This window comes from Bacillus sp. FSL K6-3458 (assembly GCF_038005045.1).
GTDB lineage: Bacteria > Bacillota > Bacilli > Bacillales > Bacillaceae > Bacillus > Bacillus altitudinis.
Map to the genome: position 1 here is coordinate 2,649,904 of NZ_JBBOSI010000001.1, position 56,846 is coordinate 2,706,749.

At 40.3% G+C, this 56,846-nt stretch carries 65 protein-coding genes (2 of these 65 only partly in view); 17 read left to right on the top strand and 48 right to left on the bottom strand.

Annotated features, from left to right (window positions below; all coding sequences use genetic code 11):
- Positions 1-194, top strand: partial view of a YlaI family protein gene (locus MHH23_RS13980; protein WP_008345063.1) — the 3' portion only. It extends 37 nt beyond the left edge of the window; only the last 194 of its 231 coding nucleotides appear in the window; its start codon lies beyond the left edge, outside the window; its stop codon occupies positions 192-194.
- Positions 195-223: 29 nt separating this feature from the next.
- Here the strand turns inward: MHH23_RS13980 and MHH23_RS13985 are convergent, their stop codons facing one another.
- Both MHH23_RS13985 and typA read right to left on the bottom strand, forming a co-directional pair.
- The gene (locus MHH23_RS13985; protein ID WP_045034298.1) at positions 224-505 is read right to left on the bottom strand and encodes a YlaH-like family protein; all 282 of its coding nucleotides are present in this window, start codon (positions 503-505) and stop codon (positions 224-226) included.
- A 96-nt stretch (positions 506-601) separates the two neighbouring features.
- The gene (gene typA, locus MHH23_RS13990) at positions 602-2,440 is read right to left on the bottom strand and encodes a translational GTPase TypA (protein ID WP_012009833.1); all 1,839 of its coding nucleotides are present in this window, start codon (positions 2,438-2,440) and stop codon (positions 602-604) included.
- A gap of 113 nt (positions 2,441-2,553) precedes the next feature.
- Between typA and MHH23_RS13995 the strand changes: the two genes are divergently transcribed.
- The gene (locus tag MHH23_RS13995) at positions 2,554-2,733 is read left to right on the top strand and encodes a DUF5325 family protein (protein WP_003211596.1); all 180 of its coding nucleotides are present in this window, start codon (positions 2,554-2,556) and stop codon (positions 2,731-2,733) included.
- Positions 2,734-3,006: 273 nt separating this feature from the next.
- Complete coding sequence (locus MHH23_RS14000) at positions 3,007-3,642, top strand: hypothetical protein (RefSeq protein ID WP_203144304.1); 636 nt, start codon at positions 3,007-3,009, stop codon at positions 3,640-3,642.
- A gap of 43 nt (positions 3,643-3,685) precedes the next feature.
- Here the strand turns inward: MHH23_RS14000 and MHH23_RS14005 are convergent, their stop codons facing one another.
- The 6 genes from MHH23_RS14005 to MHH23_RS14030 all read right to left on the bottom strand — a co-directional run bounded on the left by MHH23_RS14005 (position 3,686) and on the right by MHH23_RS14030 (position 7,912).
- Positions 3,686-3,979 (bottom strand): anti-sigma factor family protein, encoded by a 294-nt coding sequence (locus tag MHH23_RS14005; RefSeq protein WP_100324955.1) that lies wholly within the window; start codon positions 3,977-3,979, stop codon positions 3,686-3,688.
- A complete protein-coding gene (locus MHH23_RS14010) occupies positions 3,976-4,494 on the bottom strand; it encodes a sigma-70 family RNA polymerase sigma factor (protein WP_025207276.1) in 519 nt (172 codons plus the stop codon). The genes MHH23_RS14005 and MHH23_RS14010 overlap by 4 nt, the downstream gene beginning before the upstream one ends.
- Positions 4,494-4,757, bottom strand: a complete 264-nt coding sequence (locus tag MHH23_RS14015; RefSeq protein ID WP_268431970.1) for a hypothetical protein — start codon at positions 4,755-4,757, stop codon at positions 4,494-4,496. Before MHH23_RS14015 ends, MHH23_RS14010 begins: the two co-directional genes overlap by 1 nt.
- On the bottom strand, positions 4,747-6,600 hold the full coding sequence (locus tag MHH23_RS14020) for a hypothetical protein (RefSeq protein WP_268431971.1): 1,854 nt from the start codon (positions 6,598-6,600) through the stop codon (positions 4,747-4,749). Before MHH23_RS14020 ends, MHH23_RS14015 begins: the two co-directional genes overlap by 11 nt.
- A gap of 183 nt (positions 6,601-6,783) precedes the next feature.
- The gene (locus tag MHH23_RS14025; protein ID WP_039168628.1) at positions 6,784-7,590 is read right to left on the bottom strand and encodes an inositol monophosphatase family protein; all 807 of its coding nucleotides are present in this window, start codon (positions 7,588-7,590) and stop codon (positions 6,784-6,786) included.
- 133 nt (positions 7,591-7,723) lie between these two features.
- Entirely contained in the window at positions 7,724-7,912 is a 189-nt protein-coding gene (locus MHH23_RS14030; RefSeq protein WP_008345085.1) for a hypothetical protein, read from the bottom strand.
- Positions 7,913-8,199: 287 nt separating this feature from the next.
- Between MHH23_RS14030 and MHH23_RS14035 the strand changes: the two genes are divergently transcribed.
- Complete coding sequence (locus MHH23_RS14035) at positions 8,200-8,835, top strand: DUF1054 domain-containing protein (protein WP_008345087.1); 636 nt, start codon at positions 8,200-8,202, stop codon at positions 8,833-8,835.
- 225 nt (positions 8,836-9,060) lie between these two features.
- On the opposite strand, the gene MHH23_RS14040 is transcribed toward MHH23_RS14035, so the two are convergent.
- Positions 9,061-9,330, bottom strand: coding sequence for a UPF0223 family protein (locus tag MHH23_RS14040; protein WP_008345089.1), 270 nt, complete (start codon positions 9,328-9,330; stop codon positions 9,061-9,063).
- 190 nt (positions 9,331-9,520) lie between these two features.
- Here MHH23_RS14040 and MHH23_RS14045 point away from each other — a divergent pair, with 190 nt between their 5' ends.
- Positions 9,521-10,993 carry an aminotransferase class I/II-fold pyridoxal phosphate-dependent enzyme gene (locus MHH23_RS14045; protein WP_017359394.1) on the top strand — a complete coding sequence of 491 codons (1,473 nt, stop codon included), beginning with the start codon at positions 9,521-9,523 and terminating at the stop codon, positions 10,991-10,993.
- Positions 10,994-11,036: 43 nt separating this feature from the next.
- Here the strand turns inward: MHH23_RS14045 and MHH23_RS14050 are convergent, their stop codons facing one another.
- Positions 11,037-11,156, bottom strand: coding sequence for a GapA-binding peptide SR1P (locus MHH23_RS14050; protein ID WP_003212464.1), 120 nt, complete (start codon positions 11,154-11,156; stop codon positions 11,037-11,039).
- A gap of 316 nt (positions 11,157-11,472) precedes the next feature.
- Here MHH23_RS14050 and MHH23_RS14055 point away from each other — a divergent pair, with 316 nt between their 5' ends.
- Positions 11,473-11,853, top strand: coding sequence for a hypothetical protein (locus MHH23_RS14055; protein WP_223255627.1), 381 nt, complete (start codon positions 11,473-11,475; stop codon positions 11,851-11,853).
- Between the two features lie 326 nt (positions 11,854-12,179).
- Here MHH23_RS14055 and lpdA read toward each other — a convergent pair whose 3' ends face one another.
- The 5 genes from lpdA to MHH23_RS14080 all read right to left on the bottom strand — a co-directional run bounded on the left by lpdA (position 12,180) and on the right by MHH23_RS14080 (position 18,381).
- Positions 12,180-13,592 carry a dihydrolipoyl dehydrogenase gene (gene lpdA / locus MHH23_RS14060; RefSeq protein WP_003211097.1) on the bottom strand — a complete coding sequence of 471 codons (1,413 nt, stop codon included), beginning with the start codon at positions 13,590-13,592 and terminating at the stop codon, positions 12,180-12,182.
- A gap of 4 nt (positions 13,593-13,596) precedes the next feature.
- Positions 13,597-14,940 (bottom strand): dihydrolipoamide acetyltransferase family protein, encoded by a 1,344-nt coding sequence (locus tag MHH23_RS14065; RefSeq protein ID WP_008345100.1) that lies wholly within the window; start codon positions 14,938-14,940, stop codon positions 13,597-13,599.
- A 108-nt stretch (positions 14,941-15,048) separates the two neighbouring features.
- The gene (gene pdhB / locus MHH23_RS14070; RefSeq protein WP_007498597.1) at positions 15,049-16,026 is read right to left on the bottom strand and encodes a pyruvate dehydrogenase complex E1 component subunit beta; all 978 of its coding nucleotides are present in this window, start codon (positions 16,024-16,026) and stop codon (positions 15,049-15,051) included.
- A gap of 3 nt (positions 16,027-16,029) precedes the next feature.
- On the bottom strand, positions 16,030-17,145 hold the full coding sequence (gene pdhA, locus MHH23_RS14075) for a pyruvate dehydrogenase (acetyl-transferring) E1 component subunit alpha (protein ID WP_007498599.1): 1,116 nt from the start codon (positions 17,143-17,145) through the stop codon (positions 16,030-16,032).
- 567 nt (positions 17,146-17,712) lie between these two features.
- Positions 17,713-18,381 (bottom strand): YkyA family protein, encoded by a 669-nt coding sequence (locus MHH23_RS14080; protein WP_340959687.1) that lies wholly within the window; start codon positions 18,379-18,381, stop codon positions 17,713-17,715.
- A gap of 235 nt (positions 18,382-18,616) precedes the next feature.
- Here MHH23_RS14080 and MHH23_RS14085 point away from each other — a divergent pair, with 235 nt between their 5' ends.
- Together MHH23_RS14085 and def are read left to right on the top strand one after the other, a co-directional pair.
- Entirely contained in the window at positions 18,617-18,790 is a 174-nt protein-coding gene (locus MHH23_RS14085) for a YjcZ family sporulation protein (RefSeq protein ID WP_117590933.1), read from the top strand.
- A 112-nt stretch (positions 18,791-18,902) separates the two neighbouring features.
- Positions 18,903-19,460 carry a peptide deformylase gene (gene def, locus MHH23_RS14090; protein WP_008345111.1) on the top strand — a complete coding sequence of 186 codons (558 nt, stop codon included), beginning with the start codon at positions 18,903-18,905 and terminating at the stop codon, positions 19,458-19,460.
- Between the two features lie 38 nt (positions 19,461-19,498).
- Here def and MHH23_RS14095 read toward each other — a convergent pair whose 3' ends face one another.
- Positions 19,499-20,278, bottom strand: coding sequence for a Cof-type HAD-IIB family hydrolase (locus MHH23_RS14095; protein ID WP_327855278.1), 780 nt, complete (start codon positions 20,276-20,278; stop codon positions 19,499-19,501).
- Between the two features lie 394 nt (positions 20,279-20,672).
- On the opposite strand from MHH23_RS14095, the gene MHH23_RS14100 reads away from it, so the two are divergent.
- Together MHH23_RS14100 and rnjA are read left to right on the top strand one after the other, a co-directional pair.
- The gene (locus MHH23_RS14100) at positions 20,673-20,882 is read left to right on the top strand and encodes a DNA-dependent RNA polymerase subunit epsilon (protein WP_008345114.1); all 210 of its coding nucleotides are present in this window, start codon (positions 20,673-20,675) and stop codon (positions 20,880-20,882) included.
- A 5-nt stretch (positions 20,883-20,887) separates the two neighbouring features.
- Entirely contained in the window at positions 20,888-22,555 is a 1,668-nt protein-coding gene (rnjA, locus tag MHH23_RS14105) for a ribonuclease J1 (RefSeq protein ID WP_012009818.1), read from the top strand.
- Between the two features lie 99 nt (positions 22,556-22,654).
- On the opposite strand, the gene ade is transcribed toward rnjA, so the two are convergent.
- From ade to MHH23_RS14130, 5 genes are all read right to left on the bottom strand, one after another.
- Entirely contained in the window at positions 22,655-24,385 is a 1,731-nt protein-coding gene (ade, locus tag MHH23_RS14110) for an adenine deaminase (RefSeq protein ID WP_340959688.1), read from the bottom strand.
- A 263-nt stretch (positions 24,386-24,648) separates the two neighbouring features.
- The gene (locus MHH23_RS14115; protein ID WP_008345123.1) at positions 24,649-25,317 is read right to left on the bottom strand and encodes a potassium channel family protein; all 669 of its coding nucleotides are present in this window, start codon (positions 25,315-25,317) and stop codon (positions 24,649-24,651) included.
- 37 nt (positions 25,318-25,354) lie between these two features.
- Positions 25,355-26,197, bottom strand: a complete 843-nt coding sequence (locus MHH23_RS14120) for a gamma-glutamylcyclotransferase (RefSeq protein WP_340959689.1) — start codon at positions 26,195-26,197, stop codon at positions 25,355-25,357.
- A gap of 27 nt (positions 26,198-26,224) precedes the next feature.
- On the bottom strand, positions 26,225-27,514 hold the full coding sequence (locus tag MHH23_RS14125; RefSeq protein WP_007498613.1) for an ATP-binding protein: 1,290 nt from the start codon (positions 27,512-27,514) through the stop codon (positions 26,225-26,227).
- A gap of 144 nt (positions 27,515-27,658) precedes the next feature.
- Complete coding sequence (locus MHH23_RS14130; RefSeq protein WP_017359400.1) at positions 27,659-27,937, bottom strand: AbrB/MazE/SpoVT family DNA-binding domain-containing protein; 279 nt, start codon at positions 27,935-27,937, stop codon at positions 27,659-27,661.
- Between the two features lie 276 nt (positions 27,938-28,213).
- On the opposite strand from MHH23_RS14130, the gene mreBH reads away from it, so the two are divergent.
- The 3 genes from mreBH to MHH23_RS14145 all read left to right on the top strand — a co-directional run bounded on the left by mreBH (position 28,214) and on the right by MHH23_RS14145 (position 30,766).
- The gene (gene mreBH / locus MHH23_RS14135) at positions 28,214-29,221 is read left to right on the top strand and encodes a rod-share determining protein MreBH (RefSeq protein ID WP_017359401.1); all 1,008 of its coding nucleotides are present in this window, start codon (positions 28,214-28,216) and stop codon (positions 29,219-29,221) included.
- Positions 29,222-29,295: 74 nt separating this feature from the next.
- Entirely contained in the window at positions 29,296-29,427 is a 132-nt protein-coding gene (locus MHH23_RS14140; protein WP_003210922.1) for a protein YkpC, read from the top strand.
- A gap of 106 nt (positions 29,428-29,533) precedes the next feature.
- The gene (locus MHH23_RS14145; protein WP_008345134.1) at positions 29,534-30,766 is read left to right on the top strand and encodes an aminopeptidase; all 1,233 of its coding nucleotides are present in this window, start codon (positions 29,534-29,536) and stop codon (positions 30,764-30,766) included.
- Between the two features lie 40 nt (positions 30,767-30,806).
- On the opposite strand, the gene MHH23_RS14150 is transcribed toward MHH23_RS14145, so the two are convergent.
- Positions 30,807-32,426: an ABC-F family ATP-binding cassette domain-containing protein gene (locus MHH23_RS14150; RefSeq protein ID WP_340959690.1), complete on the bottom strand. Its 1,620-nt coding sequence runs from the start codon at positions 32,424-32,426 to the stop codon at positions 30,807-30,809.
- A 144-nt stretch (positions 32,427-32,570) separates the two neighbouring features.
- Between MHH23_RS14150 and MHH23_RS14155 the strand changes: the two genes are divergently transcribed.
- The gene (locus tag MHH23_RS14155) at positions 32,571-32,846 is read left to right on the top strand and encodes a hypothetical protein (RefSeq protein ID WP_008345136.1); all 276 of its coding nucleotides are present in this window, start codon (positions 32,571-32,573) and stop codon (positions 32,844-32,846) included.
- A gap of 63 nt (positions 32,847-32,909) precedes the next feature.
- Here the strand turns inward: MHH23_RS14155 and lepB are convergent, their stop codons facing one another.
- From lepB to MHH23_RS14195, 8 genes are all read right to left on the bottom strand, one after another.
- Positions 32,910-33,482 carry a signal peptidase I gene (lepB, locus tag MHH23_RS14160; RefSeq protein ID WP_034647709.1) on the bottom strand — a complete coding sequence of 191 codons (573 nt, stop codon included), beginning with the start codon at positions 33,480-33,482 and terminating at the stop codon, positions 32,910-32,912.
- 210 nt (positions 33,483-33,692) lie between these two features.
- Positions 33,693-35,585 (bottom strand): PTS fructose transporter subunit IIABC, encoded by a 1,893-nt coding sequence (locus tag MHH23_RS14165; protein ID WP_008345139.1) that lies wholly within the window; start codon positions 35,583-35,585, stop codon positions 33,693-33,695.
- A gap of 13 nt (positions 35,586-35,598) precedes the next feature.
- Positions 35,599-36,510: a 1-phosphofructokinase gene (gene pfkB / locus MHH23_RS14170; protein WP_340959691.1), complete on the bottom strand. Its 912-nt coding sequence runs from the start codon at positions 36,508-36,510 to the stop codon at positions 35,599-35,601.
- Positions 36,507-37,262, bottom strand: coding sequence for a DeoR/GlpR family DNA-binding transcription regulator (locus MHH23_RS14175; RefSeq protein WP_008345143.1), 756 nt, complete (start codon positions 37,260-37,262; stop codon positions 36,507-36,509). Before MHH23_RS14175 ends, pfkB begins: the two co-directional genes overlap by 4 nt.
- Before the next feature lie 335 nt (positions 37,263-37,597).
- The gene (locus tag MHH23_RS14180) at positions 37,598-38,791 is read right to left on the bottom strand and encodes an ABC transporter permease (RefSeq protein ID WP_019743799.1); all 1,194 of its coding nucleotides are present in this window, start codon (positions 38,789-38,791) and stop codon (positions 37,598-37,600) included.
- A complete protein-coding gene (locus MHH23_RS14185) occupies positions 38,792-39,478 on the bottom strand; it encodes an ABC transporter ATP-binding protein (protein ID WP_039168660.1) in 687 nt (228 codons plus the stop codon).
- Positions 39,475-40,581: an efflux RND transporter periplasmic adaptor subunit gene (locus MHH23_RS14190; RefSeq protein WP_268431826.1), complete on the bottom strand. Its 1,107-nt coding sequence runs from the start codon at positions 40,579-40,581 to the stop codon at positions 39,475-39,477. Before MHH23_RS14190 ends, MHH23_RS14185 begins: the two co-directional genes overlap by 4 nt.
- 20 nt (positions 40,582-40,601) lie before the next feature.
- Positions 40,602-41,222 (bottom strand): YIP1 family protein, encoded by a 621-nt coding sequence (locus MHH23_RS14195; RefSeq protein WP_039168665.1) that lies wholly within the window; start codon positions 41,220-41,222, stop codon positions 40,602-40,604.
- Positions 41,223-41,740: 518 nt separating this feature from the next.
- On the opposite strand from MHH23_RS14195, the gene MHH23_RS14200 reads away from it, so the two are divergent.
- A complete protein-coding gene (locus MHH23_RS14200) occupies positions 41,741-42,118 on the top strand; it encodes a Rok-like winged helix domain-containing protein (protein ID WP_039168668.1) in 378 nt (125 codons plus the stop codon).
- Between the two features lie 47 nt (positions 42,119-42,165).
- On the opposite strand, the gene moaD is transcribed toward MHH23_RS14200, so the two are convergent.
- Genes moaD through MHH23_RS14230 form a run of 6 tightly spaced genes read right to left on the bottom strand, consistent with a single transcriptional unit; the run spans position 42,166 to position 46,296 of the window.
- A complete protein-coding gene (gene moaD, locus MHH23_RS14205; RefSeq protein WP_008345159.1) occupies positions 42,166-42,399 on the bottom strand; it encodes a molybdopterin converting factor subunit 1 in 234 nt (77 codons plus the stop codon).
- Positions 42,392-42,883, bottom strand: a complete 492-nt coding sequence (locus MHH23_RS14210; protein ID WP_041092418.1) for a molybdenum cofactor biosynthesis protein MoaE — start codon at positions 42,881-42,883, stop codon at positions 42,392-42,394. Before MHH23_RS14210 ends, moaD begins: the two co-directional genes overlap by 8 nt.
- Positions 42,876-43,403: a molybdopterin-guanine dinucleotide biosynthesis protein B gene (gene mobB / locus MHH23_RS14215; protein ID WP_039168672.1), complete on the bottom strand. Its 528-nt coding sequence runs from the start codon at positions 43,401-43,403 to the stop codon at positions 42,876-42,878. The genes MHH23_RS14210 and mobB overlap by 8 nt, the downstream gene beginning before the upstream one ends.
- Positions 43,385-44,659: a molybdopterin molybdotransferase MoeA gene (locus MHH23_RS14220; RefSeq protein WP_039168674.1), complete on the bottom strand. Its 1,275-nt coding sequence runs from the start codon at positions 44,657-44,659 to the stop codon at positions 43,385-43,387. The genes mobB and MHH23_RS14220 overlap by 19 nt, the downstream gene beginning before the upstream one ends.
- A 9-nt stretch (positions 44,660-44,668) precedes the next feature.
- The gene (locus tag MHH23_RS14225) at positions 44,669-45,685 is read right to left on the bottom strand and encodes a thiazole biosynthesis adenylyltransferase ThiF (protein WP_039168677.1); all 1,017 of its coding nucleotides are present in this window, start codon (positions 45,683-45,685) and stop codon (positions 44,669-44,671) included.
- Between the two features lie 29 nt (positions 45,686-45,714).
- A complete protein-coding gene (locus MHH23_RS14230) occupies positions 45,715-46,296 on the bottom strand; it encodes a molybdenum cofactor guanylyltransferase (protein WP_268431827.1) in 582 nt (193 codons plus the stop codon).
- A gap of 83 nt (positions 46,297-46,379) precedes the next feature.
- Here MHH23_RS14230 and MHH23_RS14235 point away from each other — a divergent pair, with 83 nt between their 5' ends.
- Positions 46,380-47,297: a hypothetical protein gene (locus MHH23_RS14235; RefSeq protein ID WP_008345172.1), complete on the top strand. Its 918-nt coding sequence runs from the start codon at positions 46,380-46,382 to the stop codon at positions 47,295-47,297.
- Positions 47,298-47,359: 62 nt separating this feature from the next.
- On the opposite strand, the gene MHH23_RS14240 is transcribed toward MHH23_RS14235, so the two are convergent.
- The 3 genes from MHH23_RS14240 to ahpA form a co-directional block, all read right to left on the bottom strand.
- The gene (locus tag MHH23_RS14240) at positions 47,360-47,941 is read right to left on the bottom strand and encodes a Rok-like winged helix domain-containing protein (RefSeq protein ID WP_007498648.1); all 582 of its coding nucleotides are present in this window, start codon (positions 47,939-47,941) and stop codon (positions 47,360-47,362) included.
- A gap of 481 nt (positions 47,942-48,422) precedes the next feature.
- Positions 48,423-48,881: a TlpA disulfide reductase family protein gene (locus MHH23_RS14245; protein ID WP_008345174.1), complete on the bottom strand. Its 459-nt coding sequence runs from the start codon at positions 48,879-48,881 to the stop codon at positions 48,423-48,425.
- Positions 48,882-49,157: 276 nt separating this feature from the next.
- Positions 49,158-49,700, bottom strand: coding sequence for a biofilm-specific peroxidase AhpA (gene ahpA, locus MHH23_RS14250; RefSeq protein WP_007498654.1), 543 nt, complete (start codon positions 49,698-49,700; stop codon positions 49,158-49,160).
- 271 nt (positions 49,701-49,971) lie between these two features.
- Between ahpA and MHH23_RS14255 the strand changes: the two genes are divergently transcribed.
- The gene (locus MHH23_RS14255) at positions 49,972-50,781 is read left to right on the top strand and encodes a mechanosensitive ion channel family protein (RefSeq protein ID WP_340960146.1); all 810 of its coding nucleotides are present in this window, start codon (positions 49,972-49,974) and stop codon (positions 50,779-50,781) included.
- Positions 50,782-50,803: 22 nt separating this feature from the next.
- Here MHH23_RS14255 and MHH23_RS14260 read toward each other — a convergent pair whose 3' ends face one another.
- The 9 genes from MHH23_RS14260 to cbpB form a co-directional block, all read right to left on the bottom strand.
- Positions 50,804-51,046 carry a YkuS family protein gene (locus tag MHH23_RS14260; RefSeq protein WP_003211408.1) on the bottom strand — a complete coding sequence of 81 codons (243 nt, stop codon included), beginning with the start codon at positions 51,044-51,046 and terminating at the stop codon, positions 50,804-50,806.
- 50 nt (positions 51,047-51,096) lie between these two features.
- Positions 51,097-52,275, bottom strand: a complete 1,179-nt coding sequence (locus MHH23_RS14265; RefSeq protein WP_178897116.1) for an N-acetyldiaminopimelate deacetylase — start codon at positions 52,273-52,275, stop codon at positions 51,097-51,099.
- A 34-nt stretch (positions 52,276-52,309) separates the two neighbouring features.
- Positions 52,310-53,020, bottom strand: a complete 711-nt coding sequence (dapD, locus tag MHH23_RS14270) for a 2,3,4,5-tetrahydropyridine-2,6-dicarboxylate N-acetyltransferase (protein ID WP_008347987.1) — start codon at positions 53,018-53,020, stop codon at positions 52,310-52,312.
- Positions 53,021-53,129: 109 nt separating this feature from the next.
- On the bottom strand, positions 53,130-53,588 hold the full coding sequence (locus tag MHH23_RS14275) for a flavodoxin (protein WP_008347989.1): 459 nt from the start codon (positions 53,586-53,588) through the stop codon (positions 53,130-53,132).
- A gap of 16 nt (positions 53,589-53,604) precedes the next feature.
- Positions 53,605-54,498: a WD40/YVTN/BNR-like repeat-containing protein gene (locus MHH23_RS14280; RefSeq protein WP_045034210.1), complete on the bottom strand. Its 894-nt coding sequence runs from the start codon at positions 54,496-54,498 to the stop codon at positions 53,605-53,607.
- Positions 54,488-54,964 (bottom strand): flavodoxin, encoded by a 477-nt coding sequence (locus MHH23_RS14285; protein ID WP_008347992.1) that lies wholly within the window; start codon positions 54,962-54,964, stop codon positions 54,488-54,490. The genes MHH23_RS14280 and MHH23_RS14285 overlap by 11 nt, the downstream gene beginning before the upstream one ends.
- A gap of 190 nt (positions 54,965-55,154) precedes the next feature.
- Positions 55,155-55,562, bottom strand: coding sequence for a DUF4275 family protein (locus tag MHH23_RS14290; protein WP_178897118.1), 408 nt, complete (start codon positions 55,560-55,562; stop codon positions 55,155-55,157).
- Between the two features lie 96 nt (positions 55,563-55,658).
- Positions 55,659-56,540, bottom strand: coding sequence for a LysR family transcriptional regulator (locus MHH23_RS14295; protein WP_039168691.1), 882 nt, complete (start codon positions 56,538-56,540; stop codon positions 55,659-55,661).
- A 96-nt stretch (positions 56,541-56,636) separates the two neighbouring features.
- Positions 56,637-56,846, bottom strand: the final stretch of a protein-coding gene (gene cbpB / locus MHH23_RS14300; protein WP_007498671.1) for a cyclic-di-AMP-binding protein CbpB. 234 nt of this gene lie beyond the right edge of the window; the window shows 210 of its 444 coding nt (coding positions 235-444); its start codon lies beyond the right edge, outside the window; its stop codon occupies positions 56,637-56,639.

A 56,846-nucleotide genomic window follows, 5' to 3' on the forward strand; every position in this document is an offset into this window, starting at 1 on the left:
CCATTAATGATGATACACTTGTTGCTAAACGGTTAAGAAATCGACCGATTCATACATATATGTGCGATGACTGCCAAGAAAGAATTAAAGTAAAGACAGAGGCACGCATCAAAACTGGCAGATTCTCTCTTTATCAAGATCCTGCGACGAAAGAGAAAAAGAAGAAAAAAGGAAAAAAAGAACAGAAGACATAAAAAAGACCTGACACAAGTTCAGGTCTTTTTTACGTACTTACTGTTCCTTCTTTTTTCGCACGATGCAGCCGTATTTTATAAATAATCAAAATGACAGCTGCCACAACCAGGCCTTCTGCGACTGGCAAGAAGATACCTAGAAATGTGAGAAACGTGCAGCCAAAAATCAAAAACAAATAAATGACAAGTGCTTTTAAAATCGGTAAACGTCTAGCAAAGCCGAGTTTAAAAACAATAATCGCTAAAACAAGGATGGTGCCATATAAGAGCCACATCCCTGTTTGCGGATTTTCATCGACACGAAACAGCATCGCGAAAAAGGATAGATTCTCACTTACTTCCTGATCATTCAAAAAGATTCCCTCCCCTTATCTTTCAGGGTTCTATCTTTTTAATTCTTCATGGAATTAAGATAATCCTGCTAGCTTTTTCTTCTTCGCTGCTTTCTCACGTTCGTTTTTATCTAAAATTTTCTTTCTTAAACGGATCGATTCCGGTGTAACCTCACAGTATTCGTCTTCATTTAAGTACTCAAGAGATTCCTCAAGTGACATAATACGTGGTTTTTTCATACTAACTGTTTGATCTTTCGTCGCTGAACGCACGTTTGTTTGTTGTTTCATACGACTTACGTTGACAACAAGATCGTTTTCACGGTTATGCTCACCAACAATCATTCCTTGGTATACTTCAACACCCGGCTCAACGAAAATCACACCGCGCTCTTCAACGCCTTGGATTCCGTAAGCAGTTGCTTTACCTGTTTCCATTGAAACAAGTACACCTTGACGGCGTCCGCCAACTTGACCAGACTGCATCGGCTGGTAGCTGTCAAACGTATGGTTTAAAATACCAAAACCACGAGTTAATGAAAGAAATTCAGTTGTATATCCGATTAAACCACGTGATGGCACTGTAAAGATCAGGCGAACTTGACCGTTACCATTATTGATCATGTCAATCATTTCACCTTTTCTTGCGCCCATTGATTCCATGATAGAGCCAGTGTGCTCTTCAGGTACATCAATTTGAACGCGCTCAACAGGCTCACATCGAACACCGTCAACTTCTTTTACAATAACTTCTGGCTTCGATACTTGCAGTTCAAATCCTTCACGTCTCATATTCTCAATCAGAATGGATAAGTGAAGCTCACCGCGTCCTGATACGACCCAAGCATCAGGTGAATCCGTTGGATCTACACGAAGACTTACGTCTGTTTGAAGCTGCTGTTCTAAACGCTCTTCAATTTTACGTGATGTCACGTACTTTCCTTCACGTCCTGCAAATGGGCTGTTATTCACAACAAATGTCATTTGAAGTGTCGGCTCATCGATACGAAGGATCGGCAATGCCTCTTGGTGTTCTACCGGGCAGACTGTTTCACCTACGTTGATGTCTTCCATACCAGATACTGCGACAAGATCTCCAGCTTTCGCTTCATTGATTTCCACTCGTTTTAACCCTTGGAAACCAAAAATCTTCGTCACGCGGAATTGTTTTACACTGCCATCCACTTTCATTAGAGCAACTTGCTGTCCTACTTGCATCGTTCCTCTAAATACACGGCCAATTCCAATTCTTCCAACATAATCATTGTAATCAAGTAGTGCCACTTGGAATTGAAGCGGCTCTTCATGGTTGTCGACTGGGCATGGGATATGGTTGACAATCGCTTCAAACAACGATTCCATGTTTTCATCTTGCTTACTAGCATCGTTACTTGCTGTACCATTGATTGCTGATGCATACACAACTGGGAATTCAAGCTGTTCTTCTGTTGCATCCAATTCAATGAACAAGTCAATGACTTCATCGACTACTTCAGCTGGACGAGCAAAGTCACGGTCAATTTTATTGACAACAACAATTGGTGTTAAGTTTTGCTCAAGTGCTTTTTTTAGCACGAATCGTGTTTGAGGCATACAACCTTCATATGCATCCACAACGAGAAGTACACCATCTACCATTTTCATGATACGCTCAACTTCACCACCGAAATCGGCGTGTCCTGGTGTATCTAAAATATTAATGCGTGTATCTTTATAATGGATCGCAGTATTTTTAGCTAAGATCGTAATACCGCGCTCTCGCTCTAAATCATTTGAATCCATGGCTCTCTCAGCGATATTTTCATTCGCACGGAAAGTACCAGCTTGATGGAGCAATTGGTCAACAAGCGTCGTTTTACCATGGTCAACGTGGGCAATAATTGCGATGTTGCGAAGGTCTTTTCGAAGTTTCACATTTTCATCTCCTAAAATAATTAGATAACTTTCATATTATATCACAATCCCCTTTAAATGCCGATCGTTTTTCTGTAAACTTATATTAACTCTAAAAAAAGGGATGGAGACAAATGAAACAAATCAAATGGCTTCTATTATTATGTGCATTACTTGCGGTTGTCAGTATGGCGTTTATTGGGGTAACTCTTGCAGAAAAAAACGTGCTGGGTATTTGTCTAAGTATTGTGTTCGCCATGATTTTCATGGGTACAGGATTTACATTAAAACGAAAATTAAACGTACAATCATAAAATTTATGAAAAGCCTTTTACATTTTACATGTAGAAGGCTTTTATTTTGGGTAAAAACAAGACCAACCACCTATGTAACACTAATGATTCAACTAAAAATTTCATATAGTGTTGGCAAATCTAAGCAATCTGAACTCTTCCATTTTTCGACAAGAACTTTTATAGTTCTCCAAAATCAAACACAAAGTTACATTTTTCCTATTCTTCCACAAAGTTTCTCATGGTATGCTGTTCTTGCAACAAAATTTAACAGAAAAGGGAGAGAAAAGAAGCATGAAGAAGTTTTTGAGCAAATCGCTCAGCTCTGTTGTATTTTTCGCTTTAGCTATCATTTTTACTTTCACAACAGTAGCTCCTGGGCAAGCAAGTGCTGCAACTTTCAAAGGGATTCCTTTTGAGCAGCAACAAATTATTAAAGAATTATTGGAGAAAAACGAGCGTGTCATCAACATTCTCATCAATTCATTTGTTGAGGAAGACAACAACTACACATTTGATGTGAAAAAAGCTGTTGAGCTCGGTTTGACTGAAGAAGAAGCGGCGACTGCTGAGAAATTCTTAGATCGCGCAGCTGTTCTTACAATCGTTTTCAGTGAAAGCATCACTAAAAACGAAAAAGGAAAATTAGTTTTTGATGCAGAAAAAGCTGTTGAACTTGGTCTTACTAAAGAAGAAGCAACTAAATTCGAAAAGCTTTTCAAATCAGTGATCAGAATTGCTGATCTTGCTGGTGATGCACTTGTTCTAGACAAAAAAGGAAACGTTGTAATTGATTCTAAGATCGCTAAAGGTCTTGGATTCAGCTCTACTGAATTACTTGTTTTCAACCAATTGCTTAAGAAAATTCCTCAAGAGCAATTAAAAACATTCTATGATGCAGTTCAAATTGCTAAAGAAAAATTGAACTAAGCTCAAAAACCCCCATCCGGTTCATCCAGATGGGGGTTCTTTCTTATATCCAATAGATCAAGAGCATGATGAGATAGACGATACTAAAAACGATACTTGCCCGTAATAACAGTTTTCCATAGTAGCGCTTTTCAAGCTTTCTTTTTTCTTCTTTTTCATCTATGAACGGTATGAAATCAGTTGACTTTGCAATAGAGACTGGTTCTTTCATTTCTTCATATAGATGAAGGCATTTTTTGCATGAACGTAAGTGCTCATTCACTAATTGATTTGTTTCTTCACTCGTGTCCCCTTCTATATAAAGTGGTAATAGTTCTTCAATCAAATAACAGTTCATTTGTTGAACTCCTCACAATGTAGCTTTCGTTTCAGCTCTAATCTTGCTCGATGAAGGGTTGTCTTTACTTTAGATAAAGTCCAATTCAAAATTTCCGCTACTTCTTCATACGATAATTCCTGAATATCTCTTAAAATGAGGACTTCCCGGTAAGAATCCTTCAATTGATTGATATGGCTCCACAGTCTTTGAATATCCGCTTGAGTTTCTAAATGCTCTTCAGGTGTCATGAATATCTGCTGCTCTAAAAAGTCAGCTTTTTCTACATCCGTAAAAGTTCGTTTTACTTTTCGGCGATAGTCGTTGACAAATGTATGATAAGCAATGGTGTAAAGCCATGTTTTAATGCTTGAATGTCCTTTAAAAGAGGATAATCCATGCAGTGCCTTGATAAATACATCCTGCGCAAGATCCTTGGCTGTTTCGACATTTCCCGTTCTGCGATATAAATATTTGGTGATTTCCTGAAAATATTCTTCATATATTTTTTCAATTTGATTGGTCGGTCTAGACATCAAAAATAAAACCACACAGTCATCCAAATTGATAAAACGATAAAAAAGAAGTATAACGAAGAAATAAACCACTTCATGCGTTTTAATTCGTGATAATCGCTCTGATCCTCAGTGTGGACAGGAGCAAACTCGTTTTCCTTAACGGAATGCTGAAACTGCTTCTCATGCATCTTCATCCAGTTAGAAGCCTCTTCTCCAAGCTCCCCTTCCTGATACAATTCATATAAGTCTTGAAAGATGGCTTGTTTTTCTTTATCTGTCAAAACGTTGCACCTCTTTTGTTCGTCCATTTACTTCATATATTTTCCGCTCATTCGATCCGAAGGTTTGAATGATCACAAACCACGAAATGCTCATTTTCCCCTCTTTGTCGATCATTCTCACTGGCTTGATTTGTTTTTTATAGATGGCATAAGGTTCATACTTTTTGAGAACTTGCTGATAGACTTCATCACGTTCTTGATTCGATACCGTATGCGGTAAAGAAGAGTCTGATTGCCAATTCAACTCAATTCCATCGGCATCTCTCGTCACATGAAGTAAATTTGATGACCCGTGAAAAGTATATTGTTTGTGTTCACGAGTTCCTGTTTCTGTCTTCACGTCTTTTGACTGTTCCCCTATCAATTCCAACAAATCTTCGTCACTGATATTTCCTTTTTTCTGTTGAAGAATCGATTTTGATAGCTGTATTTTGAGCAATTCTTTCGTTGAACCATTAAACAGAAATTCAGATTGATCGGCTGTCTTTACCGCCACTTCATGCTGCCATTCAAAATAAAAAGCATCAACGTCTGTGATCTGGTAAGCTGGTGGCTGTAAATTTAACTTTTTATAAATACGATTAATTTTCGTTTTCATTTCTTTGTTTGTTAAATTGATCCCGTCTACATCCTTCAATTGAAAGATGGCGTTCCCATATTGCGCTTGTCGAAGCGTCTCTTTTTTCCAGGTGGCAAACGCTAAGCTCTCATCTTTATTCTGAGACATTTTTGGCAAAAGAAGAACGCTTGTCTCCCCGTCTTCTTTTTCAACCACTACATGAATGCGGTCTAGATCAACGGATCGGCCGCTTCTTTCAAAAAATTCAATGGTTTTTCCCCTATATTCTTTATCGGTCAAATGCTGTCCCTTTGCGCGACCATGATAAAAATAGCTGTTTAATTCACCTGTAAACGCAGAAACATTCACTTCATACTGATCGGCTGCAAACACGTAGTTATCAGAGATCGGCTGCTTAATAGTCGTTGAATATAATGAAATGTCCGCTGGTACAAACTTTGAAGCGAATGCTTTTGCACTTGCTTCAGATAAAGGGCGATATTCTTCTGAGAAAGTATCTGTCAGTTCCGTTTTAGTAAATTGAAACATGATATGTGGGAGATTTAGGATCGGGTTTAGCATCAGCATAAAAAAGACGACAATTCCCCAAGCACCCCACTGTCTCAACTTCACCTTGTTTTGTAGTAACGCACATAACAAATGTAAGGTCATAAAGCTTCCTGCGGCCGCTACTAAAATTACAATGGATTTAAACGAAGATTGCAGCTCATGCTTCGAGATAGAAGGATAAAAAATATACAGCAGCGCAGCGAAAATCAGGCCATAGAAAAACAGCAATTCTTTCCACTTCTGATGCCAAAACAAACGAAAGAATAGGTGAAGTACCAAAGCGGCAAAGCCAATCATAAGCAAAATGATGATTAAATCTCTCCATACCAGCTCCGTATCACCGCTGAGAAAGAACTTTTTGCTTTCAACTAACACAATAAATACCGTTTGACATAAAGGCAGAAGTAACACAGATAAATCAAATGCAAAAAACATGCCCCTATTTTTTAAATAAGGAAGAGAAATCACATAGAAAAGTGATGCAAGCAAGACATATCCATAGATGAGAAATTGCATGAAATCTGTCAGTACTTCAAATGTTTCGATCGTATACTGTCTAGCTAGCACTTGGTGGATCATCTCAAGTGTCATACTCCCTAGCAGAACTACTCTTAATACGATTCCAGCATAAAATACATAACTACTCTTCTTTTCTTTCCATATGGGAAGTGTAATGAAAAGGACAAATAGTCCAAGCACACACCATTGAATCATGTGGATACTGTACTCATTTAAAATAAAAAACCTTTCAAAATGGAGGGATAAATCACTAAACAAATCAAACATCGCTACACAATCCTTTACTTCAAATTAAGGCCTCGTTCGTATAGACATTTGACTTGTCAAAAAGTTTCATCAAATACAAAAAATCACTTCATTCTCATGAAGTGATGTTGTTTATTTTTTATTTCCGCTTCCCTTTATGTAATCATGCAAGATTTTTTCACAGACGGATCGATTTCCAGCAACAATGCTATTTTTCTCTAGAAACGTCAAGCGTTCTCCGTGAATATTCGAGTAAACAGCGCCTACCTCATCAAGTAACACACATCCAGCCGCATAATCCCAAGGCGCTAACCTTAACGTAACATATGCGTCGCTTCTTCCGCTTGCAATATAAGCTAGTTCAAGTGCAGCTGACCCAATCGTTCGTGTTCCTCTCACATCGCGTACGAGACGGGCAAACGGCTTAGCGTCAAAATGAGGGCTTTCAATCGCCCATGTTGGGTTAATGCCGACAATGGCTTTTTCAATGGCGACATCTTTTAAAGGCGGGAGTAATGTATCGTTCATATACGCCCCTTCTCCTTTGACTGCATGATAGAGCTCGTCATGGATGACGTCATAAATAAGGCCGATTTTCCCCACACCATGTTCAAATATCCCAATTGAAATGGCAAAATTTCGTTTTTGATGGATAAAGTTCATGGTGCCATCAATTGGATCAATGATCCATACTATCCCGTCTAGAGAGGTCACTTCTTCCCCTTGGCCCTCTTCTCCTAAAATATGATGATCTGAAAATGTCGACTGTATCTTTTCAATGAAGAAACGTTCTGTTTCTTTATCGATGTTTGTGACAAGATCATTTGGATTTGATTTTGTTTCAATTGATAGACCTTCCTGCATGGATGCTTTAATGCGGCTACCCGCTTCTTTTACCCAAAGCTTTGCAAGTCGGTCAATTTCCACCCAGTTTGTCATCGGACTGTAAACCTCTTTTCTATGTAGTACCTATTTGTATTAGCATACTGATATTATGTACGTAAAAGCAAGAAAAAAGCAGCTTCATACAAAAACGAACCGATGAATTGGTTCGTTTTTACCTCACCTTGTTTTACCCTTGAAGCTGCTCCCATTCTTTTCTTAGGCGCTCAAGCTTTCGTTTGCTGCGTTCTACCTGGATATCATCTTTTTGCTCGATGGCTTCATGAAGCGTAGAAAGCTCATAATCAACCTCTAATCTCCACACAGCGATGCGATTCTTCTTCTCTTGTCTATACCCATGCTTCACGATTTGCTTCATTGGTCAACGCCCCTTCCAGAGAATGATTCATTCCTTGTCAGTTTTCATTGATAAAAAATACAATCGATAAGAGAAATGGTTCTTGCTTATATCGTATGAAGCGATCGCATAACCGCAACGACATTCTGAAAATTGTGTTTTTACCTATTTGTTATGTACCACAAAATCGATGTTTTTAAACGCCGAACCAAGATCCCTGCTATCTTTCTCTTTAAAGTGCATCTTTTTTTGAGCTTGACCCAAGCTATGATAAAATATGATCAGCGAAAAGATACAGGAGGCATAACATGAGTGAAATGCGTTTTAGAGATGAAGATTTTGAAACATTCACAGTAGACGGTTTAGATGAACGTATGACCGTATTAAAAGAGAGAGTCCGTCCAAAGCTTGAAGCACTTGGTGAACATTTTGCACCGCTTCTTTCTTCTATTACAGGTGACGAAATGTTTGTCCACGTGGCAAAACATGCAAGAAGATCAGTCAACCCGCCAAATGACACTTGGGTGGCTTTCGCTAACAGTAAGCGTGGGTATAAAAAGCTCCCTCATTTTCAAATTGGGCTTTGGAAAACTCATGTATTTGTATGGTTTGCGCTCATTTATGAATCTCCAGTGAAAGGTGAATATGGGCAACTATTCGAAAAAGAGCTGGACACGATCCAAAAGAAAATACCGCAAGACTTTGTTTGGTCTAAGGATCATATGAAACCGGACGTCCTCCGCCACAGCGAACTTGATGCTGAACAGCTGAGAACACTATTTGAACGTGTTCAAACAGTCAAAAAGGCCGAACTCCTTTGCGGCATCCAGCTTCCTAGAGAAGAAGTTGTTCAAATGAATAATGAAGAATTCTTATCAAAAATTGAAGATGCCTTCCGCACAGTAACTTATCTATACCGCTTTACACAAAAAGAATCTGTATAAAAAAACGAGCCTTATTGGCTCGTTTCAGATTGTTGACAAAGGGCTAAAATGAACTTTATTTTAGCCCTTTGTCTTCTTTTCAGCGTGATAGAAAACCTTTGCAGTCTAGGAAGGATGAGCACTGGAGCGGAGCGAATTTGTCATTCGTGAGCACCAGCGCGCAGGACTGACAACGAATGCGAGGGTTTGTCTACACGCTGAAACGAGCCTATATTGGCTCGTTTTTCACATCCGTATCATAGCTGTTTCTTCAGCCTCTCTTGCACTTTTTACTGTGCGATAAGGGGAATACCCACTTCCCTTTTCAAACGCCGCACAATGCGTCTTTTCTTCTGCTTTTGATGGTACAACTTCTTTAAATCGTTTATAAGCCTCTAGTAACGCTTGTTTCGCAATTCCTGTTTCATAGGCTTTTTCAACGGCTTGAAAAAATGAAATGACCGCCATCTTTTCTTCAGTTGTCCAGTCGACGTCCATTGGATATTGATATTCCATTTACTTGTCCCTCACTTTAATCCACATTTCTTATTTGAACTTTTATTATAGCATCTGTTTGATCAGAATCCGATTGATTTTATGCTTTACATTCCGATCAGTTCATAATATAATTCTTTTGTTTTATGCAATGAAATCTGCTGTTATTGGGATAATAATAGCAGGTATTTCGATGAAGGTGGGAAAGCAATTGTCACAACATGATACACCCTTATACACTGGACTAAAAAAACACGCTTCAACCAATCCAGTCCAATTTCACATTCCAGGCCATAAAAAAGGAGCCGGAATGGATCCTGAATTTAGAGCATTCATTGGAGACAATGCATTAAGCATTGACCTTATTAATATAGAACCTCTTGATGATTTACATTCGCCTCGAGGAATGATCAAAGAAGCACAGGAGCTTGCAGCAGAAGCATTTGGTGCCGACCATACGTTTTTTTCTATACAAGGAACAAGCGGCGCGATCATGACAATGGTGATGACCGTCTGTGGCCCTGGAGACAAAATTATTGTTCCACGTAATGTCCATAAGTCGATTATGTCTGCTATTGTATTTTCTGGTGCAGTACCTGTTTTTATTCACCCGGAAATTGACAAAGAGCTTGGCATCTCTCATGGCATCACGCCAGAGTCAGCTAAAAGAGCGCTGACTAAACATCCAGATGCGAAAGGGCTGCTTGTGATTAACCCAACGTATTTTGGCATTTCAGCTGATTTAAAAACCATTGTAGAGATTGCTCATTCATATGACGTACCTGTTCTTGTAGATGAGGCACATGGTGTGCATATTCATTTTCACGATGAGCTTCCATTGTCTGCGATGCAGGCGGGAGCTGATATGGCAGCAACAAGTGTGCATAAACTTGGTGGCTCTCTCACCCAAAGCTCGATTTTAAATATAAAAGAAGGACTTGTTTCAAAGGATCGAGTACAATCTATTTTAAGCATGCTGACAACTACGTCTACTTCTTATTTGCTTTTAGCCTCCCTGGATGTCGCTAGAAAGCGATTAGCGACTGAAGGAAAGGCACTTGCAGATGAAGCCATTCGATTAGCTGAATCAGCAAGAACTCGTTTAAACGAAATTGAAGGTATTACTTGTATTGGTCAAGAAATTCTCGGTTCACCTTCTACTTACGATTATGACCCAACAAAATTAATCATCTCCATTAAAGACCTTGGACTGAATGGCCATGATGTGGAGAAATGGCTAAGAGAAAGCTACCGAATTGAAGTAGAGCTCTCTGACCTATACAACATTTTATGTATCGTGACGCCTGGCGATTGTGATGAGACGATTGATACGCTTGTAACGGCTATGAAGGAAATTGCAGCCACCTCTGCACGTCAAGGCGGCAAACAAGCCGTGACAGAAGTGCTACTGCCTGAGATCCCTTCGCTTGCGATGACCCCGCGTGACGCCTTTTACGCAACAACGGAAGTCATTCCATTTAAAGAAGCGGCTGGCCGGATCATTGCAGAATTTGTCATGGTTTATCCGCCTGGTATTCCTATTTTTATACCAGGAGAAATCATCACAGAAGAAAATATCTCCTATATCTTTAAAAATATCGAAATCGGTCTTCCTGTTCAAGGACCTGAAGATTCCACACTAGATATGATTCGTGTCATTAAAGAACAAAAAGCCATTTTATAAAAAAGAAACATGCAGCCCCAATTGGGGCTGCATGCTTTTTTATTTATTCAGAGGCTTCATCACAGCAATGACAGTGACCACATGTTCCATAAAGTGTTGTCACTTTTTCATTTTCAAATTGATCAATGGTTTCATTGCAATCTTGACAAATAATTGTACCCACGTACATTCCCCTTTTCTTTACTCAAAGTTTGAAAGCGTTTAATCTATTTCATATCTCTATAATATGATGTCACATTTAAGTTGTCAACGGTTAATTGTATGACACATTTAATCATTTTTTATAAAAATATGCTTTTTTCTCATCATATTGAGGAAACGTTTCAAATGTATTTTGCTTCATATCAATTCTGTAACAATTGAGTAACAATCGAAAATTGTCAAAAAGGACGTGATACACTAGAGTGACTAACAGGGAACTGGCTCCTAAAAATGTTGGTACAACCCCAAAGGATTTTGAGGTGAATAGATTGAATTTTATGAGGACCCTTCTCATTATATTCCCTATGCTCTTTGTACTTAGTTCATGCTCATTTGCGTATATCATACCGAATCAGACAGACCAGGTCAGTCATATTCAAAAGCCGAGAATTCTCTTTTTTACTGATGCAGAAAATCTTGATAAAGAAAGTCCTTATTATGACGCAGTGCTCGATTTAAAAAATGAATATCCGAAGGAAATGTCCAAGATGATTGTCAAAGAAGATCGTAAAGGCTGGAAAAATGAAGTAGACGAACTGCCGGCTATTTTACTTGTCAATAATGAAAAGGTCATTGTGAAGGTGGAAGGTAATGTCCGAAGTAAAGAGGATATCTTATCACCTATATGCCAAGCATTAGATCGAGTGAATACAAATTAACGATTCGACTTTGCACTTATATATCCATATGAAAAAAACCCTCAGCTCATGAGGGTTTTTCATTTTCAGTGAGGTTTCACATACATAAAAATACCCTCTCCGTGTGGAGAGGGCTTCAGCGTGTAGAAAAACCCTCGCATTCTTTGTCAGTCCTGCGTGCTGGTGCTCACGAATGTCAAATTCGCTCCGCGCCAGTACTCGACCTTCCTAGACTTCAAAGGTTTTCTATCATGCTGAAAAGAAGACAAAGGGCTAAAATCAAGTTCATTTTAGCCCTTTGTCAACAATCTGAAACCCTCTCCGTGTGGAGAGGGTTTCAACGTTCATTATTTTACGATATGGATTGGGCTTCCGATTGCTACTTCAGCCGTTTCCATTGTGATTTCACCTAAAGTTGGGTGAGCGTGAATTGTCATAGCGATATCTTCAGCTGTCACACCAGCTTCAATTGCAAGGCTAAGCTCTGAAATCATATCAGAAGCACCAACACCTGCGATTTGTGCACCGATAACTAGACCATCCTCTTTACGAGTGATCATCTTCATGAAGCCATCAGTTGCATCAAGAGAAAGTGCACGTCCGTTAGCTGCGAATGGGAATTTCGCTGCAACGATGTCGATTCCTTCTTCTTTTGCTTCTGCTTCAGTATATCCAACAGTTGCAAGTTCTGGCTCAGAGAATACAACAGCAGGAATACCAAGGTAATCAATTTCAGCTGGCTCTCCAGCGATTGCTTCAGCAGCAATTTTACCTTCGTAAGAAGCTTTGTGTGCAAGTGGTGGTCCATCAACGATGTCACCAATTGCATAAATGTTTGAAACGCTTGTACGGCATTGTTTGTCAGTTTTGACAACTCCGCGGTCTGTCAATTCAACACCAACTTGCTCAAGACCAAGCTCATCTGTGTTTGGACGACGACCAACAGTCACAAGTACATAGTCAGCATCGACAGTTTTTTCTTCACCTTTTACTTCGAAAGTAACAGTGACACCGTCAGATTTTTCTTCAACGCCTTTTGCAAGAGCGTTTGTGTGAATTTCAACGTTTCCTTTTTTCTTCAGGTTACGTTTCACTAATGAGCTCATTTGCTTTTCAAAACCTGGAAGGATTTCGTCTCCACCTTCAAGGATGACAACTTCTGTTCCAAAGTTCGCATAAGCAGTACCAAGCTCAGTACCGATGTATCCACCACCGATGACAACTAACTTTTTAGGAACTTCTTTAAGCGCTAAAGCACCAGTTGAGTTAATCACGCGGTCTGTGTATTTAAATGTAGGCAATTCGATTGGACGAGATCCAGTTGCAAGAATTGCATTTTTAAATGTATAAGTCTGCGCTGAATTTTCATCCATGACACGTACAGAGTTGCTGTCTACGAAATAAGCTTCACCTTTGACGATGTCTACTTTATTTCCTTTTAGAAGACCTTGAACTCCACCTGTTAATTTGTTTACAACAGAAGCTTTCCACTCTTGAACTTTTGTGAAATCAACTGTTACGTTTTCAGCTTTGATACCCATGTCTTCAGAATGCTTTGCATTCTCGAAACGATGTCCAGCATTGATCAATGCTTTTGAAGGGATACAGCCGACGTTTAAACATACGCCGCCAAGTGTTCCTTTTTCAACGATTGTTACTTTTTGTCCTAGCTGTGCAGCACGAATAGCAGCTACATATCCACCAGGACCTGCACCGATGACAAGAGTATCTGTTTCGATTGGGAAATCTCCTACTACCATGAATTTACGCCTCCATTAAAATTAATTGTGGATCATTCAATAAACGCTTGATGTGGTTAAGGGCATTTTGCGCAGTAGCTCCATCAATCATACGGTGGTCAAAGCTTAGGGAAAGAGCTAAGACTGGAGCTGCAACGATTTCGCCATCACGAACAACCGCTTTTTCAGCGATACGGCCAATACCAAGGATCGCTACTTCTGGGTGGTTGATGACTGGAGTAAACCATTGTCCACCAGCAGAACCGATGTTTGTGATTGTGCAAGATGCACCCTTCATTTCAGCTGGAGCCAATTTACCATCACGTGCTTTTGTTGCAAGCTCGTTGATTTCGTTAGATACTTCGAAAATCGCTTTGCGATCTGCATTTTTCACAACTGGAACGAGCAAGCCTTTTTCAGTATCAGCTGCAATTCCGATGTTGTAGTAATGCTTTTGAACAACTTCATCTGTTTTATCATCGATAGAAGTGTTAAGTACTGGGTACTTTTTCAAAGCAGAAGTTAGAGCTTTTACAACGTAAGGCAAGTAAGTTAACTTGATTCCTTGATCAGCTGCAACTTGTTTGAATTGTTTACGATGTGCAACAAGGTTTGTTACATCAACTTCATCCATTAATGTTACGTGAGGAGCTGTGTGCTTAGAGTTCACCATTGCTTTCGCGATCGCTTTGCGGATTCCGCTCATTTTCTCGCGAGTTTCTGGGAATTCTCCTTCTAGAACTGGAGCTGCTGCCGCTTTTGGAGCCGCTTCTTCTTTCGCACTTTCAGCTGCTTGAGGTGCTGCTTCTTGAGTTGCTGCAGAACCGCCATTAAGGAAGCTGTCGATATCTTCTTTTAGCACGCGGCCATTTTTACCAGTACCTGCAACTTTGTAAATTTCAACGCCTTTTTCACGCGCATATTTACGTACAGATGGCATAGCAATAACGCGTTTGTTAGGATCAGCATCTACTTGCTCTTGTGCGCCAGCACCAGTTGCTGCTGCCGCTTCTTCTTGAGCAACTTCTTTCTTTTCAGGCTCGTTACCAGCTTCAGCAGTACCTTGTACTTGAGCTTCAGTTTTTGCTTCGCCTTCTTCTTCGCTGCCTTTAAATTGAAGATTTTCGTAACCAGGTGCATCAAACGTAATGATTGTTTGTCCTACAGTTGCAACTGTTCCCTCTTCAACTTTTAATTCTAATACTTTTCCTTTAACAGGTGAAGGAATTTCTACAACTGCTTTATCATTTTGTACCTCTGCTAAAACGTCATCTTCATTGATTTCGTCGTTTGGTTTTACAAACCACTTAACGATCTCACCTTCGTGGATACCTTCTCCGATGTCCGGAAGTTTAAATTCAAATGCCACTGTTTTTCGCCTCCTAGATTATGTTAAACCCTTGTTCTGTCAACATTACACGGTCATGTAATTGATAAAGGGGAAGAGAAATAAATTCTTTTCCCCTCTGTCATTTAATTAAAATTCAAGAACTTTCTTAGCTGTTTCAAGCACGTCTTTATGGTTTGGAAGCCATACGCTCTCAGCTTGAGAGAAAGCAAATACAGTATCAGGTGCAGCTACACGAAGTACTGGTGCTTCTAGGCTAAGAATTGCTCTATCATTGATTTCAGCTACTACGTTTGCTGCAATACCAGCTTGTTTTTGTGCTTCTTGAACAACGATCGCACGGCCTGTTTTTTCAACAGAAGCGATGATTGTTTCAATATCAAGCGGGCTCACTGTACGAAGGTCAACGACCTCAGCAGAAACGCCTTCTTTTTCAAGTTCTTCAGCAGCTTTAAGTGATTCGTGAACCATTGCACCGTAAGTGATGATTGAAAGGTCAGAACCTTCACGTTTCACGTCAGCTTTACCGATTTCAATTGTGTACTCTTCTTCAGGAACTTCCTGACGGAAAGAACGATAAAGTTTCATATGCTCAAGGAATACAACCGGATCGTTGTCACGGATTGCAGAAATTAATAGTCCTTTTGCATCGTAAGGTGTTGAAGGAATAACAACCTTGATACCAGGCTGTTGTGCAATAAGACCTTCTAAGCTGTCAGCGTGAAGCTCAGGTGTGTGAACTCCTCCGCCAAATGGAGAACGGATTGTCACTGGAGAATGCCAGCGTCCTCCAGAACGGTAACGCATACGAGCCATTTGTCCAGAAACAGAATCTAATACTTCGTAAACGAATCCGAAGAATTGAATTTCCATTACTGGGCGGAATTCTTGTAGTCCAAGGCCAATTGCAAGACCGCCAATACCAGATTCAGCAAGTGGAGTATCGAATACACGATCCTCACCAAACTCTTTTTGCAATCCTTCAGTCGCACGGAATACGCCGCCGTTTTTACCAACGTCTTCTCCGAAAACGAGAACGTTTTCGTCATTTTTCAGTTCTGTGCGTAACGCATCAGTGATCGCTTGAATCAATGTCATTTGCGCCATGGCTTACTTCGACTCCTTCTGTTTGTAGATTTCAAGCTGTTCAACCAAGTTAAATGGTTTCACATCGTACATGTTTTCAATCAAATCAGTGACTTTCTGCTTAGGCTGTTCGTCAGCTTCTTTGATTGCTTGTTTGATTTGTTCTTTTGCATCTTCGATGACTTTATTCTCTTCTTCTTCAGACCAAAGGCCTTTGTTTTCCAAGAATTTGCGGTAGCGTACCAATGGATCTTTTTGCTCCCACTCATTTTCATCTTCTTTTGTACGATATCTTGTTGGATCGTCACCAGCCATTGTATGTGGGCCGTAACGGAATGTAAGAGTTTCAATTAATGTTGGACCTTCACCATTTACAGCACGCTCACGAGCTTCAGCAGTCGCTGCGTATACAGCTAATGCATCCATACCGTCAACTTGTACGCCTACGATACCAGCTGCAGCTGCTTTTTGTGCAATCGTTTGTGCAGCAGATTGCTTTTCAACAGGTGTAGAGATCGCATATCTGTTGTTTTGGACAACAAAAATCGCTGGCGCTTTGTAAGCCCCTGCAAAGTTAATACCTTCGTAGAAATCACCTTGTGAAGCTCCACCATCACCAGTGTAAGTGATTGCAACAGCATTTTTACCGCGCTTTTTCAAACCAAGAGCTACACCAGCAGCTTGAATGATTTGTGCACCAATAATGATTTGCGGAGAAAGTGCATTCACATCTTCAGGCATTTGGTTTCCAACAAAGTGTCCACGAGAGAACAAGAATGCTTTTGTTAGTGGAAGACCATGCCAGATTAATTGTGGTACATCACGATATCCCGGAAGAATGAAATCTTCTTTCTCAAGTGCAAAGTGAGTTGCAAGCTGAGAAGCTTCTTGTCCAGCTGTTGGCGCATAGAAGCCAAGACGTCCTTGACGGTTCAATGAAATTGAACGTTGATCTAATACACGTGTAAACACCATACGGCGCATTAATTCTTTTAATTGGTCATCTGAAAGATCTGGCATTGCCGCTTCGTTTACGACTTCGCCTTTTTCGTTTAAAATTTGGAACGTTTCAAACTGCTTTTTGATGGCATCGAATTGCTTTTTGCTATCAACAATTGCTTTTTTTGTTTTTGCAGCCATTCTAAAGTCACCTCTTCCTTTCTTTTAACAGTCAATTTGTCGTGAATCCATTTATACATACAGATATAGGATAACCCAAAATGCTCATATGACTCCTGTATATAATAGCCACAAAGATCATTGTCGAAACATTGGATGATCGCTTGCTTTTGAGTTTTTCTAACTGTATTAACGATAGTTCACAAAAAACTAATACAACTTCTGTTAACAAGGAATAGTTTACAACAAGAAAAATAGTCCGTCAATTGATTTAACGGCTTTATTTAAATAAATGTATTCGCTTTACTTTTTATGGTGACCTGTATCAATCTGTTTAATCAACACCACAAACTGTACTAGTATAGAGTGGATCACTGTACTACAATAGCTCATGTTTGTTTTTGTCGAAAAATAAAAAAAGAGCTATTTTCAGCTCTTTTGATCGTGATGGACAAAGGGCCAAAATGAACTTCATTTTAACCCCTTCTCTTCTTTTCAGTTTGACATCTTGGAAAAACGAGTAACGACATGCAGGCACTTTGTGAGTAGCAGCGATAAACAGAACTAGCAAATATGCAAGTACTGTTTTTAGCTATTTTGTGATTCTTTCTGAGCTGTTTTGTATAAAGCTTGTTTATATTCGTTCAATTGATCTGTATATTGATTGAACTTCTTGCTTTCTTTTCTAACTTTACTATAGGAACGATTGACTGTTTTCAGTTTGGATTTCAGTTCGGCGTATCCTAAGTCTTTTCTTTTTAAGGATTCATACAAGTGCTTGTCTTGTTTCAGCGCCTTTTGATACTCACGGTAAAGCTGATCATACGATGCATATCTTTTTTCAATTGATTTGACTGTTTGTTCTGCTTTGTCTTTTACTTCCGCCTCTTTTATCTGTTCAGCGAATTCCTTTACAGATTGAAATTCTTTTTTCGATTGATCCATGCTGTCTTTTTCTGTTTTTAAATGTTCTTCACGCTTTTCTGCCAATGCTAATGCTTGATCAGACAAGTTTGAGACTGTTTTTGTGTGGTCTTTTGTTGTTTGAATCATTTTTTTATACAACTGCTGCTCTTTTTTTTCATAGCTTTGCAGTGCGCCTTGTTCTTTTTCAAAGGATGCTTCTTTTTCGCTCATTTTTGTCATGGCATCTTGCATCTCATAAAGCGGATTTTGACCTCCGCAGCCCGCAAGCAAGATGGTGCATATCCCCGCTAAAGTTGCACCTGCTTTTATTCTTCTTTTCATCTGTTTCAATTACAAGGTCCCCCTTTACATCTCCACATACCACTATAATTTTTCAGGGCGGTTGTGACAAGGAAAGAGGATGGTTTTTAGAGGGGAAAGAAGATTTTTTTCATGCTCTAGGCTCATGACTATACAAATAGTGCATTCATACATAGTTTATATTACACGCTTCGCCTTCACTTATGAGAGGCCGAGTGTATTTCCAAAGGAGGTCAAAAGTATGTCTAATTATAGTCATGGAAGTATGTATGGTGGATACGGCGGTTACGGTTATGGATACGGCGGCGGTTGTTGCTATCCAAGTTATGGTGGTGGATACGGTTACGGTGGTGGACGTACATTCGCTTTAATCGTCGTCCTATTCATTCTATTGATCATTGTTGGCGCAGCATTCTTAGGCGGCGGTGGCTGCTGCTAATGGCTGAATAAGCCTCTGACCGGTCTCATACGACCGGTCTTCTTTATTTCATTGCATATGTTGTGTATCATTTTATATACTTTACATACAAAGGAAATAGGAGTGAAGTTTTGTGATTACCATGGATGATATCGTACGAGACGGGCATCCCGTCTTAAGACAAACAGCTGAAGCGGTCGAACTCCCGCCAACAGAAGAAGAAAAACAGCAATTAGCTGACATGATTGAATTTGTCAAAAACAGTCAGGATGCAGACATTGCTGAAAAATATGAACTTAGACCCGGTGTTGGCCTAGCAGCTCCGCAAATCAATATCAGTAAACGAATGATCGCTGTTCACTGTGAAGACGAGGGCGGAGAACTTTACAGCTATGCATTATTCAATCCTCGCATTGTTAGCCATTCAGTCAAAAGAGCTTATTTAGCTACTGGAGAAGGCTGTTTATCTGTTGATGAAGCCATCCCCGGATTCGTCCCGCGCTATGAAAAAATCAGGGTGAAAGGTACAACGCTTGAAGGTGAAGACATTGATATTCGCCTCAAAGGGTTTCCAGCCATCGTTTTTCAGCATGAAATTGACCACTTAAATGGCATTATGTTTTATGATCATATTCAAAAAGATCATCCATTCGCCGAGCCAGACAACGCGGTTGCGATCGGCAGATCATAATATAAAAACAAGACCCGTCCATCAGCGGGTCTTGTTTTTTATTCATCAATAAGGCCTAATTCATTCACAGCGTGGAATATGCCATCCTCATCTACAGGTTTGGTGACAAAGTCAGCTAATGTTTTTAATTCATTGACTGCATTCCCCATTGCAACACCTGTTCCAACAAACGAAATCATTTCTCGATCGTTCAGCCCGTCACCGAAGGCAATTGTGTCCTTTTGATCGTACGGAAGTCTTTCAATGACTCGTTTAATTCCTTCAGCCTTTGATCCACCTTTTGGCAGGACATCCGTAGACAGCTCATGCCACCTGACGAGATCAATTTCTTCACGGAACGCTTCATATAGATGTTCCTCTTCTGCTTTACAAAATAACAGCATTTGATAAATGACGTTTTCTTTAAAGAATGACAAATCGTGCTCGGGATGCTCTGTTTTTAAAGTGCCAATCCCTTCATGGATAAATGGATGGTTCGGCACAGACGCCTTCATCGTCTTCTCTCCCATGAAAACAAGCGGATGATCATGTTGATCCGCTGTTTCATAAATTTTATCCATCAGCTCTTGCTTAAGTGGATTGCCGTAAATGACTTCTCCTTCGTACATGACATACTGACCGTTATAAGCAATAAATGAGTCAAGCCCTATTTCTTCTAAAATAGGCTGGATGAGAAAAGGCGATCGGCCAGATGCAATGAAGAGATGATGCCCTTTTTCTTTTAATAAACGAACAGCTCGCTTCGTTGATTCAGGTATTTTTTTATCATGGTCATATAAAGTACCGTCGATATCAAAGAAGATGACTTTTTTATTCATATCTCGTCTCCTGTCTCTTGTTATGTATACCCTCTCCCCTTCATCATACAGAAAGATCTTCACTGACGAAACCACTTCCTCTTAAAACGCCCATTTCCCACATATAACCATGTAACATTAAGTGGAAACATCATATAATACAAGTATATAGAGAGAACGGAACAAATGGCTGAATGAGACTCATACCGAAAGGAGGCGATCCGCGATGCTTCGTCGTCTGCGCAAGAAAATTCGAAGACAATGGAAGGACATGCTTCGTAAAAAATCGATTGCTTAAAAGGATCTTCCGCACATTTGCTGAAGGTCCTTTTTTCTCTGAGACTTTTCTTATGCGCGTTTTTTTAATATAATAGAATAAGCGAGTGTAACATACGGTATTTAAGGAGAGATTTGGATGATATATAAGGTATTTTTTCAGGCAAGTACGACTGAGGTACCTGTGAGAGAACACACAGATTCACTATACGTTGAAGCGGTTTCTGAAAGAGACGTACGCGATAAGTTGAAAAAACATAACTACAATATTGAATTCATTCAGCCTGTAGACGGTGCTTTTTTAGACTATGAACGAGAAAGTGAAAATTTTAAAGTATTGGAGCTATGAGAGGAATGAAATTTGTAAAAAACGATCAGGCGGCAGTTTTTGCCCTCGGCGGATTAGGCGAGATCGGTAAAAACACGTATGGCGTTCAATTTCAAGATGAAATCATTTTGATTGATGCTGGTATTAAGTTCCCTGAAGATGAACTTCTTGGAATTGATTACGTCATCCCTGACTATACGTATTTAGTTAAAAACGAAGATAAAATCAAAGGTCTTTTTATTACTCACGGACATGAAGACCACATCGGCGGTATCCCTTATCTTCTCAAGCAAGTGAATATTCCAGTTTACGGAGGCAAACTCGCAATCGGCCTACTTCGTAACAAATTGGAAGAGCATGGTCTATTAAGACAGACCAAACTTCACATCTTTGAAGAAGAAGATACGATCAAATTTAGAAAAACAGCTGTGTCTTTCTTTAGAACGACGCACAGTATCCCAGATTCTTATGGAATTGTCGTGAAGACACCTCCTGGTAACATCGTACATACAGGCGATTTCAAGTTTGACTTTACTCCTGTTGGCGAGCCTGCCAATTTAACGAAAATGGCTGAGATCGGGAAAGAAGGCGTTCTTTGTCTTCTATCTGACAGTACAAATAGTGAAATTCCAGAATTTACGATGTCCGAAAGACGTGTAGGTGAAAGCATTGATGACATCTTTAGAAAAGTAGATGGACGTATTATCTTTGCTACATTTGCATCTAACATTCACAGACTTCAGCAAGTCATCGAGTCAGCTGTTGCCAACGGCCGAAAAGTCGCTGTGTTTGGACGAAGTATGGAGTCTGCTATTGATATTGGACAAGATCTTGGCTACATTAAATGTCCAAAAAACACGTTCATTGAACACAATGAAATTAACCGCCTTCCAGCAAACAAAGTAACCATTCTTTGTACTGGTAGTCAGGGCGAACCGATGGCCGCTCTTTCTCGTATTGCCAACGGTACGCACCGCCAGATTTCAATTAACCCTGGAGACACTGTTGTCTTCTCGTCTTCACCGATCCCAGGTAACAATATTAGCGTAAGCCGTACCATTAACCAGCTTTATCGTGCTGGTGCTGAAGTCATTCATGGCTCACTCAATAATATTCATACCTCTGGACACGGCGGGCAGGAAGAACAAAAGCTGATGCTCCGTTTAATTAAACCAAAATTCTTCATGCCGATTCACGGTGAGTACCGCATGCAAAAAACGCATATTAAACTTGCGAATGATTGCGGAATCCCTGAGGAAAACTGCTTTATCATGGATAACGGTGAAGTTCTTGCACTGAAAGGTGACGAAGCAAGTGTCGCTGGCAAAATTCCATCAGGCAACGTGTATATCGACGGTAGCGGTATTGGTGATATCGGCAACATCGTGTTAAGAGACCGCCGCATTCTTTCAGAAGAAGGTCTTGTCATTGTTGTTGTCAGCATGGATATGAAAGAATTCAAAATTTCTGCAGGTCCTGATTTAATCTCAAGAGGTTTTGTCTACATGAGAGAATCTGGAGACCTCATTAATGACGCGCAAGATCTCATTTCAAAGCATCTTGAAAAAGTAATGGAACGTAAGACGACTCAATGGTCAGAAATTAAGAACGAGATTACTGACACTCTTGCTCCTTTCCTTTATGAAAAAACAAGACGCCGCCCAATGATCTTACCGATTATTATGGAAGTGTAATGACGTACAAGGAGACACAGCCAATTGGCTGTGTCTCTTTTTTATGCGCAATAAAAAAACCCGCATACCTGTACGATACGTGCGGGTTCAGTCATTGTTTTACGATTGAATCGGGAGATGCTGAAAACTTCTCACATCAAACAATCCTTGTGTTGTCATTTTCACATCAGGAATGACTGGCAGTGCCAAGAAGGATAATGTCAAAAATGGATTAAAGTCTAAGGCAAAGCCTGTTTCGTTTAACGCTTCATGAAGTGCATGAAGGCTTTCATTGACCGTATGTGCAGGTTGATCTGATAATAAACCGGAAATCGGTAATGGAAGCGTATGAAGAACTTCTCCGTCTTTTACAACGGTCAAACCGCCCCCTGCTTCTTTTAACGTCTCAATGGCTTTGATCATATCAGCATCATTTGTTCCAACGGCAATTAAGTTATGCGAGTCATGGGCAACTGTTGTTGCAATCGCCCCCTCTTTTAAACCGAAACCGCTGACAACCCCTATCCCAATTTCAGATAGACCTTTGTGGCGTTCGACAAGTACTATTTTTAATACATCTCGATCAATATCACTCGTAAATTGTCCATCGCTTCCAGAAGGAGATATTTGTTCTAATTGCGTTTCAAGCTGATTCGGTATAATGCGAATGACATTCATCTTTTGATGATCTGTTATAGGCAGCGTTAGATCTTTCTCTTGGACGTCCACTGTATGTACCGATTGCATGAGCGAAGAATTTGGCGTGATCTTGTCGACACTTGGCAAATATTCTCCATGTTCAGAGACCAATTCTCCTGCGATAAAGACGCTTGTAATTCCTACCTCATGTAAGTCAGAAATGAGCATAAAGTCCGCGTCAAAGCCTGGTGCAATCGCTCCCTTTGTTTTGAGACCGAAGCACTCCGCTGCGTTTAAACTTCCCATTTGATATGCTATAAAGGGGTCCAATCCTTCTTGTATCGACATCCGTACTTGTTCATCAATACTTCCTTGAGCCATTAAATCATCTAAATGTTTATCATCCGTACAAAAGAAAAAGCGTCTTGCATTCTTCTCATTGACAGCAGGCAATACGTTTTTCACGTTTTTAGCAACAGAGCCTTCTCTCAGCATGACATACATGCCTCTTTTGACACGTTCAAGGGCCTCTTGAGCTGTTGTCACCTCATGATCCGTTTGGACATTAGCTGTTCGGTACACATTAATTAATCGGTCCGTTAATCCTGCTAGATGGCCATCAATGAGTTTATGTTCATGTTGAGCATCAAGCAGTTTTTGAAGCATATCTTCTTCCGCTTGTTCCACCGCGACATAATCCATCACTTCGGCAAGACCAAGCACTTCTTTCTCCTGATAAAGAGGCTTTAAATCTTTTGCTTTTAGTGTAGCACCTGATCGTTCAAAGCTGACTGCCGGTACACAGGATGGCAGCATGAAATATATATTTAGAGCAGCTTTTCTCGCTTCTTCGAGCATAAAACGGATACCTGCAACACCGGATACATTGGCAATTTCATGCGGGTCTGTTACAACAGTTGTCACACCGTGAGGAACGACAGCTTTGGAAAATTCAGCAGGAGTCACCATCGAGGATTCGATATGAACGTGGCCGTCAATGAAACCAGGAACAAGCATTTGACCTGTTGCATCCAGCTCCTGTTCTCCTTCATACTCCCCAATTCCTACTATTTTTCCATTTTCAACAGCGACATCAGCGTCTATCCATTCCTGGTTAAACACGTCCATAACCTTCGCATGTTTAATCACTAGGGCTGCTTTTTTTCTCTTTGCAGCTACCTCAATTTGATGTCTGAAAAGCTCCTTATCCAACGACACTGCCTCCTCCGAGTAAACAATATAATGTTTCTTATCGTAAACGAATCTGTTTGTCCAGTCAATGACATTTAGAGAAAATCAACCATATCAAAAGATTGATTTTTATTTCTGAATAGTGATAATTGGCTGAAAAATAATCATGTTCTATTTTGCTGTTCTTTTAGAAAGCAAACGGCTCTTTCCCACTTTGTTCTCTCCCACAATGTCCGCCCCATATGTACAGTTCTAAAACAAAAAAACACCCCTTCTCGGAGTGTTTAATAGTCGTTCTGCATTTCCCGTTTTTCAAAGCGCCCGATATCTGCCACTGCCCCAATGACAATGAGGATATCTTCTTTTTGAATCATTTCATCTGCGAGCGGTGAAACGATCACTTCTTTCCCGCGTTTAATTGCCACGATATTGATCCCGTACCTTGCACGAATGTCGAGATCTAACAAAGAGTGCCCAGCGAGTCTGCTGTTGGCGACGATTTCAATGAGGCTGTACTCATCTGACAGCTCTAAGTAATCAAGCACGTTGTTAGAAATAATTTTATGTGCAATCCGTCTGCCCATGTCTCGTTCAGGATGAACAATACGGTCCGCACCAATTTTATTCAAAACCTTTTCATGGTAGTCATTTTGAGCTTTCACTGTGACCATTTTGACACCAAGTTCTTTCAGCATAATCGTTGTTAAAATACTCGCCTGAATGTTTTCACCTATCGCCACGATCACATGATCAAAATTGCGGATGCCTAGGTTTTTTAGGACAGATTCGTCCGTCGAATCACCAATCACGGCATGTGATGCAATTTTAGCATATTCGTTCACACGATCTTCATTCATATCCATGGCCATGACTTCAAGTCCTTCTTCGCTTAGCGCCTTGCAGATACTTCCGCCGAAGCGTCCAAGACCAATGACTGCATATTCCTTTTTCATGTTCAGACTCCTTTTATATCACTTACCATGCATTTTACTACGGTTTCATTAATGAATCCATATGCGACCGTATTTTTTTACGGAACGCTTCACTTAAGTAAAGGTCTGCTCCTTTTTCGATTTCACTGCGATAATGACCAGGAGGCGCAATTTCTTCGCTCTTTTTTAAAACGAGAAACGTTAAGCAGTCCTCATACACTTGATCACCTACTGTGACATCGACAAATGCTGGGCGATAAGTTCCTTCATTTACACCTTCTCGTTTGTACAAATAACGAATGGCATCAAAAGGCACTTCATATAGAACACCCTCTGTTTCTCCGCCGTCTTCTACCATATCTGCTCTTGATCCATCAGGGCGCACCAATGTAAACCTTGTGGTAAAACGATCAAGTGTGCCGCCGCCGATGATTTGTTTGAAATAATGTTCCACTTTCGCAAGCTTAAACCTTGCATCATCCATACAGGACCCATAGGCAAAATAATAGAAGGAAGACGGTTTGCGCTCCCATAGTTGATATGACTTCCAGCAGCCGCTTTCAATCTCCTTCAGGCTCGATGCCTTCTGCTTACATATTGTATAAGCAACGGCTGACCTTGGCCCCTGGTCTGTCATAACCTCTATCTCCTGCTGGTCATACCCTTCCTCTAGCTCATCTATCTTATGCAGCGTTTCACCACTGACCTCATACAATTCTCCATATACTGTATTTTGTTCCGAGACAACACACACAGGGTAACCCTCACCTGTATCGTACAGTCTCCCTTTTATCCAAGCAGATGCTGCTAATGGACTGCTTTCTTTCATCAATGTCTCGTGATACTTTTCGTGCTTTAAAAGTGGCCCATACACAAATAACGTCTTTGTCTCTTTCGTCATCACACATCACATCCTCTCACCTTGCTACTATCTACTTTTTTGATACACAGGTAAGTAAATATCAAAAGCCGTCCCTTTGCTGAGCTCGCTCTTTACATCCATTCTTCCATGGTGATCTTTTAAGATCGTCGCACAGATCGTTAAACCAAGTCCTGTACCTTCTTTTTTAGTCGAAAAGAAAGGATCATATATTTTCAGAATGTCCTCTTCGGACATTCCTTTTCCTTCATCTTGAATCGTGATTTTCCATTCATTCATCACTTTTTCTGTTGATATGTATATATTGCCGCCTTCAGGCATCGCCTCGATCGCATTTTTGATTAAGTTAATGAACAGCTGCTTCATTTGATTGGCGTCTGCTAATATCGTGCCAGCATCCTGCTTCTTAAACGGCTGTTTGAGATCAATATTTGAAAGAACGGCATTTGTCTTTAATAAGGTAATCACCTGCTCTAGCAAATCATGGAGCTGTACTTCTTGAAATTGAACCGATTGAGGTTTTGCTAAGACAAGCAGCTCACTTAAAACAAAATCAATGCGTTTAATTTCAGAAAAGATGATATCAAAATAATCGGTTCTTTCAGGATATTGCGTTTTCATCAGCTGCAAAAATCCATTGACTGAGGTGAGCGGATTTCTGACTTCATGGGCAATGCCAGCGGCTATTTGTCCTGCAACAGCCAGCTTTTGTGCCTGCATTTGCAATTGCTGATTTGATCTTTCAAGTTCAAGCTTTGCCTGCTTTTGTTTCGTGATATCTGCAACCGTTCCAATACCTCCAGTAAACTGGTGCTGTTCATCGAAATAAAGCTTATAATGCACATCTCCCCATACCTTTTTTCCTTCTTTATGGAGAAGCTGCAGCTCCACCCGCCCCTCATCCTTATGCTCTTTGATCACAGACAACAAATGCTGAACGACATGCTCTTCTTGATCAAAGTACTGATTGTACATCGTACCTAGACACTCCTCTATGTCGTAACCCGTCATTTGTTTCCATGCTTGATTTAAAAAAATGATTTCACCTTTTTCATTGGTTTCAAAAACGATTTCTTGCAAGTTATCTGTTATTCGATTCAGCCGCTCTGTCAGTTCGTGTGCTTCTTTTTCTCGTTTATTTAAATCTGATACAAGCAAATTCAACCGGTCCACATAGCCTGAGATGGTCCAAATACCGGCCAAAACAACGACTGTAAAGGCTAGATCGAGCGGCCAATTAATGTGATAGCCGCTAAGATAATAAAAGAAATCCCAGCTCAAAATTAATATAAATGCAAGAACGGATAACAGGATCCGTACTTGATATGTTTTGTTCAAATAATTCCACCTGCCGCCCTGAGATTCTTTGTCAATTGTACCATTTTCCACTTATTTTTTGAGGGAGATGCGGCATTTTTAAGGAACTTTTTTAGAAAAAATAGCCTGCTCTCAGCACAATGGGAGAGAACAGGCTATTTTTATTTACTGCTGAAGGGCTTCTTGAAGCTCTTTTAGCAGTAGTTCTGCGCCTTCAGCGCTTAATGTAATTTGACCATTTCCATACTCGTGGTTCTCAGAAGTAATCTCACCAGTCATCAGGCAGACGCCCTCTGGCTGATATTTTTTCAAGACGATTTTATCTCCATCTATAAAAAATTCCATACTGTCTTTAATAGCGATATCAAGTGCTCTTCTCAATTCGATTGGCATCACAATACGCCCTAGTTCATCTACTTTTCTTACAACTCCGATAGATTTCAATTTCGTTCCCTCTTTCTTTCATTAGCTCAAGATCAATCTGTTTTTCACCAATTGATATATCGTAGACGTAAGAGATTCTTAAAAGGTTTCTCCTGCATAAAAATTTTTTTCAAAATCGAAAAACCAAAGGGAAAATTTATTGTGATTGTCAAAATGAGACTTGAATTTTACAGATTCATTTCAAGGTGATCACAAACCCCCACAAATGACCTCAACCCTCTGAACTTTTAAATGTAAAATTGTTTAAAACAGCAAAAATAGAGATTGGGTGAAAACATGTTTCAAAATGCCGAAATTGGAATTGATTTAGGAACAGCTAACATATTGGTTTACAGTAAAAATAAAGGAATTATTCTCAATGAACCATCCGTTGTGGCAGTAGATACGGAAACAAAAACTGTCCTTGCAGTGGGGTCAGAAGCAAAAGAGATGATTGGGAAAACACCTGGAAAAATTGTAGCGATCCGTCCGATGAAAGATGGTGTCATCGCTGATTATGATATGACAACCGATTTACTTAAACAAATTATGAAAAAAGCAGGAAAAAATATTGGGTTTACCTTTAGAAAGCCGACCGTGGTTGTTTGTACACCATCAGGTTCAACAGCTGTCGAACGCCGCGCGATCAGCGATGCTGTCAAAAATTGCGGGGCAAAGCATGTGCATTTAATTGAAGAACCCGTCGCAGCTGCAATCGGTGCTGATCTCCCGGTGGACGAGCCTGTTGCCAACGTCGTTGTAGATATTGGCGGAGGAACAACAGAGGTAGCGATCATTTCATTTGGCGGAGTTGTCTCTTGCCACTCGATCCGAATTGGCGGAGATCAACTGGATGAAGATATCATTACTTTTGTGAGAAAGAAATACAATTTACTGATCGGTGAACGGACAGCTGAGCAGGTAAAAATGGAAATTGGTTATGGACTCATTGAACACGAACCTGAGTCATTAGAAGTTCGTGGACGCGACCTTGTCACAGGTCTTCCAAAAACAATTACACTTGAATCAACAGAAATTCAAGGTGCTATGCGAGAATCACTTCTTCATATTTTAGAGGCGATTCGGGCTACATTAGAAGACAGCCCTCCAGAACTGAGTGGTGATATCGTAGATCGCGGCGTCATTCTAACTGGCGGTGGTGCACTATTAAACGGCATTCAAGAATGGCTCTCTCAAGAAATTGTCGTCCCAGTTCATATCGCAGCAAATCCTCTTGAATCTGTCGCAATTGGAACGGGTCGTTCATTAGAAGTAATCGACAAATTGCAAAAAACATTAAAATAATCTTCATGTTCTACTTCTTTTTTCATCATTTCGATCATATCGTGATGAATGGATAAACGTGAAGGAGGAAGAACATGTTGCTTGATTTAGGTAAACGGGTCGTTGTCACAGTCATTTTAACCGGTATTATTTTAGGAGGAATGAGCCTGTCGTTTTCACATATGCCCCCTTCTAATGCACAGCCTGTGAAACAACTGAACCGCTAAAAAAGCCGCACGAAAGCGGCTTTTTTATTTTGCTTCGGGACGGCTCCCCATTTTCCTTTTCGGTCTTAAATCTGATATGATGAACATGACTAAAGGAGGGTTTTTTATGAGTTCATTTGAAAAACAACTAGATCAATATGCAAAAACCATCGTTGAAGTAGGTGTAAATGTTCAAAGTGGTCAAGAAGTGGTCGTATCTGCGTTCACTGAATCTGTAGATCTTGTCCGCCTTGTGGCAAAACACGCATATGAGCGCGGAGCGAAAAACGTACATATCCGCTGGAGTGATGGTGTCCTGACCCGTTTAAAATATGAACATGCCCCACAAGATGTGTTTGAGCAATTTCCAGAATGGGAAGCACAGATGATGGAAACCATCGCAAAACGTGGCGGTGCTTTTATTACGATCTTGTCAGAAAGCCCTGATCTTCTAAGTGGCATTGACTCGAAAAAAATTGCTTCACAGCAAAAAGCTGCAGGTTCAGCACTTCATACATATCGTCAATACGTTCAATCTGACAAAGTTGCATGGACAGTCGTCGGGGCTGCATCAAAAGATTGGGCGAAAAAGATTTTCCCTGAGCATGCAGATGAAGAAGCTGTTGCATTATTATGGGATCAAATCTTTAAAGTCGCCCGCGCTGATCAGCCAGATCCTGTTGAAGCGTGGAAAAAGCATGATGAATCACTAAATGAAAAAGTAAAAGTATTAAATGAACGTCACTACCACAAGCTGCACTATGAAGCACCAGGTACAGATTTAACGATTGAACTTCCAGAGCAGCATATTTGGGTAGGTGCTGGCAGCGTAAGTGAACGCGGCGTATCATTCATGGCCAATATGCCAACAGAAGAGGTCTTTACCGTACCTAAAAAAGATGGTGTAAACGGGACTGTTTCTAGCACTAAGCCACTTAGTTATGCAGGAAACATTATCGATGAATTTACGTTAACCTTTGAAAATGGGCGTATTGTAGATGTGAAAGCAAAAGAGGGCGAAGACATTTTAACCTCTCTCGTTGAAACAGATGAAGGCTCACATTATCTAGGTGAGGTTGCCCTTGTACCAGATGATTCACCAATTTCTAACTCAAATATCCTCTATTACAATACACTTTACGATGAAAATGCATCCAATCACCTTGCCATCGGCAGCGGTTATGCATTTAATATCGAAGGCGGTAAAGAGATGAAACGTGAGGAACTAGACGCAGCTGGTGTGAACAGCAGTATTACACACGTCGATTTCATGATTGGTTCAAAGGAAATGAATATTGATGGAATCACAAAAGATGGTAAACGCGAACCGATTTTCCGAAATGGAAATTGGGCTTTTTAAAGAAAAAAGACATCCTCATGTGGATGTCTTTTCTTTATGTTTATGCATACAGTTCTTGTAGTCTTTTTTGAATTTCTTGATCTGATAAGAACTCATCATAAGTTGTTTGTTTATCAACGATGCCATTTGGCGTCACTTCGATAATCCGGTTTGCAACTGTTTCAACAAACTGATGGTCATGAGATGAGAAGAGCATAGCCCCTTTAAAGCTCATTAGACCGTTATTCAGCGCTGTGATGGACTCTAGGTCTAAATGGTTCGTCGGCTCGTCTAACAGCAAAATATTCGCTCCAGACAGCATCATTTTTGATAACATACAACGAACCTTTTCTCCACCTGATAAGACGCTAGCTTTTTTCTTCACTTCTTCCCCAGAGAAAAGCATACGGCCTAAGAAACCACGCAGGAAGCTTTCACTTTGATCATTAGGAGAATATTGACGAAGCCAATCAACAAGATCTAAATCGCTTCCTTCAAAATATTCACTGTTGTCTTTAGGGAAAAAGGCTTGAGATGTTGTCACGCCCCATTTAAACGTCCCGCTGTCTGGCTCCATTTCACCAGCAAGGATTTTAAATAAAGTAGAGACAGCAAGTTCATTACGGCTTAAGAACGCAATTTTATCCTCACGATTCATAATAAAGCTGACGTTATCCAGTACTTTTACACCGTCAATCGTTTTTGATAGACCTTCTACTTGAAGGACATCATTTCCGATTTCACGCTCTGGCGCAAAATGAACATAAGGATATTTACGAGAAGATGGTTTAATGTCATCTAGCGAAATCTTATCAAGCAATTTCTTTCTTGATGTCGCTTGCTTCGATTTAGATGCGTTCGCACTGAACCGAGCAACGAATTCTTGAAGCTGCTTAATTTGTTCTTCTTTTTTCTTGTTGGCATCCTGGCTGAGTTTTAATGCCAGCTGGCTTGATTCATACCAGAAATCATAGTTTCCGACATACACTTGAATTTTTCCAAAGTCAAGGTCTGCAATATGCGTACATACTTTGTTTAAGAAATGACGGTCATGCGATACGACGATGACGGTATTCTCAAAGTTAATGAGGAACTCTTCTAGCCACTGGATCGCTTGTAAGTCCAAGTGGTTCGTTGGCTCATCGAGAAGGAGAACGTCAGGTTTACCGAATAAAGCTTGTGCTAACAATACTTTTACCTTTTCAGATCCGCCAAGCTCAGACATTTTCTTCGATTGCAAGCCCTCTGGAATGCCAAGACCTTTTAATAGGATCGCAGCTTCACTTTCCGCTTCCCATCCGTTTAACTCAGCAAACTCACCTTCAAGCTCTGCTGCACGAATTCCGTCTTCATCTGAGAAATCAGGTTTCATATAAATCGCATCTTTTTCCTGCATCACATCATATAGACGTTTGTGACCCATGATGACGACTTTTAACACTTCAAACTCTTCGTATTCAAAGTGGTTCTGTTTTAAAATCGCTAAACGTTCACCAGGACTCATATGAACATCGCCCGTTTGAGCTTCAATTTCTCCAGAAAGAATCTTTAAGAACGTTGATTTACCAGCTCCATTGGCACCAATTAGTCCGTAGCAGTTGCCAGGAGTGAACTTAATATTTACTTCTTCAAATAATTTACGATCAGCAAATCGCAAACTAACATTATTCACTGCAATCATTTATTAATCCTCCATCACTCATTCATCAATATGAAGTATAACATGAATAACGATTGATAGAAACGTCTCTCGCTAAGAACAAAGGCTTTTTGTCCAATATGGTATAATAAGTGGGAATGTTTTTGTTGAAGGAGTTCGGGCGATTTGAGATTACTCACACTCATGGAATACTGTTTATTGATTTTCTTTATGGGCATTTATTTATCAGCGACAGGCTTTAATGCAAGAGACTTTGGCCTTTATATTGGGCTTGTCCTCATTTACACACTGGTCCACATCTTTTCAAAACGCTTTTTACAAAAGCGCGGAAAAGACAATGTGAAAATTGGATTATTCCGTTCTGTTTTGGCGATTACCGGGTCCGTTTTCGCTTCTGTTTTGGCCATTGTCATCATTGTCACGATGCTCACACCAAATTAAAAACGACCCTACATGAAGGGTCGTCCATTCAAGCACCTTTCTTACGCATTGAGAAAGGTGTATTTATTGTGTTTGTCGAATATCGCCAAATGGGAAGAAAACAAATTCTGATGTGCCGACAATCCGATCCTTTTCAATGAGTCCGAGTCCATTTCGACTGTCCATAGAATTCAGTCTGTTGTCACCCATAACAAAGTAATCGTTTTTCGGTACTTTCACTGGACCAAAATCTCCTGTTAAATGTACCTCATACTCTTTGGCATGCGCCTTGTTCTCTTTTAAATAAGGCTCATCTACTTTTTTACCATTAATGTAAAGCGTATCATCCTTCATTTCAATCGTGTCGCCTGGAAGGCCGATCAATCGTTTGACATAATGAATTTTCTGACCGTCTTTTCCATTAATAATCACGATGTCACCACGTTTGACTCCACCGAGATAGTTGATGGTTTTGTTAACAAACAGCTTTTCTCCATCATGAAGGGTTGGTTCCATTGACTCTCCTTCCACCACATACGGCTCAAAAATAAACGTACGGATGATGAGGACGAGGGCAAGTGCAATTAAAATGGCTTTGATCCATTCAAACAGAGAACTTTTCTTCTCTTTTTTGGCTTGTTTCCCATCAGATTGAATGTCATTTTCGTTTTGTTTGTTTTCTTCGTTCAAAATACTGCTTCCTCCTAAGACTTTCTGCTAAAAGACTTGAAACGCGAATTGAATAACTTTACTTTATCACATGTCATTTAAAAATTCACAAGACAACCATTCAATTAGATATTTTTTCCTAATTTGCTGATAATTAAACAAAAAGAAGCACCGCTCTTCACGATGCTTCTTTTCAAATTAAGCTTCTTGTCGGACTGGTTTTTTTAGAATTCCGAGAAGTAGCGCTGTAACAATGGCACCGATTAAGATGCTGATGATGTAAAGAACTGGATGGTTTGTTACCCAGAAAACGAATAGTCCGCCGTGCGGTGCAGGAAGCGTCACTCTAAAGAATTCTGTTAATCCACCTGCAACTGCTGCACCAATCACAGCTGAAGGAATGACGCGCAGAGGATCTGCCGCTGCAAACGGGATCGCCCCTTCCGTAATGAACGCAGCTCCCATGAAGTAACATGTAATACCTGCTTCACGGTCACGTTTAGAGAATTTGTTTCTAAAGATCGTTGTCGCTAGGGCAATTCCTAGAGGCGGCACCATTCCACCTGCCATAATCGCAGCATGCGGTGCATAGTTGCCAGCAGCAATCATCGCAAGACCAAATGTGTAGGCCGCTTTGTTAATCGGACCACCCATATCAATGGCCATCATACCAGCTAAAATAATCCCCATTAATACAAGGTTTCCAGTACCAAGTGATTCAAGCCAGTGTGTTAATCCGTCCATGACCATTTTAACAGGTGTGTTGACGATGTAATGCATGATAATCCCTGTAAAGAAAATACCGAACAATGGATAGAGCAGAACTGGTTTAATTCCATCGAGCGACTGTGGTACAAAAGTGAATACTTTTTTGAGTAGCACCACGATGTAACCAGCAAGGAAACCCGCAATCAATCCGCCTAAGAATCCAGCTCCTGCTGCAGAGGCCATGAATCCGCCAACCATACCTGGTGCGAAACCTGGACGGTCTGCAATACTCATTGCGATAAATCCAGCTAATACAGCAACGATTAAGGCAAGCGCATTATCTCCGCCAATTCCTTTTAATACAGCTGCAAATGAATTGAAAGAAGGGTCTTTAGGGTCAGCTGAGTTAATTCCCCAGAAGAATGAAATCGCAACGAGGATACCGCCCCCAACAACAAACGGAAGCATGTTGCTTACACCGCTCATTAAGTGCTTATAGAATCCACTTCTTCCCTTGCCTGATGATTCATTTTCATCTTTTGAAGAACTGCCGCCTGAACCTTTATAAATCGGCGCATCTTGATTGATGGCTTTTTCGATCAATTCTTGCGGACGGCGAATTCCAGCTGTCACAGGTACTTCAATGACATGTTTGCCTTTAAAGCGTTCCATTTCAACTTGTTTATCAGCTGCCACAATAATAGCTGGCGCTTCTTCAATTTCTTTTGCTGTCAGGGCATGTTTAATTCCACTAGAGCCGTTTGTCTCAACTTTAATGTCAACGCCCATTTCTTTTGCCTTTTCTTTCAAAGCATCTGCGGCCATAAATGTATGTGCGATGCCTGTTGGACAAGCTGTCACCGCTAAAATTTTAGCAGGTTTTCCCGGTGCAGCCGGTTCCTCTTTGACTTCCTCTTCTTCTTCATCGTCTTTATCATGTGTATTGATAATTTCAATGATTTCATCTTCAGTAGCCGCTTCAAGAAGCTGCTTTCGGATCTCTTCACGCATGAGAAGTGTGGATAAACGAGAAAGTGCTTCTAAATGCGTGTTGTTTGCGCCTTCAGTTGCTGCAATCATAAAGACAAGATGACTTGGCTGTCCGTCTAATGATTCATAATCTACACCAGCTGTTGAACGGCCAAATGCAATGGCAGGTTCTTTCACACTTGCTGTTTTCGCATGAGGAATCGCAATTCCTTCTCCGATTCCCGTAGAGCTTTGTTTTTCACGATTAACAACAGCTGCTTTGTAGCCTTCTTTATCATTTAATTTACCAGCTGTATCTAATACAGTGACCAGTTCTTCAATAACGGCTTCTTTTTGCTGGCTGTCTAATTGAAGCTTAATCGTATGCTTCGTGAGTAGTTCTGTAATTTTCATGATGACTCCTCCTTTAAATGCGTGTGACTTTTACTTGTGGCAATAATGTATCGACAAGCTCTTTTGTTCCAAGTTCCTCAGAAAATGCTGTAGCACTTCCTGATGTGACGCCAAGCTTAAATGATTCTTCTATGGAAAGGCCTTTAAAAACGCCAGCTAAGAATCCTGCAACCACTGAATCCCCTGCACCAACTGAGTTGATCAACTTGCCTTTTGGAACATTAGATTGAAAGACCCCTTCCTTACTGAATAAGAGAGCGCCGTCTCCAGCCATAGATACAATGACATGTTCAGCACCTTGTTCCAACAGCTTTTTCCCATAAGGAATGGCTTCTTCTGCAGATGAAATACTGGTTTCAAACATTTCACCTAACTCATGATGGTTTGGTTTCATTAAGAATGGTTTCAGATCTGCTGCTTTTTTTAAGGCTTCTCCAGAAATATCAAGTACTACTCTTACCCCTTGCTTCGCACATACTTCAGCAATGCGCTCATATGTGTTATGAGGCAGTGAAGAAGGAATGCTTCCTGCTAATACAACGACATCGCCTTCTGTTAATGACGTGAATTGGGATAAAAACGAATCGAACTGTGCTTCAGTAATACTTGGACCGAGCCCGTTGATTTCTGTTTCTTCGCCTGTTTTTAGTTTCACATTGATACGTGTATCTTCTGACACCTCATGAAAGGCTGTTTGTAATTGTTCATTTTGTAAAAAGTCTTGAATATATTTGCCTGTAAAACCGCCAATGAATCCAAGTGCTTTTGATTCAACACCGTGCCGTTTTAAAAGCCTTGAGACATTGATTCCTTTACCACCTGGATATTTTTTGTCATAGGTTGAACGATTTAAACCGCCGACCGCAAAATCCTCCACGTGTACGATGTAATCAACTGATGGGTTTAAAGTAACTGTATAAATCATGTTTTCACTACCTTTATAACCGTTTTTTCATGGTAATTATCGAATGAATCCTCTTTTGCGTCGTTTGTGATAATGGTGGCTTCCTGTAAACTAGCAAAGGTTGAAAACGATATTTCGCCAAACTTTGAGGCATCTGTTAAGATGTAGGTTTTTTTCGCCTGCTTCATGGCTCTTTTTTTAATGAGCGCTTCTTCTGGATCAGGTGTTGTAAACCCTGCCTCGGGATGAATGCCGTTCGTCCCAACAAAGCTTTTGTCAAAACGGTAATTTTCCATAGCTGTCAAAGCTGCGGCTCCCACCATGGCTCCTGTTCGATGTTTCACTGATCCGCCTATCAGGTAAAAAGAAATGCCTTTTCTCATGAGTGCTTCAATGTGCATGACACCATTTGTCACCACCACGATATCTTGATCTGGATCGATAAAGTCAATCATTTGCTGTGTTGTCGTACCAGCATCTAAGTAAATACAATCGCCTTGTTTTAAAAGTGATGCAGCTGCCTCTGCAATCAATGACTTTTCATGAAGGTTTTTGGCAGATTTCTCAAACACATCTGGTTCAAGACGAATACTAGATATTTTAGCAGCTCCTCCGTGAACTCTTTTAAGAAAGCCTTTTTCTTCGAGGGCTGATAAATCTCTTCTAATTGTAGATTCAGACGCATCCGTCATAATCGTTAAGTCCTGTATTTTGATGACATCGTTTTCTTCTAAATAGTCGATAATGAGTTGATGTCTTTCTGGTGTTAGCATTGAAAACACCCCCTTTTGAAAACGTATTCATTTTGCGCGCACCTTTATTGTAATCGCTTTTTTCAACATTATCAATACAAAACAATCAAATACATTCAATAACTATCAAAATCTTTCACAATGGTCATCTTACCTTTATATGTACCATTTGTAAACTGAAAAATATGTGACATTGAGAAGAAAGTCATGATATTAGCATTTCTATCATTTTTCATTTCATTCAATTGAACGAAAAAAAGCCTTTATGCGTTTTGCATAAAGGCTTCAGGTGCGGAACAGCAGGCAACATATCTCGTTCTACCTTCTTGTCAGCACCTTGAACGTTAACTTTAGGATTATTCATATCTAAGTGATTCAATAGGATCGAGCCTCGCTGCTTTATTGGCAGGAATCAGTCCAAAAATAATACCAATGAGCATACTAAATAGGACGCCTCCACATACGATCTGCCACGATACAAGAGAAGGCCACCCTGCAAACAGTGACACAAGTGAAGCACCTCCTAAGCCAAGCGCGATTCCAAGTAACCCACCGATCAGTGTAAGGACGACAGACTCAATTAAAAACTGAACGAGTATTTGAGCCCTAGTTGCCCCAAGTGCCTTTCGAATTCCGATTTCTCTTGTTCTTTCTGTGACTGATACGAGCATAATATTCATGACACCAATGCCGCCGACAAGTAATGAGATACCAGCAATTGAGCCAATGATTGTTGTCATGACAGACGTAATCTGACCAATGCCTGCTGCAATCTCTTCCAGATTGATCATTTCGTAAGCATCTTCTGTATGGTGATTTTCATTTAAGCGTGCAGCCGCACTCTTTCCTACTTCTTTCATTTGATCAGCATGTGCGACTTGAATAGACAACTTATCATATTCTTTCACACCAAATGCAGTTGTCAGCATTGCAAAAGGGACATATATTTCATTCATATCAAATGAAAACAGCCCTTCCTGTTTTGCTAAAACTCCGATCACCTCAACCGGCTGTCCATTCATCCAAATCAACTCGCCTACTGCCTTCTCTCCATTAAACAATTCTTTTTGTATCCCTTCTGAAATAACAGCTGCCCTTCTTCCGCTCCTAAAATCGATTTCACGTAAGTCCTGTCCTTCTGCTATATGTAATGAATGTACATTCGTGTAGCCTTCATTAATCCCATTGACCGTTGCATCTATTGTTGTATCTTGGAATCTTAATTGCATGCCTTGTGCCGTGGAGGAGGCAACCTGTTTAACCCCATTCAATGCTTGAACACTTTGAATGTCTTCTTCAGTAAATGTGGCTTCAAATAACGCATTCGGATTCGCATTTAACTCCTCATCAGAGGGTGTATAGGTCATATCAATGGTATTGTTTGGCCCTGAAATTGATTCTTTCAGCATTTGCTCGCCGCCTTGACCGATGGCAACGACTGCAATCACCGAGCCAACCCCAATAATAATGCCAAGCATCGTTAAAATAGACCGCAATTTATGAGCAAGGACAGAATTCAGCGCTATTTTGATATTTTCAAAGAGTTTCATTCATTCGTCTCCTTGTATCAATCTATCTTGAGCGAGGCGTCCATCTCTCACAACGACTATCCGGTTTGTATACGCAGCTATTTCTTCTTCATGAGTAACGAGCACAACCGTTGTTCCTTCCTCATTGAGCTTTGTAAACTGTTCCATAATCGAGCCGCTCGTTTTTGAATCAAGAGCGCCTGTTGGTTCATCTGCCAAGATAAGCTCCGGCTCATTGACAATCGCACGTGCGATGGCTACTCTTTGCTTTTGACCCCCTGACAACTCGTTTGGCATATGCTTCATTCGATCTGCCAAACCAACCTTTTCAAGTGCCATTTCCGCACGTTCTTTTCTTTCCTTTTGACTGATACCAGCGTAAATCATCGGAAGTTCAACATTTCGCCTCGCATTTAATCTAGGCAGTAAATAAAATTGTTGAAAAACAAAACCAATGGATCGATTTCGAATCACTGCCAGTTCTTGATCCTTTGCTGCCGACAGCTCCATACCTTGAAAATGGTACTGTCCGGAGGTCGGGTGGTCCAGACAGCCAATGATATTCATTAACGATGATTTCCCAGAGCCGGACGGGCCCATAATGGACATATACTCGCCTTTACCAATGACGAGGTCCACTTCACTTAATACATCAAATGTCTCCTCAGCGACTTCGTAGCTTTTTGTCACGTTTGAAAGCTGAATCATTCAGCATTCACTTCCATTCCGTCATACATATCATCTGATGGCTCTGCAATGATTTGATCTTCTTTTGTTAAACCTTTCGTCACTTCAAGATCTTGACCTGACGTTTCACCTAATGTCACTTTTACTTTCTTCAGTGCATTCTTTTCAACAACATAAACGTATGAACCATCTTTCTCTTTTTTCACAGCTGTTTCAGGAATTGTGAGCACTTGACGCTTGTCCGTTTCAATTTCCATGATCATTTTAAAGCCTGGTTTTGCATCCGGCTTTTTCCCTTTTATTTCAATTTCGACTGGATATTGTACCGTTTGATCACTAGCAGCTGTTTCTGCTGTTGACTGGGCAGGCACAGCGCCCACTTTTTTCACTACTCCTTGCCAACTCTTTCCGCGAATGACATCAGACGTTACCTTTACTTTTTGTTTCTTTTTGACTTTCATAGCATCATACTCACTGATTAAGCCTCGTACAATCATTTTTTTCTCATTGCCAATATGGATTACCGGCTGTCTCTCTTCTAGCTTCCCTGCGCCAGCATCTTGCTCGATGGAGATGACTGTTCCTTCAATTTTGCTATGTATCGTTAAATCTTCTATTTGTGCCTTTACTTTTTCTTGGTTAAGCTCCGCTTGTTTTTGCTCTAATTCAGCAGCTTTGAGTTCGAGTTCAAGCTGATCTCGCTCGTTTTTCGAATCAGCGCCCACCTTTTTTCCCTGATTTTCATCTAATGAATTGAGTCTATTTTGTAATTGTTCAAGCTTTAGTGTACTTGATTCAGCCGCAAGTGCTTGCTGCTGTTCTTCAAGCTCCAGTTCCTTATTTTCATATGTAAGGAGCGGTGTTCCAGCTTTCACTTTTTCTCCTTCTTTCACAGCGATATGATTCAGGCTTCCCTTCTCTTCTTCTGTATAAATAAATTGCTCCTCCGAGAATGAAAGTGTTCCAGGCGTCATCACCTTAGAGGTAATTTCTTTTGGTGTGAGTTTAACTGTTTTAAACCCTGCCGTAGACACAGGTTTTGATTGGTTTTTTGCAATGTTAAATCCAATAAATAAACCAATCACAATAATCAAAATGGATCCGATGATGATTTTCTTTCTCATAAAAACATTCTACCTCCAGCTTACTGCATGTTGATGGTGATCGTAGTTCCTATATATTGAAAAATTAAAGATAATACATAAAAGACACTCACAATAATCCAAGATATTCTTGGCGAGATGCGGCCGACCTTGATCAATAAAAAGCCTGTTAAAACAAGATTCCAGATCACAAAAAGGTCAATATTTCCTAACACAGCATGCCATGAACCAGACATTCGAATGAATGCGTTTAGTGAGGTAATAGTGATATCTTTTGGCACATGAAACATGATGATCGCTAAATGAGAAATGATCGTACCAATGATCGTAATAGGTGTGATATAAAGTACACCTGAAAATAGCTGCTGAAACGTTGCATCACCTTTTGCTAAAAAGACGATGAACTTGTATACGGCAGTATTAATGACAATCCCAATGACCAAACCAATGAGCGTGATCACATAAACGAAAGGGATTGGTAAAATTAAATCTGCCCACATTCCTTCATTCACTAGCTGAGACAAATAAGTGACAACAACTGTTAATACAAGCACACATGATAAAGGCCACCAAACGAATGGCTGCTCCCACACTCTTTTTAAATGCTCTGATGGTCTTGTGCTTACGCCTATAATTGTGGGTTTTTGCGTTGTTTCTTTCATCAAATGTCATCCTCTCCATGTGCTGTAAGTATGGAAACGTTTTTTCATACTCTTGTTGTTTCTATTTTATCAAAAGATTGCCAATAAGTGATAGATCATTTGATTTTCTTATTTTCATAGTGATAGGATTGAATCTATTATTCTATTTTCATGAACGACATCTTTCAAATGATACCTTGATCCGACCATATTCATATGAAAAAATCATGATTTTACTGACTGAAAAACATTTTATGAAGTAAACAACATGTCTTTCGGAATAAATATCCTTTTCCTTTGGATTCAGATGGTCTCAGTTAGACACAACAATTTTTTGTTAAAATATTCCTAGTAATTTCAATGAATCCCGGCTTTATAGGACTATGTTTAGCGCCTTTTATAGAACAGATGAGCCTTTAGTAACAATACTTTCATATTAAAAAAATAAAAATAAAAGGATTTTACTTGATCAAATGTTATTTTTTCATATAATGTAAAATAGAGGTAGGTTAAATGATAGTGGAAATGGAGTCAAGTGAATGTTAAGAGAAAAATTGAAACTGCAATTGATTTTACTTTATGAAAAGGAACAAGAAGCATGGCAATACTTTCGAAAGGAAAGAGAACTGATTTATCATGAGCTTAAATTACTTGATATGAAAGAGAGCAGACCTTCTAATGACAAAATATACTACGCAGCAAGGTGTGTAGATATTATTAAAGAAAAAAAGGGAAGCATCGTGAGCACAAAAGAACTAAAAGAACAGCTTCAAGCTCGAACAGATTTCAATGTGAGACGAATTAGCGAATTGTATGATCTCATTCAACAGCTCGATCCTCACATTTCTAAAGCACGCCGGGGATGTTTTATTTATGAAGATCATACCCAAGTACCTCTACAATCTTTTCACACATAAAAAAATTGGTTACAGCCGCCGGCCATAACCAAATCCTCTAATATCTATTATCCACCACTTACAGGAGGAATGAGTGCAACAGTGTCCCCGCTACGCACTTCAGCATTTCCCCTCGTATATATTTCGTTGACTGCAACCATCACGTTTTGTGCAGTATCAACACCATATACCTCCTGTAATTCTATTTTAATCTCATCAACCGTTGTTTGATCTTTTTGAATGATGATTTGTTGTTTACCGGCCTTCTCAGCAAGGCCGGCGAACAATAATACGCTAATCATGCCGCTTCCCTTCTTTCTCGTTAAGTTGGAGAGTACTAGGTTTTCCTTCCGGGTATGAAACGGTTTCAAGCTGATCACCTATCCAAGCCTCTCCATCTTCCCAGTATTCCTTTTTCCAAATAGGAACTATTTCCTTTATTCGTTCAATCGCATATTCATTGGCTTCGTATGCAGCTTTCCGATGAGGTGATGAAACAGCTATTGCCACTGCAATGTCACATATCTCAAGAGTGCCAATACGATGCACAATAGCAGCTTCTGTATCGGGCCAGCGTTTTTTAATTTCTTGTCCAATTTGACTCAACATATTTTCCGCCATTGGTATGTATGCTTCATATGTTAAACGCAGCGTTTTTTTGCCATTTGTCCATTCTCTTACCGTGCCTATGAATGTCGTAATGGCTCCCGCTTTGCGTCTTGTGACATGCTGAATCAATTCATTCACATCAATTGGCTCTTTTGTGATGTTAAAAAGTTCATTCATACGAGGCTTCCCCCTTCAATAAATTAAAAGCAAATGTGATCCCGCGCTTATCAAATGCTGAAAACACAGGAAACGGGTATTTCTCAGTGAATTGTATTTCTTTATTGAAATAAATGGCTGCTTGTATATGAGAAAGTGTTGAAAGATCAATGAGTTCCTGTTCGTCTTTGACACACAGGATTTTGCGGTAAGGCGCCTGTTTGTATCCTTCGATCAAGACGGCATCTAAAGGAAGATGCTGACACATATTGAGTAGTTGTGCGAATGTCATGTGCCGTATGAAAAAGTGACATTCACCTTCTCCCTCCACACCTGCGGCAAATGCACCCGCTTGAACATATCGATCCGTATCTTTTTGTTTGAACAGACGGTCTGGCTTTCCACCATGTCCGTGATGTTTGAAGCAGCCTAGCTTCATTTCTTCTTCATCCGCCAGCTGACATAATTTTTCGATCAGCGTCGTTTTACCACTATTTTGATAGCCCACGACTTGTAGAATGTTTAATTTGTCATCCAACATGGAGCACCGCCTTCGTGGTGAAATAGCAGAACGCTGACCTGGTCACCTGCACTAAACCCTCTTGTTCCTCCGGGCAATGCAATGAAACAATCAGCATGAGCAATAGATGTCACCGCACTAGATTTATCAAGACCTGTTGGCGTCACACTTAGCTGACTGCCAGTAAAATGAAGTGATGCTCTAACAAATCGTGTGAACGGATTGGCTTTTGGAAAATCATGTGTCAGCTTCGCCTCAGCAAAAACAGGAAATGGATTTTCTTTCAAACACCATTTATAAATGATCGGTTTGACAAATAGTTCAAAGCCAACAAAACAGGCAGCCGGATTTCCTGACAGCCCATAAAGCAATTGACCATTTGGCAACGCAGCAACGGTCGTCACACTTCCAGGTCTCATGGCGACTTTATTAAACAACACATCTGCACCAAGTTTTTCATAAATAGCAGGTAAAAAGTCAAAATCACCTACCGATACACCACCTGTTGTGATGAGCATATCAACTTTGCTTAAGGCTGCTTTTACGGCTTCATAGCTTTGATCAAAATCATCGGATACACCGCCTAAATCAAGCGGTTCTCCTCCAGCTTCAAGAACCTGAGCGTACACCATACTTAGGTTACTATTTCTAATTTTACCGTCCACCATGGCATCACTTACTTGTAGGAGCTCGGTACCTGTTGAGATGATACCGATCACCGGTTTTTTGACGACTGGCACAACCGCATACCCGAAAGTTGCCAATATCGCCGTCACGCCTGGGGTAACTTTTGAGCCTTTTTTGATCATGACGTTCCCTTTGAGGGTCTCTTCTCCTTGCCGAGAAATATTGTCTCCCTTTTTCAGAGGTCTTTTAAGTGACATCATTGATTTGCCGTCTTTTTTAAACGTTTTCGTCAATTCGAGCATGATCACAACATTTGCTCCTTTTGGAATCTTCGCTCCTGTCATGATGCGAATCGCTTGAAAAGGGCCGATCGTTTTTGCAGAAACAATACCTGCCCCTATATGATCAATGACCTCAAATTCAACCGGATGCTCGCTCGATGCATCCTTTGTATCTTCTGCTCGAAGTGCAAAACCATCATACGGAGAACGATCAAAGGCAGGAACATCGTGATCTGCTAAAATATCCTCTGCAATCCATCTTCCAAGGCTGTTCTTTAAAGGAACCCATTCGACTTGTCCATGTTTTTGAAATTGGTGGACTTTCTTTACTGCCTCTTCTACTGGAATTGGCTGTCGTCTTTCCATCACTTCTCACTCCTATATGCCTAGCAGTCTTGCTAGTAATGAATTGGCTACTTTTTCATCATTTGTCCCATGGATTAATACACGTCCTCCTTTAAAACAAACGATACGGTGTCTTTCATAGCGTATATGAATTAAAAAATCGTTCACTTCCACCTCACAAATAGAGGACAGACGCTCTTTTACATGCTGAAATGAAAGGTTTTCTAAATCCTTCGATATGATTTGAACGGTGTCACGTCCGCAAAGAACCGCTGTTTTTTTGCGCTGTTCCTGTAAATATGGATACGTTCTATTTGTGCCGCAAGAAGGACAGCTCTCCTGCTTCGTACGAGATACATCCATTTTAAACGAAGACGACTGCCACAAATCAAACGTGACAAACTTTCGCTCCATTTGCTCTTCATGCCCTGTTAAATATTTCAATGCCTCTGTTTGCTGATAAGCCGACACCATTTGGACAGCAGGAGAAATAATACCAGCTGTATCACATGTCAAACCCCCAACAGGCACTGAGGTAAACACACATGATAAGCAAGGTGTTTTGCCCGGCAAAATGGTCATATACATTCCCTGACTGCTCACACAGGCACCGTAAATCCAGGGCGTATTTGTTTCTAAAGATAAGTCATTCATCACCATTCTTGTCTCAAAATTATCAGTCGCATCAATGACGATATCTGCCTTTCGGAATAAAGGTCTTAACAGCTCTACTCCTGCATCTTCAATAAGAGCGTGAATGGTCACTTCATGGTTGATCTCTTGGAGACGTTTTTTAGCTGCTGCCGCTTTTGGCACATGCATCTTTGCATCGTATTCAGTGTACAGCTGCTGCCGCTGTAAATTTGAGAATTCGACATAATCACGATCTACAATCGTCAAAGTACCAATTCCTGAACGGACAAGCCCTTCAGCAGACGCTGTTCCAAGTGCACCAGCTCCAACAATAAGGACATGACTTTCGGCAAGCGCAGACTGCCCTTTTTCCCCTACCGGAGGGAACAAGATTTGCCTTGAATATCGCTCGTTCAATATTGTTCTCTCCTCCTCGTTTTTATGTATCATATCATACCGTTTTCAGGTAAATCGCTTCTTTTATTGATATTGTGAAATTCATTTGGTGCCACGTTCAGTTCGTCGGCTGGAACAACCTGGACGTGAAGTTTTTGTAATAAGTCTTTGATAGCTAATTGATTCTCTTTTAAGCACGCAAAAATAAACGGAAGACTGCGGCGGTGATAAAGCGCAAATAACGGCTGTAATCTTTCCTGCACCATCGGGACCACAGCATCTACATGCTCATGGCAATAAGAAGATAAAGCGACGGCTGTCTCTTTTCGTATGAATGGCATATCACATGCCGTCACTAAATACCACTCTGCTTCTTGCTTTTGCATAGCGGTATATATGCCTGCAAGCGGGCCATATCCACGCACCTGTTCATCATCTAACCAAACAGCTTGTTCCCCTCTTGCTTTGAAAAAAGGCAGAAGCTTCGGGTGACTGATGATGATGGTTTCCCCTTTCAAAAGTTGCTCTTTCACATGTTCATATAGTGGTTTCCCCTGATAGACATAACTTGCCTTTGGCTCTCCAAAACGCCTAGAAGCACCTCCGGCTAGTATCACATTCACTATTCTCATCATCTCATCCCCTTTGATATGGTTGTTCTAATCGCACTCATTTCGCATACTTTATTGATAACATGAATAAGGAGGGTCTACCTATGAACCGGCGCCATGCTTCTCCCCTATTCCATGATCTGTCTCAAGAAAATCTATTTTTAAAAGCTGAAACGGCCAAATATCAACAGATGATTTCAGATTTACAGTCCACATATACGTATGCTAAAAACAAGAAGCTATCTCAAGAATATCATGAGATGAAAAAGGATTTCACTCAATTAAAACAACAATTGGATGAAATGACCATTGACCAGGACGAAGCATCATCTAAAATACAGGATCTCTCTTATAGCAAATCGGAATTATTACATAAAATCGTCCTTCTTCATGAAATGCTGCAAAAGGAAACCTATCATAGACGAAAAGAAACAGAGGAAAAGCACCGATTGCATTTGAAGGTTGTAAAATATAAGGAAATGTCTCAGCAACTACAGGAGCGATTACTAGACCAAGATAAACAGCTTGCAAAAGAGGAGAAAAAAGGAAATACTTTATCCGCTGTGATTGAAAAACTGCAACAAACTTTAGGTGATAAAAACGCAGAGCTTCATTTATTACAAGAAGGCGTGCGGCATCTACAGGAGCGTTTTTATGAAACACAAGAAAAATTACTGCAAATCGAAAAAGCAAAAGAAGCCATTTTTTATGAAACACTCACGAGCTACCAAAAACAGTTAGCCGAAAGCGAGGAATGGATCGCTTCTCATTTTGCTGATATCGACCAGTCAGCCCAAACAAATGCCGAGCCGTTCTCACAAGACCCTATTTTGCAAACAACCGAAGAAATAGGACCGATTTTGAAGAAACTAAACGAACAAGTAGAAACGCTCCAGGCAAAAGTTGATGCGGTGCAGCGGAGTGGAGAGGTCATGACAGTGAAGATCGATGGATTTAAAAAACAGCGCGACAACATGCCCAAAGAACGAAAGATTGTCTATACAGTTGATCAAAAAAAGTGATCAGTTCATCACGTACGCAAGAAAAAACTGCTGGCATTTACGCCCAGCAGTTTCTTTTTTATTTATTCGTCTTCTGTTTGAATGTCGCCTTCTAAAATATACTGTCCGCGATAAGGTTTCTTCACTTCTGGGTACATTTTAATTAAGCTTTGCATAAACGTTGTCATATTTGGAATTTCAAGACCGCTCTCTTTTTCAATCTCTTTTTGAAGTTCAGAGCTTTTAATCGCCGCATTATGACGCTTTAATGTTTTGATTGCAGCTTCACGAAGCTTAGCTGCCTTTGATCCAGGTCTAGCTGTGCCTCTTCTGCGTCTTGTAGATCCTTCAGGAATACCTACAGGTGCACCATTTAGCTGACCTGTTCCTAAAGATGATGTAACGTTTGACTGCGTTTGCGCAGGCTGATTGTAGCTTCTCATTTCTTGTGCAGCCAGCTCAGCTAATACAGGCAACGAATCCGTTTTTCTCTCTGTACGCACTTCTTTTTTTGTATCTGTGACGAGACCTGTACCTTGACGGTCTAATTCTCTTAGTTTTGCGTAAATCGCATCTCGTTCAATTTGATACTCACGGATGACCTTTACTTCTGCTTCGTTTAATTGTTCCAATCGTAAACGTAACGCTTCCCTCTCATTAAACAATGGATTTCCCCCTCATCATATAAAAAATATTCTATAGTAAATATTAGATTAGAAAACTAATTTTATCAACTATTTTTTTATCATTTTACAGTTTGCTATCAGATAGGTATTTCCAACTAAAATTTTGCCAAAGAAGAAAAATCGGCACCCATTTCATTGCCACTATAGGCTTTTGACTACCTTTAAAATATTGTAAAAATTTTGAATAAACGCTTATACTACTTGATTTATATAGTTATTTACCAAACTGAAATTTCTTTTGTGCAAAAACGTTCTGAATAGTAAAAAGTTAAAATCTTTACATTTTCATTTCAAAATAAAAATGTAAATAGGTCATAATACCTTTTTGTTTCAGGAAATTTTTTTAATGAAATCCCTCATTTTCTCTTTTCTTAGGCATTCCACCTACAATCATATTCATCCAGTGCAATATGTCTCCTATTTTTCCCCATGAAAAAACCCCCATGAATGGGGGGAAAGCCTATTCTGCAGCCTTTTCAGACTCAGAAAGAACTCGATTGACACGTTTTTCAAGCATTTTCATACCGCTGCCGCCAGCTTGGAAGTGGCGTAAAGCACCTGTTTTATCGAATACATAGTAAGCTGGTACATATTCGTTCTCAAATGCTTCTGTTAATTTATGGTCGCTGTCTACAAAGATTGGCTGTGTGATTTCATGCTCATTTGCAACCTCTTTGATTTTTTCTAGATCTAGGTCATCCTCTGAACGTGGCATATGAACTGCGATCACGTTTAGTTGATCCTTGTATTCATCACGGAATTGGTTCACTTGCGGCATCGCCTCTTTACAAAGGTGACAGCTAACTGACCAGAAGTGGATCAATGTTGGTTTATCACCAATTAATTCTTCTCTTGTTACTTCTCCATTTAACCATTCTTTTGCACCAGTTAGTTCTGGCATTGGTTGACGTAATTTCATTTTGAAGCGCCTCCATCCATTGTATGTCTCGAAACAAAAAGGTCTAACATCAGTTAGACCCCAGCATGTAGACAAACCCTCGCATTCTTTGTCAGTCCTGCGTGCTGATGCTCACAAATGTCACATTCGCTTCGCGCCAGTACTCGTCCTTCCTAGGGCTGCAAAGGTTTTCTATCACGCTGAAAAGAAGACAAAGGGCTAAAATAAAGTTCATTTTAGCCCTTTGTCAACAATCTGAAGGTCTAACATCAGTTAGACTGCTTCTTCAACTATCAATTAAAGTGTTTTTTGACCAGGCTTCCAGTTCGCTGGGCAAAGTCCACCAGTTTGTAATGCTTGAAGAACACGTAGTGTCTCATCTACATCACGACCGATATTGTTGTGGAATACTGTTTGATATTGAAGTTCGCCTTCTGGGTTAATGATGAATAGACCACGAAGTGCAATTCCTTCTTCTTCAATTAAAACACCGTATTCTCTAGATACTGTGTGGTTTGTGTCAGCAGCTAGTGGGTATTTTAATTCTCCAAGACCATTGTCTTTACGATCTGTGTTGATCCAAGCAAGATGCGTATGGATTGTATCAGTAGATACACCGATGATTTCTGCATCTAAATCTTCAAACTCATCATAACGATCGCTCATTGCTGTAATTTCAGTTGGACAAACAAAAGTGAAATCCATTGGATAGAAGAAAAGAACTGTCCATTTGTCATTCTTGATGTTTTCCTCTAAACTCACTTTACCAAATTCCTTATTAGCAAGTACTGCTTCCATTTCAAAACGTGGAGCTTGTTTTCCTACAAAACGCTCTGCCATATGTAAATCCCTCCAAAAATAATATCTTTATACAGACTTCTTAGCTGTATATAAAATGAGAATCAATAGGTTAAATTCTCATTTAGTTAATAACTTCACAAATATAATTATAATACTTAAGCGATTTTTAGTCAATATTAATTAATAATAAATTTAATTAACGATTTGTCACAATCTCTCGCTCCAACTATTAAAAGTTTAACATGACTTGCATAAGGGAACAAATGATTAGCTTCTCATTTCGCACATACATAGAAAGGTTTTGAAGATCATGAAAGCACTTGAACAAGTAGATTGGTTTTCCATCATCATGAACAGCAGTATAATTTTGTTAAAACTAATCGCTATTTTTGTGATTTATTTTATCATCAGAGCGATTGGAAACAAGATGATTAAGCGTGCCTATTCAGCATTCTCTGAAAAGCATGATGTCTCTTTATCACGAGCTCAAACGCTGCAAAGTCTTACCTTAAATATTTTCGCCTACTTGCTGATTTTTATTCTAGTTGTGATGATCCTCGACTTATTTCATTATAACCCAACCGCCTTGCTGGCTGGGGCAGGTGTTGTAGGACTTGCCATTGGATTTGGCGCTCAGGGATTAGTGAGTGATATTGTGACAGGCTTCTTCATACTGCTGGAAAAACAATTTGATGTCGGCGAGTATATAACGGTTGCTGGTTTCGATGGGATCGTTGAACAAATTGGACTGAGAACAACACAGCTTAGAAGCTTTGATGGCACTCTTCATTTCATTCCAAACCGAAGTATACTTAATGTAAGCAATCATTCACGAGGGACGATGCAGGCACTCGTTGATATCGAATTATCCCCAGATGAAAATGTGGATCAGATGATCACCACTTTGCAAGCAGCCTGTGATGAAGTTCGTGAGAGCATGCCGCAAATCATCGAAGGTCCTCAAGTCGTTGGAGTGGAATCATTTGGCTCCTCATCCCTCGTCCTTCGTATCATTGCAAAAACTGAAACGATGGAGCAGTGGCGTGTCGAACGAATTCTGCGCAAAAAAATGAAAGAAGCACTCGATCTAGCCAAAGAGCAAAAAGAACCAGGATCATAAAATCCTGGTTCTTTTGTTTGTTTTATTGAACACGCTGTTCTACTTCTTGACAAATTTCATCAGCCGTCATACCTGACGCTGTAATGACAGATGCCTTTGTCGTTGTGTCTGAAATGCCAAGAACATTTGAATCTAGTCCTGTGACCACATAGCAGTCACACTGATCCATTTGCTGTTCATTTTGAATACGTACGACATCATACCCTTTTTGCTTCAAAAGCTCTTCTACATCGGATAAAGATGGTTCTACACCAATTCTTGTCATAATCAAGAACACCTCCTGTTCATAAGGTGTACAGGAGACCATTTGATTATTCATTCACCTGCTTGCTTTTTAAAATAAGCCGTCATGACGTTCACAGCTGTTTCAATCGCATTTTCGTCAGGAGTCAGCTTGGCATGGTGCAGACCATATTCTGAATCTACCCCTAGCCAAAACATGAACCCAGGATATTTTTTCAGCATGTAGCCGAAATCTTCTCCGGTCATCGCTTCTCTGCATTCAATGACATTCGCAAGCCCTTCTTCTGCTACATATGACATAAAGTCCTCTGTCAAATCCTTTGTATTGTCCACTTCGTAATAAGATGATGGGTATCGAACTGTCGCCTTGCATTCGTAGCCAATTTCAATTCCCTTTGCTAGTGCTTCAATTCGTTTTCTCACCTTTTCCATAGACTCTGGCGAGAGCGTGCGAATGGTTCCATCCAGCTTTGCGTGCTGCGCAATGATATTTTGAGCAGTGCCACCTGTAATCGTGCCAACTGTAATGACGGCACTATCAAGAGGGTCCACATTTCGTGAAATCACCGATTGCAGCTGCCCTACTAGTGCACTTGCAGCCACCACCATATCATTTGCTAAATGAGGGTATGCGGCATGCCCGCCTTTTCCTTCAAGATCGATCACAAGCTCACTCGTATTAGCAAATAATAGGCCCGGCTTTGTTGCAATCGTGCCGACTGGATATTCAGGTGCAATATGCAGCGCAGTAATAAAGTCTGGCGTCCACTTTTTTAGAACATCACTTGTAAGCATTGGTTCAGCTCCGCCTGGCCCTTCTTCTGCCGGTTGGAAAATAAATAGCAGATCTTCTTTGATTGGCTGATGCACGAAATGATCAATGATACCAAGAGCAATGGTCATATGAAGATCATGTCCACATGCATGCATGTGGCCTTCATGTACCGATTGAAATGGGTAGCCCGTTTCTTCAGGGATAGATAATCCGTCCATATCTGCACGATACGCAAAGACGCGCGTAGGATTTGTCCCTTTTACTTTCACAAAAAGTCCAGTCCGCCATGTTTCCATCTCGATTCGATCTGTTGGGTACGATTCGAGATGCTTGATGAGGTAAGCTTGTGTTTTAAATTCCTTAAAACCAAGCTCAGGAATTTGGTGCAAATCTCTTCGAATGGATATTAATTGCTCACGATTTAACAAGTGAACTCGCTTCCTTTCCTCTATACGAATAAGACGTGGATATATCATCCACGTCTATGTCTTCAGCTGCGAATTGTGTCAATTAAAGCTGACGCAGTTCTTGTTTGATTTCAGTTTTACCTTTTGTTTTTTCATCAATGTCTTTGATTTTCTTTGCAGGTGTACCTGCTACAACCGTGTAAGGCTCGACATCGTTCACAACGATCGCTCCAGCTGCTACAACTGCACCTTTTCCAATTGTCACACCTTCTAAAACAACAGCGTTTGCACCGATGACAACATCATCTTCTACTACAACTGGCTTAGCAGAAGGCGGCTCAATAACACCTGCAAGAACAGATCCCGCACCGATATGACAGTTCTTACCTACTGTCGCACGGCCGCCAAGAACAACGTTCATATCAATCATCGTACCTTCACCGATGACTGAACCGATATTAATAGATGCACCCATCATGATGACTGCATTATCGCCAATTTCCACTTGATCACGAATAATTGCACCTGGCTCAATACGTGCTTTGATGTTTTTCAAATCCAACATAGGAATCGCAGAGTTACGACGGTCATTTTCCACGACAACATCTTCAATTTTGTCTTTGTTTGATGCTAGAGCTTCTTGAATTTCGCTCCACTCACCGAAGACAACACCAGTATTACCTGTGATAAATGTTTTTGCATGTTCACCAAATTCAATACCTTCTAAGTCCCCTTTAATGTAGACTTTAACAGGTGTTGATTTTGTACTATTTTGAATAAATGAAATAATTTCATTAGCGTCCATTTGTTTCATGTATGTATGTCCTCCTCTTAATTTATACTTCATTACTGTACCAAAGGAGAGTTTTAATGACAAGTGAAAGAATTACTTGCGCCTTGGCAAATAAAACAAGCGGGCCTCTTTATCCCGCTTCTTGCTGGTGAAGATGAACAAATTGTCTACCAAAAGAAATCAATTCCTCTTCCTCGTTTCCTTCTGGATTCAGCTCAATTTTGATGGATGGTAGGACGATATCACCGCCCAGCTCCTTCACTTTTTCTTCAATTAAATCCACAGCTCCGCAAAAATGTTCATAAGATGTATCTCCAGAACCGAATACAGCAAATGCTTTACCCGTCAAATCAAGCTCTTCCATTTCCTCATATAGATCAATAAAATCATCTGGAAGATCACCATCTCCCCAAGTATATGCACCTAACAGAATGTGCGAGTAATCATGAAGAAGTTCAGCATCAATATCCATCGCTTCATGCCGGTCCACGCTAGCCCCAGCTTCCTTTAATCCTTTTTCGATTAAATCAGCCATTGCTTCTGTATTTCCTGACATTGTGGCATACACCAATAAAACTTTTTTCGTCACTTTTTCTTCCTCCTTATTAATGAATCAGTGCAGGTTCCTCATAAGGCCTGACAAACTTACTTTCATATAAACCCGCACAAAAAAAATTCTCCTTTTGATTGGCGACACGAAAACCGTGCCCTTTGATCGTATCAAACCACTTGAGCTCTTTTTGCTCTATATCAAGCTGATACACCTTAGAAAATCCATGCTCATCCTGTGAGGTGGTCACGTACACAATGCCGTTATCCTCTGACACATCCAAAAATGATTCCTCTCGCGCAAAAGCTTGTGATTGAATATCATGCAGCATATTTGTATGTAAGTCTAAAATTTGAACAGACCCTCTTTTCCCTTTTTTAGAGCCCAACGCACAGACAAGGAGGTGTTCCCTGCAAAGCAGCATAGAAGCAGTCATTCGGTGCTCTTCTCTGTTTAGGAGAAAAATCTGTTCACTTTGCAAGTCATACACCCATATTCCTCCATGCACCTCATGAATCTGCGTTCCAATATAAAGATAATCACCGGCTACACATAATGAACGAATCACAGGGGGCTGATTCACATGAGCAAACGGCTTCATAATTTCCCAGGAAATTCCGAAATCGGTTGACACATAAATACTATGCTTTCCATGTGCGCATACAAACCCATCTTTGCGTCCTGTAATAGACCAAACAACTGCATTTGTTGGAAAAGATGATAGCGCCCATGTGTGGCCCTCATCTCCTGATCGTATGACAGTTCCATTTTCACCAACTCCGAACAAATACGGACCAATATAACTGATAGCGTGGATTTTATGCTTGAGCTTAAAAAGCTGCTGCCATCCGCCCTCCACACTGTAATGAAAAATACCTTCTCGTTTGACAGCAACAAAGTAGCCGCCACTTTTAGACGCAGCAACAGCTGTCGCACCTTTATGAAACATGATTTTCAACTCTTTTCTCAGACAATGATGCCCACGTTAAAAAGCTTGTTGCAAACTCCTCACAGCACGCCACATCTTCATCTGTATCTGGCGCAAGTTCCATTTTCAATGTTTCAGGAAATACGGATGCACCTGTCGATTTCAGCATGTCATGAAAGGTATGAACAGCCTCGCAAAACTTCGGATAACTGTAATCGCCTGATCCAAATACCGCCGCTTTGATGTGACTAAGTTCAAGTGCTGAGACCTCTTCATAAAAATCTTCAGCTTCATAAGGTAAATCACCGTCCCCCCATGTATAAGAGCCGATCATGACATAATCGTATGAAGAAAGATCTTCTGCACTTGTGTCGTCAAATTCCATCATCTCTGTCTCTATCCCTTTTCCTTCAAGCGTTTGTTTTAAGATCGCTGCCATGTCTTCCGTATTGCCAGACATACTCGCAAATGCAATTAGTGCTTTCATCTATTGGTCACCTCATCTAAATGATAATCATTTTCAATTATTATATGTACACTTTAAATGATAATGATTTTCATTGTCAAATGTTTTATGAAAAGGTGCTGTTCAAAATAAACATGACGTACATCAAAAAACCGCTCATTCCAATTGGAAGGCGGCTATAATTGATCGTGACCCTATGTCACTCGTTTTTTTATTTCTGAATAAAATATGGACCGCAATCGGATTCGTGCGTCATCACAAATGTCCAATTTTCTTCCCAATCCATGACATACAGATCGCTATAGTCCATGTGTCCGTCTGTATACGGCAGTTCCTTCACTGACAGGTCATCGGCGTTTTCAAACAGATACGCTTCTTGAGTAAATTGATAAAAAATAGTACATGTATGCTTTGATTGCTGATGAAAGGCGTTTATCGCTGCCTCTTTTTCAAGGCATTCAACTTTTTCCCAGCTGCATAAGTGCCATAGGAAGCCATCCATCCCTATCTCTTTTTGTTCTTCTAAAGAAAGATGACTTGCAAAACGTCCACGCCATCTCTCGCGTAAATAAGTTCCCCACTTCGGTATATCCATCTTCTTTTTTTGTTGATTTCTCATCATTTCTTCCAGCTTTCTGCTTTTTCAGTAGATAAATCTATTAGAAACCTAATCAAACCACTTATCCTAAAAAAGCACCTCCTCTTCTAGAAGTACTTACACTGCCTCACTTTCAAGCATTTCTTTCACCACACCAACAAATGCTTGAACTTGTTTTAACTGAAAAGAGGCTTCATATCCTAACAGCCACGTGTCACGTCCGATTTGCTCTCCATTTGCGTCTACGAGCGGGGTTTTGTGTACGCTTTTCTCATGATCATATAAGGTGACCGAAGGCAAAATGGCGTAGCCGATACCGTGATAGGCCATTTGTTTACATGTCTCAATCTGGTCCACAAGAATCGTCTGTTTTGGCGACACTTTAAACTTTTGATGCCACCAGTGCTGAATTTCTTGATAATAGGTGCTATCACTTTTAAATTGAATAAACGGGCGTTCTGTCTCAATTAACTCATCCACGTCCTTGATGACAGAATCGACTAAATATAAATGATCGGTCATTAAGTATTCCTTTGTGCCCTTCCAATCAGGATTCCCGCGAATGATGCCAATATGGACATGGTCTTCATACAGACTTTTAAGCATCTCACTGCTCCAGCCTGTCACAAGAGATACTTTGGCATTTGGGTATTTCTCGACATACCGCTTCAGCACCTTTGGCAGCCAGTGCTGACCAATAATGGACGCAACGGCAAGCTTGAGTGTACCGTGAATTTCTCCTTCAAGCTCGTCAATTCTCTCTCGCACTCGATCCTGCTCAGTCGTGACCTCTTTGGCGAATTGAATAATCTGTTCGCCAGCTGAAGTGACTGTCAAGCCTTTTTGTGAACGAAAAAAGATTTTGGTTCCCCACTCTTTTTCAATCGTTTGCAGCCTTTGAGATAAGGCAGGCTGAGAGACAAAGAGCCGCTCTGAAGCCTTTCTCATATTCAATTCCTCACTAAGTACAACAAGCATATGTAACTCTTGAAGCTGCATGAACGCCCTCCTTCTCTTGATAAGTTTTTCTTATTTTATATAGTCATTATATAAATAATAGCTTATGAAGGCAAAAAAAATAAGCTGGGCTACAGCTCATTTTTTTGCGGAATGAATGACTTCATTTAAGCGCTTTAATACAACACGCCGAGTGAAAATTCCTTCGAATACTTGCTCTTCATTTTCCACACAAACAAATCCATTATTCGTCACAGCGTGAACGCCTTTTAAAACAGGATCCGTCGTTTTCAGTCTTGGAATATCTGATAGCATGACCTCTTCTACCTTCAATTGGTCGAGCTTTTC

Excerpts from the sequence above, each read along its gene's own strand:
- MHH23_RS13985 (WP_045034298.1), bottom strand. The coding sequence starts at position 505 with ATGCTGTTTCGTGTCGATGAAAATCCGCAAACAGGGATGTGGCTCTTA.
- MHH23_RS13995 (WP_003211596.1), top strand. The coding sequence starts at position 2,554 with ATGAAACAAATCAAATGGCTTCTATTATTATGTGCATTACTTGCGGTT.
- MHH23_RS14000 (WP_203144304.1), top strand. The coding sequence starts at position 3,007 with ATGAAGAAGTTTTTGAGCAAATCGCTCAGCTCTGTTGTATTTTTCGCT.
- MHH23_RS14005 (WP_100324955.1), bottom strand. The coding sequence starts at position 3,979 with ATGAACTGTTATTTGATTGAAGAACTATTACCACTTTATATAGAAGGG.
- MHH23_RS14010 (WP_025207276.1), bottom strand. The coding sequence starts at position 4,494 with ATGTCTAGACCGACCAATCAAATTGAAAAAATATATGAAGAATATTTT.
- MHH23_RS14020 (WP_268431971.1), bottom strand. The coding sequence starts at position 6,600 with ATGATTCAATGGTGTGTGCTTGGACTATTTGTCCTTTTCATTACACTT.
- MHH23_RS14025 (WP_039168628.1), bottom strand. The coding sequence starts at position 7,590 with ATGACAAACTGGGTGGAAATTGACCGACTTGCAAAGCTTTGGGTAAAA.
- MHH23_RS14030 (WP_008345085.1), bottom strand. The coding sequence starts at position 7,912 with ATGAAGCAAATCGTGAAGCATGGGTATAGACAAGAGAAGAAGAATCGC.
- MHH23_RS14035 (WP_008345087.1), top strand. The coding sequence starts at position 8,200 with ATGAGTGAAATGCGTTTTAGAGATGAAGATTTTGAAACATTCACAGTA.
- MHH23_RS14040 (WP_008345089.1), bottom strand. The coding sequence starts at position 9,330 with ATGGAATATCAATATCCAATGGACGTCGACTGGACAACTGAAGAAAAG.
- MHH23_RS14055 (WP_223255627.1), top strand. The coding sequence starts at position 11,473 with ATGAGGACCCTTCTCATTATATTCCCTATGCTCTTTGTACTTAGTTCA.
- lpdA (WP_003211097.1), bottom strand. The coding sequence starts at position 13,592 with ATGGTAGTAGGAGATTTCCCAATCGAAACAGATACTCTTGTCATCGGT.
- pdhB (WP_007498597.1), bottom strand. The coding sequence starts at position 16,026 with ATGGCGCAAATGACATTGATTCAAGCGATCACTGATGCGTTACGCACA.
- pdhA (WP_007498599.1), bottom strand. The coding sequence starts at position 17,145 with ATGGCTGCAAAAACAAAAAAAGCAATTGTTGATAGCAAAAAGCAATTC.
- MHH23_RS14085 (WP_117590933.1), top strand. The coding sequence starts at position 18,617 with ATGTATGGTGGATACGGCGGTTACGGTTATGGATACGGCGGCGGTTGT.
- MHH23_RS14095 (WP_327855278.1), bottom strand. The coding sequence starts at position 20,278 with ATGAATAAAAAAGTCATCTTCTTTGATATCGACGGTACTTTATATGAC.
- MHH23_RS14100 (WP_008345114.1), top strand. The coding sequence starts at position 20,673 with ATGATATATAAGGTATTTTTTCAGGCAAGTACGACTGAGGTACCTGTG.
- rnjA (WP_012009818.1), top strand. The coding sequence starts at position 20,888 with ATGAAATTTGTAAAAAACGATCAGGCGGCAGTTTTTGCCCTCGGCGGA.
- MHH23_RS14115 (WP_008345123.1), bottom strand. The coding sequence starts at position 25,317 with ATGAAAAAGGAATATGCAGTCATTGGTCTTGGACGCTTCGGCGGAAGT.
- MHH23_RS14120 (WP_340959689.1), bottom strand. The coding sequence starts at position 26,197 with ATGACGAAAGAGACAAAGACGTTATTTGTGTATGGGCCACTTTTAAAG.
- mreBH (WP_017359401.1), top strand. The coding sequence starts at position 28,214 with ATGTTTCAAAATGCCGAAATTGGAATTGATTTAGGAACAGCTAACATA.
- MHH23_RS14140 (WP_003210922.1), top strand. The coding sequence starts at position 29,296 with ATGTTGCTTGATTTAGGTAAACGGGTCGTTGTCACAGTCATTTTAACC.
- MHH23_RS14145 (WP_008345134.1), top strand. The coding sequence starts at position 29,534 with ATGAGTTCATTTGAAAAACAACTAGATCAATATGCAAAAACCATCGTT.
- MHH23_RS14150 (WP_340959690.1), bottom strand. The coding sequence starts at position 32,426 with ATGATTGCAGTGAATAATGTTAGTTTGCGATTTGCTGATCGTAAATTA.
- MHH23_RS14165 (WP_008345139.1), bottom strand. The coding sequence starts at position 35,585 with ATGAAAATTACAGAACTACTCACGAAGCATACGATTAAGCTTCAATTA.
- pfkB (WP_340959691.1), bottom strand. The coding sequence starts at position 36,510 with ATGATTTATACAGTTACTTTAAACCCATCAGTTGATTACATCGTACAC.
- MHH23_RS14175 (WP_008345143.1), bottom strand. The coding sequence starts at position 37,262 with ATGCTAACACCAGAAAGACATCAACTCATTATCGACTATTTAGAAGAA.
- MHH23_RS14180 (WP_019743799.1), bottom strand. The coding sequence starts at position 38,791 with ATGAAACTCTTTGAAAATATCAAAATAGCGCTGAATTCTGTCCTTGCT.
- MHH23_RS14185 (WP_039168660.1), bottom strand. The coding sequence starts at position 39,478 with ATGATTCAGCTTTCAAACGTGACAAAAAGCTACGAAGTCGCTGAGGAG.
- MHH23_RS14190 (WP_268431826.1), bottom strand. The coding sequence starts at position 40,581 with ATGAGAAAGAAAATCATCATCGGATCCATTTTGATTATTGTGATTGGT.
- MHH23_RS14195 (WP_039168665.1), bottom strand. The coding sequence starts at position 41,222 with ATGAAAGAAACAACGCAAAAACCCACAATTATAGGCGTAAGCACAAGA.
- MHH23_RS14200 (WP_039168668.1), top strand. The coding sequence starts at position 41,741 with ATGTTAAGAGAAAAATTGAAACTGCAATTGATTTTACTTTATGAAAAG.
- moaD (WP_008345159.1), bottom strand. The coding sequence starts at position 42,399 with ATGATTAGCGTATTATTGTTCGCCGGCCTTGCTGAGAAGGCCGGTAAA.
- MHH23_RS14210 (WP_041092418.1), bottom strand. The coding sequence starts at position 42,883 with ATGAATGAACTTTTTAACATCACAAAAGAGCCAATTGATGTGAATGAA.
- mobB (WP_039168672.1), bottom strand. The coding sequence starts at position 43,403 with ATGTTGGATGACAAATTAAACATTCTACAAGTCGTGGGCTATCAAAAT.
- MHH23_RS14230 (WP_268431827.1), bottom strand. The coding sequence starts at position 46,296 with ATGAGAATAGTGAATGTGATACTAGCCGGAGGTGCTTCTAGGCGTTTT.
- MHH23_RS14235 (WP_008345172.1), top strand. The coding sequence starts at position 46,380 with ATGAACCGGCGCCATGCTTCTCCCCTATTCCATGATCTGTCTCAAGAA.
- MHH23_RS14245 (WP_008345174.1), bottom strand. The coding sequence starts at position 48,881 with ATGAAATTACGTCAACCAATGCCAGAACTAACTGGTGCAAAAGAATGG.
- ahpA (WP_007498654.1), bottom strand. The coding sequence starts at position 49,700 with ATGGCAGAGCGTTTTGTAGGAAAACAAGCTCCACGTTTTGAAATGGAA.
- MHH23_RS14255 (WP_340960146.1), top strand. The coding sequence starts at position 49,972 with ATGAAAGCACTTGAACAAGTAGATTGGTTTTCCATCATCATGAACAGC.
- MHH23_RS14260 (WP_003211408.1), bottom strand. The coding sequence starts at position 51,046 with ATGACAAGAATTGGTGTAGAACCATCTTTATCCGATGTAGAAGAGCTT.
- MHH23_RS14265 (WP_178897116.1), bottom strand. The coding sequence starts at position 52,275 with ATGATATATCCACGTCTTATTCGTATAGAGGAAAGGAAGCGAGTTCAC.
- dapD (WP_008347987.1), bottom strand. The coding sequence starts at position 53,020 with ATGAAACAAATGGACGCTAATGAAATTATTTCATTTATTCAAAATAGT.
- MHH23_RS14280 (WP_045034210.1), bottom strand. The coding sequence starts at position 54,498 with ATGTTTCATAAAGGTGCGACAGCTGTTGCTGCGTCTAAAAGTGGCGGC.
- MHH23_RS14285 (WP_008347992.1), bottom strand. The coding sequence starts at position 54,964 with ATGAAAGCACTAATTGCATTTGCGAGTATGTCTGGCAATACGGAAGAC.
- MHH23_RS14290 (WP_178897118.1), bottom strand. The coding sequence starts at position 55,562 with ATGAGAAATCAACAAAAAAAGAAGATGGATATACCGAAGTGGGGAACT.
- MHH23_RS14295 (WP_039168691.1), bottom strand. The coding sequence starts at position 56,540 with ATGCAGCTTCAAGAGTTACATATGCTTGTTGTACTTAGTGAGGAATTG.